General features: G+C 35.4%; 45 protein-coding genes and 1 riboswitch (1 of these 46 running past the window's edge). Of the genes, 27 read left to right on the forward strand and 18 right to left on the reverse strand.

Annotated elements, in window-relative coordinates:
* The first annotated feature begins 796 nt into the window (after positions 1-796).
* Both C7377_RS01105 and C7377_RS01110 read left to right on the forward strand, forming a co-directional pair.
* A complete protein-coding gene (locus tag C7377_RS01105; protein WP_116495500.1) occupies positions 797-2,149 on the forward strand; it encodes a sensor histidine kinase in 1,353 nt (450 codons plus the stop codon).
* Positions 2,146-2,814 carry a response regulator transcription factor gene (locus tag C7377_RS01110; protein WP_116495501.1) on the forward strand — a complete coding sequence of 223 codons (669 nt, stop codon included), beginning with the start codon at positions 2,146-2,148 and terminating at the stop codon, positions 2,812-2,814. Before C7377_RS01105 ends, C7377_RS01110 begins: the two co-directional genes overlap by 4 nt.
* A gap of 13 nt (positions 2,815-2,827) precedes the next feature.
* Here the strand turns inward: C7377_RS01110 and C7377_RS01115 are convergent, their stop codons facing one another.
* Positions 2,828-3,070, reverse strand: a complete 243-nt coding sequence (locus tag C7377_RS01115; RefSeq protein WP_116495502.1) for a hypothetical protein — start codon at positions 3,068-3,070, stop codon at positions 2,828-2,830.
* A gap of 261 nt (positions 3,071-3,331) precedes the next feature.
* On the opposite strand from C7377_RS01115, the gene C7377_RS01120 reads away from it, so the two are divergent.
* The 20 genes from C7377_RS01120 to C7377_RS01215 all read left to right on the forward strand — a co-directional run bounded on the left by C7377_RS01120 (position 3,332) and on the right by C7377_RS01215 (position 27,334).
* Positions 3,332-4,390: a DJ-1/PfpI family protein gene (locus tag C7377_RS01120; RefSeq protein WP_116495503.1), complete on the forward strand. Its 1,059-nt coding sequence runs from the start codon at positions 3,332-3,334 to the stop codon at positions 4,388-4,390.
* Between the two features lie 11 nt (positions 4,391-4,401).
* Positions 4,402-4,860, forward strand: a complete 459-nt coding sequence (locus tag C7377_RS01125; RefSeq protein WP_116495504.1) for a DUF305 domain-containing protein — start codon at positions 4,402-4,404, stop codon at positions 4,858-4,860.
* Between the two features lie 47 nt (positions 4,861-4,907).
* On the forward strand, positions 4,908-5,912 hold the full coding sequence (locus C7377_RS01130; protein ID WP_116495505.1) for an NADP-dependent oxidoreductase: 1,005 nt from the start codon (positions 4,908-4,910) through the stop codon (positions 5,910-5,912).
* Between the two features lie 57 nt (positions 5,913-5,969).
* Positions 5,970-6,398: an HYC_CC_PP family protein gene (locus C7377_RS01135; protein WP_116495506.1), complete on the forward strand. Its 429-nt coding sequence runs from the start codon at positions 5,970-5,972 to the stop codon at positions 6,396-6,398.
* 96 nt (positions 6,399-6,494) lie between these two features.
* The gene (locus C7377_RS01140) at positions 6,495-10,319 is read left to right on the forward strand and encodes an efflux RND transporter permease subunit (protein ID WP_116495507.1); all 3,825 of its coding nucleotides are present in this window, start codon (positions 6,495-6,497) and stop codon (positions 10,317-10,319) included.
* Positions 10,316-11,539: a TolC family protein gene (locus C7377_RS01145; protein WP_116495508.1), complete on the forward strand. Its 1,224-nt coding sequence runs from the start codon at positions 10,316-10,318 to the stop codon at positions 11,537-11,539. Before C7377_RS01140 ends, C7377_RS01145 begins: the two co-directional genes overlap by 4 nt.
* Position 11,540: 1 nt before the next feature.
* Positions 11,541-13,292, forward strand: a complete 1,752-nt coding sequence (locus tag C7377_RS01150; RefSeq protein WP_116495509.1) for an efflux RND transporter periplasmic adaptor subunit — start codon at positions 11,541-11,543, stop codon at positions 13,290-13,292.
* Positions 13,293-13,322: 30 nt separating this feature from the next.
* Positions 13,323-13,706 carry a heavy-metal-associated domain-containing protein gene (locus C7377_RS01155; RefSeq protein ID WP_116495510.1) on the forward strand — a complete coding sequence of 128 codons (384 nt, stop codon included), beginning with the start codon at positions 13,323-13,325 and terminating at the stop codon, positions 13,704-13,706.
* Between the two features lie 184 nt (positions 13,707-13,890).
* Positions 13,891-14,400, forward strand: coding sequence for a hypothetical protein (locus C7377_RS01160; RefSeq protein ID WP_116495511.1), 510 nt, complete (start codon positions 13,891-13,893; stop codon positions 14,398-14,400).
* Positions 14,401-14,538: 138 nt separating this feature from the next.
* A complete protein-coding gene (locus C7377_RS01165) occupies positions 14,539-15,753 on the forward strand; it encodes a BaiN/RdsA family NAD(P)/FAD-dependent oxidoreductase (protein ID WP_116495512.1) in 1,215 nt (404 codons plus the stop codon).
* Between the two features lie 176 nt (positions 15,754-15,929).
* The gene (locus tag C7377_RS01170; protein ID WP_116495513.1) at positions 15,930-18,509 is read left to right on the forward strand and encodes a calcium-translocating P-type ATPase, PMCA-type; all 2,580 of its coding nucleotides are present in this window, start codon (positions 15,930-15,932) and stop codon (positions 18,507-18,509) included.
* A gap of 94 nt (positions 18,510-18,603) precedes the next feature.
* On the forward strand, positions 18,604-19,878 hold the full coding sequence (locus tag C7377_RS01175; RefSeq protein WP_116496190.1) for a DEAD/DEAH box helicase: 1,275 nt from the start codon (positions 18,604-18,606) through the stop codon (positions 19,876-19,878).
* Positions 19,879-19,931: 53 nt separating this feature from the next.
* Entirely contained in the window at positions 19,932-20,189 is a 258-nt protein-coding gene (locus C7377_RS01180; protein ID WP_116495514.1) for a hypothetical protein, read from the forward strand.
* A complete protein-coding gene (locus C7377_RS01185) occupies positions 20,186-21,001 on the forward strand; it encodes a M23 family metallopeptidase (RefSeq protein WP_165806819.1) in 816 nt (271 codons plus the stop codon). The genes C7377_RS01180 and C7377_RS01185 overlap by 4 nt, the downstream gene beginning before the upstream one ends.
* Position 21,002: 1 nt before the next feature.
* On the forward strand, positions 21,003-21,683 hold the full coding sequence (locus C7377_RS01190) for a phosphoglycolate phosphatase (protein ID WP_116495516.1): 681 nt from the start codon (positions 21,003-21,005) through the stop codon (positions 21,681-21,683).
* A gap of 100 nt (positions 21,684-21,783) precedes the next feature.
* A complete protein-coding gene (locus C7377_RS01195) occupies positions 21,784-22,386 on the forward strand; it encodes a TetR/AcrR family transcriptional regulator (RefSeq protein ID WP_116495517.1) in 603 nt (200 codons plus the stop codon).
* Complete coding sequence (locus C7377_RS01200) at positions 22,386-23,876, forward strand: TolC family protein (protein ID WP_116495518.1); 1,491 nt, start codon at positions 22,386-22,388, stop codon at positions 23,874-23,876. The genes C7377_RS01195 and C7377_RS01200 overlap by 1 nt, the downstream gene beginning before the upstream one ends.
* A 14-nt stretch (positions 23,877-23,890) precedes the next feature.
* Complete coding sequence (locus tag C7377_RS01205; protein WP_116495519.1) at positions 23,891-24,883, forward strand: HlyD family secretion protein; 993 nt, start codon at positions 23,891-23,893, stop codon at positions 24,881-24,883.
* Entirely contained in the window at positions 24,883-26,064 is a 1,182-nt protein-coding gene (locus C7377_RS01210) for an ABC transporter permease (RefSeq protein ID WP_116495520.1), read from the forward strand. The genes C7377_RS01205 and C7377_RS01210 overlap by 1 nt, the downstream gene beginning before the upstream one ends.
* A gap of 10 nt (positions 26,065-26,074) precedes the next feature.
* Positions 26,075-27,334: an ABC transporter permease gene (locus C7377_RS01215; RefSeq protein ID WP_116495521.1), complete on the forward strand. Its 1,260-nt coding sequence runs from the start codon at positions 26,075-26,077 to the stop codon at positions 27,332-27,334.
* 218 nt (positions 27,335-27,552) lie between these two features.
* Here C7377_RS01215 and polA read toward each other — a convergent pair whose 3' ends face one another.
* A complete protein-coding gene (gene polA / locus C7377_RS01220) occupies positions 27,553-30,321 on the reverse strand; it encodes a DNA polymerase I (protein WP_116496191.1) in 2,769 nt (922 codons plus the stop codon).
* A 179-nt stretch (positions 30,322-30,500) separates the two neighbouring features.
* A complete protein-coding gene (locus C7377_RS01225) occupies positions 30,501-32,162 on the reverse strand; it encodes a putative transporter (protein WP_165806820.1) in 1,662 nt (553 codons plus the stop codon).
* A gap of 86 nt (positions 32,163-32,248) precedes the next feature.
* Positions 32,249-32,434: riboswitch (cobalamin riboswitch) on the reverse strand.
* Positions 32,435-32,577: 143 nt separating this feature from the next.
* On the opposite strand from C7377_RS01225, the gene C7377_RS01230 reads away from it, so the two are divergent.
* Positions 32,578-33,093: a hypothetical protein gene (locus C7377_RS01230; protein WP_116495523.1), complete on the forward strand. Its 516-nt coding sequence runs from the start codon at positions 32,578-32,580 to the stop codon at positions 33,091-33,093.
* Positions 33,094-33,144: 51 nt separating this feature from the next.
* Positions 33,145-33,375: a hypothetical protein gene (locus C7377_RS01235; protein WP_116495524.1), complete on the forward strand. Its 231-nt coding sequence runs from the start codon at positions 33,145-33,147 to the stop codon at positions 33,373-33,375.
* Positions 33,376-33,438: 63 nt separating this feature from the next.
* Here C7377_RS01235 and C7377_RS01240 read toward each other — a convergent pair whose 3' ends face one another.
* On the reverse strand, positions 33,439-34,284 hold the full coding sequence (locus tag C7377_RS01240) for a prohibitin family protein (protein ID WP_116495525.1): 846 nt from the start codon (positions 34,282-34,284) through the stop codon (positions 33,439-33,441).
* Between the two features lie 177 nt (positions 34,285-34,461).
* On the opposite strand from C7377_RS01240, the gene C7377_RS01245 reads away from it, so the two are divergent.
* Entirely contained in the window at positions 34,462-41,481 is a 7,020-nt protein-coding gene (locus tag C7377_RS01245; protein WP_116495526.1) for a lamin tail domain-containing protein, read from the forward strand.
* A gap of 15 nt (positions 41,482-41,496) precedes the next feature.
* Here C7377_RS01245 and C7377_RS01250 read toward each other — a convergent pair whose 3' ends face one another.
* Genes C7377_RS01250 through C7377_RS01260 form a run of 3 tightly spaced genes read right to left on the reverse strand, consistent with a single transcriptional unit; the run spans position 41,497 to position 43,775 of the window.
* On the reverse strand, positions 41,497-42,681 hold the full coding sequence (locus tag C7377_RS01250; protein ID WP_116495527.1) for a class I SAM-dependent rRNA methyltransferase: 1,185 nt from the start codon (positions 42,679-42,681) through the stop codon (positions 41,497-41,499).
* Positions 42,671-43,252: a 3'-5' exonuclease gene (locus C7377_RS01255; RefSeq protein WP_116495528.1), complete on the reverse strand. Its 582-nt coding sequence runs from the start codon at positions 43,250-43,252 to the stop codon at positions 42,671-42,673. The genes C7377_RS01250 and C7377_RS01255 overlap by 11 nt, the downstream gene beginning before the upstream one ends.
* Positions 43,242-43,775 carry a DUF5063 domain-containing protein gene (locus tag C7377_RS01260; RefSeq protein ID WP_116495529.1) on the reverse strand — a complete coding sequence of 178 codons (534 nt, stop codon included), beginning with the start codon at positions 43,773-43,775 and terminating at the stop codon, positions 43,242-43,244. Before C7377_RS01260 ends, C7377_RS01255 begins: the two co-directional genes overlap by 11 nt.
* Positions 43,776-43,895: 120 nt before the next feature.
* Between C7377_RS01260 and C7377_RS01265 the strand changes: the two genes are divergently transcribed.
* Positions 43,896-44,678 (forward strand): EI24 domain-containing protein, encoded by a 783-nt coding sequence (locus C7377_RS01265; RefSeq protein WP_165806821.1) that lies wholly within the window; start codon positions 43,896-43,898, stop codon positions 44,676-44,678.
* A 48-nt stretch (positions 44,679-44,726) separates the two neighbouring features.
* Complete coding sequence (locus C7377_RS01270; protein ID WP_116495531.1) at positions 44,727-46,133, forward strand: NfeD family protein; 1,407 nt, start codon at positions 44,727-44,729, stop codon at positions 46,131-46,133.
* Here C7377_RS01270 and kdsB read toward each other — a convergent pair.
* The 11 genes from kdsB to asnS form a co-directional block, all read right to left on the reverse strand.
* The gene (gene kdsB, locus C7377_RS01275) at positions 46,130-46,882 is read right to left on the reverse strand and encodes a 3-deoxy-manno-octulosonate cytidylyltransferase (RefSeq protein WP_116495532.1); all 753 of its coding nucleotides are present in this window, start codon (positions 46,880-46,882) and stop codon (positions 46,130-46,132) included. The genes C7377_RS01270 and kdsB overlap by 4 nt on opposite strands.
* Positions 46,883-46,884: 2 nt before the next feature.
* Positions 46,885-47,364, reverse strand: coding sequence for a methylglyoxal synthase (locus C7377_RS01280; protein WP_116495533.1), 480 nt, complete (start codon positions 47,362-47,364; stop codon positions 46,885-46,887).
* 14 nt (positions 47,365-47,378) lie between these two features.
* Positions 47,379-49,412, reverse strand: coding sequence for a protein-disulfide reductase DsbD family protein (locus C7377_RS01285; RefSeq protein WP_116495534.1), 2,034 nt, complete (start codon positions 49,410-49,412; stop codon positions 47,379-47,381).
* Between the two features lie 180 nt (positions 49,413-49,592).
* Positions 49,593-50,960, reverse strand: coding sequence for a TlpA family protein disulfide reductase (locus tag C7377_RS01290; protein ID WP_165806822.1), 1,368 nt, complete (start codon positions 50,958-50,960; stop codon positions 49,593-49,595).
* A gap of 48 nt (positions 50,961-51,008) precedes the next feature.
* Complete coding sequence (locus tag C7377_RS01295; protein WP_116495536.1) at positions 51,009-51,617, reverse strand: L-threonylcarbamoyladenylate synthase; 609 nt, start codon at positions 51,615-51,617, stop codon at positions 51,009-51,011.
* 12 nt (positions 51,618-51,629) lie between these two features.
* A complete protein-coding gene (fsa, locus tag C7377_RS01300) occupies positions 51,630-52,286 on the reverse strand; it encodes a fructose-6-phosphate aldolase (RefSeq protein WP_116495537.1) in 657 nt (218 codons plus the stop codon).
* A gap of 59 nt (positions 52,287-52,345) precedes the next feature.
* Positions 52,346-53,599, reverse strand: coding sequence for an exo-beta-N-acetylmuramidase NamZ family protein (locus tag C7377_RS01305; protein WP_116495538.1), 1,254 nt, complete (start codon positions 53,597-53,599; stop codon positions 52,346-52,348).
* Positions 53,586-54,488: an energy transducer TonB gene (locus C7377_RS01310; RefSeq protein ID WP_116495539.1), complete on the reverse strand. Its 903-nt coding sequence runs from the start codon at positions 54,486-54,488 to the stop codon at positions 53,586-53,588. The genes C7377_RS01305 and C7377_RS01310 overlap by 14 nt, the downstream gene beginning before the upstream one ends.
* A gap of 118 nt (positions 54,489-54,606) precedes the next feature.
* Positions 54,607-55,194: a hypothetical protein gene (locus C7377_RS01315; protein ID WP_116495540.1), complete on the reverse strand. Its 588-nt coding sequence runs from the start codon at positions 55,192-55,194 to the stop codon at positions 54,607-54,609.
* Positions 55,194-56,639, reverse strand: coding sequence for an RNA polymerase factor sigma-54 (rpoN, locus tag C7377_RS01320; RefSeq protein ID WP_116495541.1), 1,446 nt, complete (start codon positions 56,637-56,639; stop codon positions 55,194-55,196). Before rpoN ends, C7377_RS01315 begins: the two co-directional genes overlap by 1 nt.
* A gap of 25 nt (positions 56,640-56,664) precedes the next feature.
* Positions 56,665-57,671, reverse strand: the 3' portion of a protein-coding gene (asnS, locus tag C7377_RS01325; protein WP_116495542.1) for an asparagine--tRNA ligase. It continues 430 nt past the right edge of the window; only the last 1,007 of its 1,437 coding nucleotides appear in the window; its start codon lies off the right edge, out of view — the gene reads right to left on this strand; the stop codon is at positions 56,665-56,667.

A 57,671-nucleotide genomic window follows, 5' to 3' on the forward strand; every position in this document is an offset into this window, starting at 1 on the left:
CTGACACTGAAAAATTTGAATCTAATGCACACCCTAGAGAATCTCCATTTTCAATCTTAGCTTGAGAGCAGAATCCTTTACAGGCTGGCAATAATTTGCATTCTCTGCTTTTCGAGTTTCCTTCTTCTTTGTTTCCATTTTATTTATATTTTAGGTTTTACAATTAAGTCATCGTTTTAGGAGATTAACTTTTTATCGCTCCATTGTTTGCAAACATTTATTGAAAAACTTTTCTTTTGCATTGTACACCTACAAAATACTAAGTTGGTCAATCCTTTGATTTAACTCTTCCTTATTCTATATTTTTTCCCATTTATGTAAATGGTGATGTATTCTCCTTCTCCCTCATTTGAATATCCGCCTTTCACTGCATTCATTTCATTTACAGTTAACACTTCTACTAACCCATCACTCCATTGCTTTTTTTTTTGCTTTCATTGTTTCTTTTTTTTGATTAAACTTAGTTATTAAACTGGGTTGAAGTTAAAAAGTATCTCTGAAAAAACTCTAATAAGAAAATGAGGATTTGCTTTGCTTTTTTCAGATTGTCATTAGGAAAGTATGAGGATTTTGTTAGAAAACTTTTATGAATATCCTTTTATATAGCTGACGATGCTAAGTGTTTCTATGAGCCGGCTGAATTACCTTTAGTGGCATGGCAAATAAGCGTAATTTATTAGAAACAATGAGATTTTTTATTAGAAAGATTTTTTGCAAACAATTAAATTTAAACGCTCTCTAAATAAAATCAGAGAAAAAAGTTCGTTTTTGACTACTTTTGTGAAAAAATAATTGGATGCGTAAATTAATTCCCATAGCGTTTTTAGTTTTGGCAATACTTGTTTTTTCACAAGCTTTGTGGGTATCTCAATTTATTAGGCAAGAAAGAACTAATTTCCAATCTTCGATAATAAAAGAACTAAGGCAAATAATTAATTTTCACGCAACGGAGAAGTTTGGACTAGAAGATTCAGAAAACCCTAATAAGCAAACTCTTACTTTTGAAGATGCTTCTCTAGACACCACTATAAATGACCAAGATGCTATTGCTGTTTACCATTTGGATACTAAAAATTATGGTCATCTCAAAAGTAATTTTTCAGAGTTAGTTAGTAATGTTTTCGCCGACTTAGCACTATCACAACAGAAATTTCACTTGAAACAAGTAGATTCTCTTTTTCAGGAAAATTTTATCGATTTTGGTCAAATAGCAAGTTATAAAATGCTACTGTTAAAAAATGGAGAAGCATTTGATAGTATTTCTTATCAAAATTGGAACACAAATGATACCTTACTTATCAAAATTCCATTAGGCACAGAAGGTACGTATTCTTTTGAGGGGAGTTTCCAAATCAAAAATTCGGCTTTTGTTAGAAACTTGATAACATCTATTGGAATTGCAGCTTTTGCTATCATTTTAGTAGCGTTTTTTATCGGTTGGCAACTGATAGCACTGCAAAAAAGCAAACGGAAATTAGAATGGAAACAAAAGGTTGTTGCAGGAATCGTCCACGACCTCAAATCGCCATTGGCTCACGTTTATACGGTCTTGGACTTCTTTTCACAAACCGAACAAAATGAGCTGAAAAAAGAACAACTAACTGTGGCGGGAAGTCGAGTGAAATTACTCACAGAAAAAATTGCCCATACGCTTTCCGTTTTTAAAGCACAAGACGGTAATATCACATTAAATATTGCTACGTATGCACTGCGTGAGAAATGTGTTGAATTGATAGAAGAATTGCAAAAGACCTATGCAAATAAAGAAATTACAACAGCTTTATCCATACCCGACAATCTACAACTAAAAGTTGATGAATTGTATTTTGACTCCGTACTTAGAAACCTTATTGAAAATGCGATAAAATATTCATCTGAAAATGTACAGCTGAGTATTTCAGCGGAGATTGGCAATAAAAAAATATATCTTCACATTGCAGACAACGGACAGGGTATTGCCCGAGAGGAGCAAAAAAAGGTTTTTAAAGAGTATTATCGTTCTAAAAATACAACAAGCAAAGGACACGGCATTGGTCTATCTTTTACTAAAATGATAGTGCAAAAACACAAAGGAATGATAACTTTGCATAGCGAATTAGGAAAAGGAAGTACCTTTACGCTTTGTTTCCCTAAAACAATCATTGTATGATAGCACAACGAATTCTTTTGGTAGATGATGATACGGAATTAGGCAATTTTGTAAGTATGGCTCTTACTTCTTTAGGTTATCAAGTCCATTTTCAAAATTCTTTATTAGGCGTAGAAAGCATCATTAGGGATTTTTCGCCGTCCATCATCTTATTTGATGTGGAAATTGGTGCGGACAATGGTATTGAAAAAGCCGAAACAATTCTTAAACATTTTAAAAATATTCCTATTCTTTTTATTTCTTCCCACACCGATGCGCAAATAGTGGCTAAAGGCATTACAACTGGAGGGGTTGGCTATATCAGAAAACCTTTTAAAATCACAGAACTTGCCGCTTATATAAAAAGATTCGCATTAGACCCCAATATTTTCAATCTCAGCCAATATAAACTCAATGCTAAGGACAGTACTTTGTTTTACAATGATAGTTTGATCAAAAAACTAAGCACTTTAGAATTTAAATTATTGCATCTACTTATTTTGAAGAAGAACACGATCGTTTCTAAAGAGCAAATCGCAACTACTCTTTGGGGTGGTGAATTAGATGAGGGCTATGAGGCAAGTATCAATAACCTTAATTCAAAACTTCGGGAACTGCTAAATAAAGATTCAAAAATTACCATTGAAACAATCCGGGGAAAAGGCTTTCGATTGATTTTTGAATAATTAATGTACTATTTTACAAATCTTCTTCAGGGAGACTGTAATGCTGATTCTCTTCATCCTTTGTATCTTCGGGATTTCTATCATCTGGCAATGTTCGTCCGGGTATATCTAAGTTTTCACCTTCAAAATCCACGGGTCGTTCTCTTTCTTTTAAAATTTCATCATCTCCCCCATCATTACGTAAGTGAGAATCATCTAATCTTTCTTTCTCCTCTTTTGTAACGTCAGGATTGAAATCTTGCTCTTTCTTACTCATAATTTCAATTTTAAATGGTTTATATACTAAAAAACTACATAAACCTTACCACAATTTTTAAATATTAAATTTAAAAAAATAATTTAATTACATATCTCGACCTGCAAATATTTAGAGACAGAGAAACAAGAGTATTATCCAAATATTTCAAACCAAATTTATCTCGTTTCAGTAAGTTTTTGGATAGGTATTTGTTGAATAACTTTAGAGAATATTGCAAATTACAACAAAGAAATCATAAACATTTAAAATTGATAAAAAATGATTAGATCACTTTTAGGTATAGCACCAATTCCAACAGGCGAAGACGCCTATAGACCCTCTCATTTAGCAATAAAAAAAGCTACGTCATCAAAGACAGATTATCAAGAAATAGATTATGAGAAAATAACCGGAGTTAATCCGTACGAAGGACTTGGTAAAAAAGTTTTAATGCTCTGCACCGAAGAGAAACTTTTAGAGATGAAAAATGGAAAAAAATTCTCTACGGGTAATCATCCTGTGGAAATGTTTGTTCCGATGTTGCATCTAGAAAATGCAGGGTTTGATATCGATATAGCGACCCCAACAGGCAAATCTGTAAAAATAGAAATGTGGGCAATGCCTGATGAAGACAAGCATGTACGTACGATTTTTTCAAAATATGCAGAACAATTGGAAAATCCTATAAACTTAGCAGAATTTGTTCAAAAGGATATGGAAAACAGTACCGATTATGTCGGTGTTTTTATACCAGGAGGTCACGGAGCACTTTTAGGACTTCATGATGATAAAAATGTAGGCAAGTTGCTACGCTGGGTATATGAAAAAGATTTATATACTATGGTCATCTGCCATGGACCTGCGGCTTTATTATCACTTGCTGATAAGGAAGGCAAAGATTCATTCATCTATAACGGTTACGAAATTGTTGCATTTCCTGATGTAGCGGATGGTTTGCTCCCATATATTGGTTACTTGCCAGGTAAATTACCTTGGAAATTTGGTAAAAAATTAAACGACTTAGGTATCTCTATAGTAAATGTCGCAGATAATGAAAGATGCCATGTTGATAGGAAACTAATTTCCGGAGCTAGTCCATTAGCCGCCAATAAGTTTGGAGAAACTATTGTTAAAGAGTTGCTAAAGACGGTTCAAACATTCAAAGATAAAACGAAAGTTGTTCCTCAAGATGTCGTTAATACACCAAAAGATAAAGAGGGAATGCCAAAACCAAAAAACCCAATCGTACAACCGCAAAATGAGAATAAACCGAACTTCGACAAAGAGAATAAAGGGAAAGATAATAAATCGAATTACGGCTTTGATGAAGTACACTAAAACGCAATAAAATGAAAAATTCAAATTATACAAGATTTATATTGATGCTGGTCTGCTCAGCAATATCCATGTACATAACCATGTATTTCAATACCTATGAATTAAGCCATGTATTTTTTAGCTGGACAAGAATGTATATGACGCTGATAGGTATTGGTGGGATGGCAATTATTATGTTTTTATTTATGCGTAAAATGTATAAAAATAAATCTAAAAACATTGCTATCGTTGTGGGAAGCGTTTCACTAATGGTGCTTTCTACATTCTTAGTAAGACAACAAATTCCAATAGATGATATGAGGTGGATGCGTGCGATGATTCCACACCATTCTATTGCAATATTGACAAGTAACAAAGCGGACCTAAAAGACCCTGAAGTACGACAACTTGCTGATGAGATTATCGAAGCTCAAGAAAGAGAAATCAAAGAAATGAAGCAGATGATAAAACGTCTAGAAAATAAAAAATAATTGTTTAGCTTTACAATAATGTGCAATAAATCAAATCATAAATAGTTATGAAAGCGTTATTAATAACAGGATATGGAGATGTCAAGGATAACTTGAAATTTTCACAAATCGACAAACCGAAGATAAAAGAAAATCAAGTATTAGTTGAGGTGTATGCTGCGAGCACCAACCCGGTAGATTATAAAATTATAAAAGGAGAACTTAAACCTATTAAAAAATTGGATTTCCCAGCACGTATCGGCTATGATGTAGCAGGCGTTGTGGTAGAAAAAGGAGCAAATGTCAAAGACTTTAATGTTGGTGATGAAATTTTTTCTCGTGTATCAGGTATGTCTCCAGGTACTTTTGCAGAGTTTGTTGCTATAGATAGTGAATTAGTTTGTCCAAAACCTAAACAACTTAGTTTATCAGGAGCTGCAAGCTTACCTTTAGTGGGAGTAACGACCATACAAGTCTTCAATGAGGCACATCTAAAGAAGGGCGATAAAGTGTTGATACATGCAGGTTCAGGAGGTATCGGCACATTCGCCATTCAATACGCCAAGAGTAAAGGTGCTTACGTGTACACTACAACAAGTACAAAAAACGTAGATTGGGTTAAAGAACTCGGAGCTGACCGCGTCATTGATTATAAAAAAGAGAATTATCTTGATATTGCCAAAGAAGTAGATGTGGTATATGATACCTTAGGTGATGATTATACCTACGATGCCTTTAAAGCCATAAAGAAGGGAGGAAAAGTTATCACCCTTGTCGGAGTCATGGATAAAGAATCTGCAAAAGAATTGGGTCTTAATTGGTTTTATCGTTTCATTCTTAGTCTGAAAAGAATCAAAATCAATAAAGAAATCAAACGTAAATCGGCTCATTACAAATTCATTTTAATGGAACCTAATAAAGAGCAAATCTGTGAAATAAAGAAACTTGCAGATGATGGATTTATAAAACCCGTAATTGACAGAGAGTATCCATTTTCTGAAGCTATTGAAGCATTACAATATCAAAAAACAGGTAGAGCAAAAGGCAAAATTATCATCAAGGTAAAAGAATAAAATAAACTTAATAAAAGACTTTGAAATATTTTTCGTAATTTTGCCCATAATTTAAGTATGAAGAAAGTTTTATCCATACTCTTGTCTTTTATCATTGTGGCTAGCCACATGTATTTGACTATTGGTACCCACTTTTGTGGTGGTGAAGCAGTAGAAACAAAAATAATGTTTGGCAAATCACATTTAGGATGTGGTATGATGGAAATGACAAAACATTGTGATGCACCCGAAAATTATAATGAAAATCAGACAACTGTGGGTAAAGTTCCGTGTTGCAAGAATGAATACGAAACCATACAATCTGTAGATAATTTCTTGAAAAATGCCACTCAAACTGTTGAGAAGATTGACTTTGTAGTAGCTTTTATTTATGTTACACTGAATGTTGACTTATTTTCAAGAGAATCTCAACATTTCTTCGTTGATTATCACGCTCCCCCACTTGAAAAAGACGCCCAAGTGCTTTTTCAAACTTTCTTACTTTGATTTTTACATAAACTATCTATTCTTCATCAATTCAAATTGATGAGAATAGTTTTCATTGAGTTATTTCATTTAGTTTTATGTAAAATTTGAAGCAATATGCTTAATAAAATAATAAAGTATTTTTTAGAAAATAAGTTAGTAACCTTTCTTTTATTGATTGGTTTAGTTACTTGGGGTATTGTCACATCTCCATTTGGGTGGCAAATAGACGGTCTTCCTTCTGACCCCGTACCTGTTGATGCCATTCCGGATATTGGAGAAAATCAACAAATCGTATTTACATCATGGAATGGGCGTTCACCACAAGACATTGAGGATCAAATCTCCTATCCCTTAACTACCTATCTTTTAGGAATTCCCGGAGTAAAAACCATCCGTAGCTCTTCCATATTTGGTTTTTCAAGTATCTATATCATCTTTGATGAAGATATAGAATTTTATTGGTCACGTTCGAGAATACTTGAAAAATTAAGTTCTCTTCCCTCAGGATTATTACCTGATGGAGTGCAACCTACCTTAGGTCCTGATGCAACAGCTTTAGGACAAGTCTATTGGTATACGCTCGAAGGGCGTGATAAAGATGGAAACCCGACAGGTGGATGGGACTTGCATGAAATACGTACTGTCCAGGATTTTTATGTAAAATATGGTTTAAATGCGACTGAAGGAGTGTCAGAAGTGGCATCCATAGGTGGTTATGTTCAAGAGTATCAGATTGATGTAAATCCCGATGCTTTAAAATCATACAACATCCCGCTACATCAAGTTATGCAAGCGGTGCAAAAATCCAATCGCGATGTGGGTGCAAAAACCATCGAATTTAATCAAGCTGAATATCTGGTGCGTGGTTTGGGTTATGTAAAAAGTACTTCTGACATTGAAAAGGCAGTAGTTGCCGTACAAGACAATGTTCCTATTCGTGTGAAAGATGTTGGTGTGGTTAAGCTTGGTCCTGCAAATCGACGTGGTGCACTCGATAAAGACGGAGCAGAAGTAGTTGGTGGTGTTGTCGTAGCACGATATGGTGCTAATCCCTTGCAAGTTATTAATAATCTAAAGAAAAAGATTGATGAAATTTCCCCTGGATTACCTAAAAAGACTTTGGCAAATGGCGTTGAAAGTCAACTCACAATAGTTCCTTTTTATGACCGTTCGCAACTAATCCATGAAACACTTGGCACGCTTGAGGAAGCGCTCTCCCTTCAAATACTTATTACAATTCTGGTAATTATTGTGATGATTTATAACCTAAGAGCATCATTTCTCATTTCGAGCTTATTGCCTATTGCCGTTCTTATGGTATTTATTGCTATGCGTTACTTTGGAGTAGATGCTAATATCGTTGCTCTTTCTGGTATTGCTATTGCTATTGGTACTATGGTGGATTTGGGTATTATTCTTTCTGAAAATATTGTCAAGCACATTGATGAATCGCCACCTGACCAAAAGTTGATAACAACAATATATAATGGGTCTTCGGAAGTAAGCTCTGCAATTCTTACTGCTGTATCAACAACCATTGTGAGTTTTATTCCTGTTTTTACAATGCAAGCTGCCGAAGGTAAATTGTTCATTCCATTAGCTTTCACAAAAACTTTTGCATTAATAGCGGCTCTCATTGTTGCACTACTCATTTTACCAACATTGGCACATCTGTTTTTTGGGTTTAAGATAAAAAATTCCCGTTCCAAAAAACTGATAAATATTTTCTTGATACTTACAGGAATTGTAGCACTCTTTTATAGTGAAATCTGGGCAGGGATTTTGTTGATTTTATTTGGAAGCATTCCTTTTATAAAGCCTTTGCTTCAAAAGAAAACATTTTTCAAAAAAGATTTACCAAGAAAATTGCTTGAAAACATAGAGTTAATTTTGGTAGTTATCGGTGTTGTTTGGCTATTGGCTAAATATTGGTTGCCATTAGGAGCAGGCCAAAGCCTATTGCTAAATTTCATCTTTGTTGCACTGCTGGTTGGACTCATCTTAGGTGCATTTACCCTTTTACAGTATTCTTACAAAAGAGTTTTAATTTGGGTATTAGATAATAAAATTAAATTTCTGATTGTTCCGACTCTTCTCATTATCCTTGCTTTAAATATATGGCTGGGTTTTACTAATATCTTTGGTTTTGTAGCCAATGGTGCTGACAAGGTAGGCTGGAATATTCGAACGACATCAGTTTGGTCAGGGCTTGCTCATACATTTCCTGGAATTGGCAAAGAGTTTATGCCTTCGCTGGACGAAGGTAGTTTTTTACTTATGCCCACTTCCATGCCACATTCAGGAATGGAATACAATAGAAAAGTCGTGGCACAATTGGATATGCTGCTAAGTAATATTCCTGAGGTAGAGCTTAGTGTTGGTAAATTAGGCAGAGCAGAATCAGCACTCGACCCCGCTCCTATATCAATGTTCGAAAATGTTATCAATTACAAATCTGAATATGCGTTGAATGAGAGAGGACATCGTATGCGTTTTAAAATAAATAATGATGAACAATTCCTATTGAAGGATGGAGAAGCTTATAGTAATGAAGAGTTACTGAACAGAAAGTTCTCTATGGATGATTTGATACCGGATGAGGATGGTCGTTATTTTAGAAATTGGAGAAAACATATCAAATCATCTGATGATATTTGGAATGAAATAATTGCGGTAACGAATATTCCAGGAGTAACTTCAGCTCCTAAGCTACAACCCATTGAAACACGATTGGTAATGTTACAAACAGGAATGAGAGCACCGATGGGTATTAAGGTTTTTGGTCCTGATTTAAATACCATTGAAGAATTTGGCATGCAGATAGAAAGCATTTTGAAAGAAGTACCTTCGGTGAAAAAAGAAGCTGTATTTGCAGACCGAATCGTTGGGAAACCCTACATCCACTTAAATATTAATAGGAACGAAATATCTCGTTATGGATTAAATGTCGAAGATGTGCAACAGACTATAGAAACGGCAATAGGTGGTATGAAAATATCATCAACCGTTGAGGGTCGAGAGCGATTTCCTATTCGTGTCCGCTATCCACGCGAATTGCGTGACAGTCCAGATGTTTTAAGTACTATTTTAGTCCCAACGCCTACTGGAGCACAAATTCCTTTGGAACAAATTGTAGCTATCGAATATGTGAGAGGACCGCAAGCGGTGAAAAGTGAAAATACGTTTTTGGTTGGTTATGTACTCTTCGATAAAAAAGAAGGTTTTGCCGAAGTAGATGTGGTAAACAATGCACAAGCTATAATCAAGGAAAAAATTGCCAGTGGAGAATTAATAGTTCCGAAAGGTGTTAATTATAAGTTTTCAGGAAGTTATGAAAATCAAGTTAGAGCAGAAAAAAGGTTAAGCATTATCGTTCCTGTCGTTCTAATAATTATCTTTTTGATACTTTATTTTCAATTCCGTTCAGTTTCAACTTCATTAATGATTTTTACTGGAGTCGCAATGGCATTTAGTGGCGGTTTTATTATGCTTTGGCTATACGGACAAGGTTGGTTCGCTGATTTTACCTTCTTTGGAACAAACATTCGAGACCTTTTCCAGATGAGTACAGTCAACTTAAGCGTTGCTGTGTGGGTGGGATTTATCGCTTTGTTTGGATTAGCAACAGATGATGGAGTTTTGATGGGAACTTATCTTGACCAAAGTTTTAAACAAAACCGAACCAAAACTCGAAATGAAATTCGTGCTGCCGTGGTAGAAGCCGGTCAAAGAAGAATAAGACCTGCTGTGATGACAACGACAACAACAATAATCGCTTTGCTACCAGTACTTACATCAACAGGACGTGGCTCTGACATTATGGTTCCCATGGCTATACCGGCTTTTGGGGGAATGTTCATTGCAGCAATTACCTATTATATTGTGCCTACACTTTACTGTATGCGTGAAGAGTATAAACTTAAGAAATTAAAATCATGAAACGATATATCACAATAATCCTTATCTTATTTTGTATAAAGGGATTTTCCCAAACATTAGACGATTACTTTGTAATAGCTGCTGAAAACAATCCAGGCTTGCAAGCTAAATATAAAGAGTATGAAGCTTCCTTACAGAAAATTTCTCAAGTAAATACTTTGCAAGACCCAACATTTTCCTTCGGATATTTTATTTCTCCGGTAGAGACAAGAGTGGGAGCACAAAAAACCAAGTTCTCTCTTTCTCAAGCGTTTCCATGGTTTGGCACGTTGAAGGCTCAAGGCAATACAGCTTCAATTTTGGCAGAGGCGAAATTTCAAGAGTTTATTGAGGCACGGAATAAACTGTATTTCCAAGTCGCTTCCGCTTACTATCCGTTGTATGAACTGCAAGAGTGGCTACAGATTGAACAGGAAAATATTACTATTTTAAATTCTTACAAAAAAATAGCCAATCAAAAGTTTAAAAATGGTAAAGGTGCAATGGTAGATGTATTGCGTACTGATATCATGTTAAAAGATGCAGAAACATCTCTTGAAATACTTCGGTTAAAAGAAAAGCCTTTACGCATCACTTTCAATAAATTGCTGAATCGTCAAGAAGATGAGAAGATATTGATTAATGATTCCCTTCAATTAGACATCTTTTCTATTAATTATAAAAAGGATTCAATTTTTAATAATCCGAAATTGAAAGCTTTGGAATTAAAACAACAAGCGAACAAATCTGCCGAAATAGCAATACAAAAGCAGCGAATGCCAAAAATTGGTGTAGGCTTAGATTATGTTGTGATAAATGAACGACCTGATGTATCTATTGATGACAATGGTAAAGATGTGATTATGCCGATGGTGAGTGTAAGTATCCCTATTTTCAGTAAAAAATACAACGCTGCGACCAAGGAAGCACAATTATTACAAGAGAGCTATAAATTTCAGAAACAAGATGTTGTCAATTCACTAAATGCAGATTATGAAATGGCAGTATTTCAACTTCAGGAGCAAGAAAAACTGATAAACTTATATACGGACCAGCTACAAACTGTGCAACAGTCTTTACGTCTGCTACTTACATCTTATGGGAATTCAGGAAAAGAATTTGAAGAAGTCCTACGGATGCAACAAGAGTCATTGCAATATCAGAAAATGATTGCTACTGCTATGAAAGCGTATCATATTGCCATGGCAAAAGTCAATTACTTAATATCAAAATCTTACTAAAATGAAAGCAACAGATAAAAAAATTATAATAATCGCCTCTGCAACTCTAATCATTGGTTTGTTAATGGGTTGGTTACTCTTTGGAGGCAACAGCGTTTCTCATAATGATTCAAAACAAGTATCAAGTGAGACTACTACAGAAACAATATGGACTTGCTCTATGCATCCCCAAATACGACAAAATGAACCTGGCGACTGTCCCATTTGCGGAATGGATTTAATTCCTCTTGAGGAGGAAGAAAATGAAGGAATCGATCCTAATGCTATAAGGATGTCCCCTACCGCTATGCAATTGGCGAATGTAAGCACAGCAATTGTTGAAGAGATGGGTACAACAAAAAAAATTCAATTGACCGGAAAAGTGCAAACAGATGAACGTCTGGTCAATTCACAAGCTTCACACATACCCGGCAGAATTGAGAAGCTACTGGTAAATTTCACAGGCGAATTTGTAAAAAAAGGTCAGACTATTGCCTATATCTACTCACCTGATTTGGCTACAGCTCAGGAAGAACTACTTGAAGCACAAAAGATTGCTGATTATCAACCTGAGCTTTTTGACGCCGCAAAAGGAAAATTAAAGAACTGGAAACTTTCAGACAGACAAATCCAGCATATTCTCAGCACTGGGAGTACACAAACTAATTTCCCGATTATCGCTGATATTTCAGGATATATTACTTCAAAAAATGTAAACTTAGGCGACTATGTAAAAAGAGGTGAGCCGATTTATGAAATTGCTAATCTTTCAAAAGTCTGGATTTTGTTTGATGTATATGAGTCGGAAATGAGTTGGATAAAAAAAGGAGATGAAGTGGAATTTACAATTGCTTCTTTACCAGGCGAGGTTTTCAATGGCACTATTTCATTCATAGATCCAGTTATTGATTCAAAAACCAGAGTAGCAAAGGCGCGAGTAGAATTTAACAACAAAAATGGTCAGCTAAAACCTGAAATGTTTGCCTCAGGGATTGTAAAATCAACATTGCCGAAACAGTCAAATGCTATTGTTGTGCCAAAAACAGCTGTTATGTGGACGGGAAAACGTTCTGTTGTATATGTAAAATCTAGTTCTGATAAAGGAGTGAACTTTATCTTACGAGAAGTTACCTTAGGAGCTGCCTTAGGCGATAGTTACTTAGTAAAAGATGGACTGATGAAAGGAGAAGAGATTGCTACTAACGGAACATTTAGTATAGATGCTGCCGCACAATTAGCTGGGAAACCAAGCATGATGAGTCCTGAAGATGGTACCGATATCGCTGAAGATAATCATGAAAGCCATAGCGTTAGCTCCATATCCATATCTTCAAAAGCTAAGAAAGCATTACAGCCATTATACACTTCGTATTTCGAATGGAAAAGTGCTTTAGCCGATGATAATTTTGAAGAAGCCAAAGAAAATGCTATTGGCATGAAATCTGCATTAGCAAATATAGATATGGAACTTTTCAAAGATGATGCTCATCATACATGGATGACGTATCAAGAAAATATTGGTGAGAATTTAGAACATGTAGAACACACCAAAGATATAGAAGCACTACGTAAAATATTCCAACCGGTATCTAATGCAATGATTGAAATGACGACTACATTCCATCCTAATGATGACGTGATCTACGTACAACATTGTCCGATGGCGGACAATAATAATGGTGCTGACTGGTTGAGTAAGGAAGAAGAAATACTGAATCCGTATTTTGGCGATATGATGTTGAACTGCGGAGAGGTAACTCAAGAAATTAAATAACTAATTTTATAAACATAAAAAATTAATAAAATGAAAACAAAAGTAATAAGTTTAATAAGCATGTTCCTTTTAGGAGCAACGATGTTATTTGCACAAGCAAAAACTGAAAAATTTGAGGTGAAAGGAAAATGCGGTATGTGTGAAACACGTATCGAAAAAGCTGCAAAATCTGTAGAAGGAGTTAATGAAGCAGACTGGAATTTGAAAACCCATATGTTAGAAGTTTCATTTGACGAGTCGGAAACCTCTTTAGATGAGGTACAAAAGGCTATCGCTAAAGTGGGACATGATACACCGATGCACAAAGCTTCAAAAGAAGTTTATGATGCACTCCCAGGATGTTGTAAATATGACCGTATCGAGATGAAAGATGATAAAAAACATCATAATCATCATAAAGAACATAAACATTAAAACTATAACAATACTTTGTTCAGAGGCTATCTTCTAAAAAGGATAGCTTCTTTCTTTTATACTTATTTTTAATAAAAAGCCCATGAATATAATGTTAAAAATAATATCTCATACGCAACCTTTTTACTATTTCTACGTATATCTATTGATAGTAATTTTTTATTAACCTTAAAAAGCTAAAAATATGAGTATTAGAATTTTTACAACATTATTGCTTATAAGTAGTATTATCTTCTCTTGCTCAGACGATGATGATTTTAGATATCAAAATAATTTCGAACAAAGTAAAAAAGCCTGGTTAGATTTTAAAGAAGCTACAAATAATTCTTACACATACACCACATCATTTGATTCTTGGATTGGTTCTCATCAAGAAACTGAAATAACAGTATCAAATGGGGAAGTAATTAAACGAAGTTATAAATACACTTTCCCATACGATGATACAATAGAAGATGTTGAATGGACTGAAGAAGGTGACCAAATAGGCAGTCACGAAGAGGGAGACGAACCAATGACTTTAGATCAAATTTATGGGTTAGCAGAAACTGAATGGTTAACCAAAAAAGATAATACTATTACTTATTTTGAAACTAAAAATAATGGAATGATTTCTCTCTGTGGTTATGTAAATAAGGATTGTGCTGATGACTGCTTTAGAGGTATTACTATAGACAGTATTGATTCATTGTAAGGAAATACTAGCTTTAAAAATATTAAAGAAACCTAGGTGAAACATAAAATTAACTCTAGTGCTTCTTAATTCATATCTTTTTTAGTAAATTGTAAATTCAGTGTAAAATTGAAAGATTAAAAAAGATATAGATAATCAATGAACAAAGTACTTATAATTGGAGGTGGCGCGGCAGGTTTCTTTACGGCTATTAATGCTAAAGAAAATAACCCTTCGCTTGATATTACTATACTCGAAAAAGGAAAAGAAGTTTTGCAAAAGGTAAAACTTTCTGGTGGTGGTCGTTGCAATGTCACTCATGCGTGCTTTGAGCCCCAAGAATTAGTTAAGTTTTATCCAAGAGGAGAGAAAGAACTCTTGGGTCCTTTTCATCAATTCATGACTGGGGACACCTTCGAGTGGTTTGAAAAAAGAGGAGTTCCACTAAAAATAGAAAGTGATAATCGTGTATTTCCAAAAGCGAATACCTCACAAGCTATTCTTGATTGTTTACACAATGCAATTCATAGGCTAAACATTCAAGTTTTAAGAAATCAAGGAGTTACAAAAATTCATAAGCATGAGCATCGTTGGGTAGTTACTACTAAAGTACAACAATTTGTTGCCGATTATTTGGTGATAACCTCAGGCAGTTCAAGAAAAACTTGGGATTTGTGCAAGGTGCTAGGTCATTCAATAGTTGATCCTGTTCCTTCCTTATTTACTTTCAATATAAAGGATAAGAGGATTAAAGAACTTTTAGGAGTTTCAGTTCCAAATGCAAAGGTTAAATTAGCAGATACTTCCATTGAAAACTCCGGAGCTTTATTGATTACACATTGGGGCATGAGCGGGCCTGCTATTCTCAAACTTTCTGCATTTGGTGCCCGTTTTTTAGCTGAAAGAAACTACAAGCATGAGGTCGAAGTTAACTGGCTAGGTGAAGACTTTGAGACCATATTAGATAGATTCTATGAGCTTAAAACATCTCAAGCAAAAAAGCAACTTAGCCTAAAATCACCATTCAATAATATTCCTCGTCGCTTATGGGAACGCTTATCAGAATCTGCAAAAATCAAGTCTTCGCAAAACTGGGGAGATATAACTAAGCATCAAATTCAAAACCTAGCAACTGAATTAACTAGAGGAATATTTCATATCAACGGACGAACTATTTTCAAGGATGAATTCGTAACTGCTGGCGGTGTAGACCTTCAAGAAATCAATTTCAAACGTTTTGAAAGCAAAGTTCACAAGAACCTATTTTTTGCTGGTGAAGTTTTGAATATTGATGCTATCACTGGAGGGTTCAACTTCCAAAATGCCTGGACAGGTGGCTATATCGTTGCAAAGAGCATAGCTAGCGATGCATAAACAGGGATTTTATCCTTGAAAAATCACAGCAATATCAATAGTAACAAATTGTCTAATAAGGCTAAGCCATAAAATAATCCGAAATTTCTAAAATGTCTTTTTAGCACAATAATTGTTCTTTTTTATTTTTCAATTTTTTAAGCGATATTTAATATTCTATTAAAACCTATTTGAAAATGCAGTATTACACATCATCAATTGAAGAAGTAAAACAATCTTTAGGAACTGACGAGAAAGGTTTATCAAGCACTACTGCCCAAAAACGCTTAGAAGAAAATGGTAAAAATGAACTCATAGAGGGTAAAAAGAAATCGCTTTGGATGATTTTTCTAAGTCAATTCAAAGACGTGATGATATTGATACTAATAGTTGCAGCAGGTGTATCCATTGCCCTCGGTGAATCTCAAGATGCTATTGTTATACTCATCATTGTAGTGTTGAATGCGATAATCGGTTTCGTTCAGGAATATCGTGCTGAAAATGCCATGGCCGCTTTGAAGAAAATGTCTTCAACATTTACAAAAGTGCGCAGAGATGGAACTATAACAGAAATAGACTCGCTTAATCTAGTGGTTGGCGATGTCATTTTGTTAGAGGCCGGGAATATCGTTCCTGCTGATATGCGTCTTATTGAATCTCACTCGCTCAAAGTAGAAGAATCTTCATTAACAGGAGAGTCTGAATCAGTCACCAAAAGTACAGAAACTTTAAATGATAAAGACTTACCAATTGGCGATAGAGTGAACATGACATATAAAAGTACCATAGTATCATATGGTCGTGCAAAAGGTATCGTTGTAGCAACAGGCATGGATACTGAAATCGGACGTATAGCACAACTTCTACAAGGCGAGGAATCTGAAACACCACTGCAAAGAAGATTAGCCAATCTAGGTAAAAAGTTATCATTTGCAGTACTCGCTATCTGTGCGATTATGTTTGCGGTCGGCTATTTTATACGTGGTGAAGAGCCCATGAATCTTTTACTCACTGCGATATCACTTGCAGTGGCAGCAATCCCCGAAACATTACCTGCATTTATAACGATAGCTTTAGCTCTTGGAGCGAAAAGCATGGTGAAAAAAAATGCACTTATTCGTAAGCTTCCTTCTGTAGAAACTTTGGGTTCTGTAAACTATATCTGCTCTGATAAAACAGGTACTATTACTCAAAACAAAATGACGGTAACTGATACCTGGCAACCTGAAGAGATTATTCAAATTGATGGTTTTACAGACGAAGAATTGCTTTTAATGGCTATGGAACTCAACCATGATGTCTCTGTAGATGAAGGAGAATTAAAAGGAGACCAAACAGAAGTAGCGATTGTAGAATTTAGCAGAAATGAAAAACTTTATAAAGAATCCTGGCGTGATTTGAAGCGAATTAGCGAAATTCCTTTCGATTCTGAAAGAAAAAGAATGACTACAATTTATGCTATTGGAAATAAATACTTAACTATTACTAAAGGAGCCGTAGAAGCAGTTCTTGAATGCAGTACTGATGAGGATGATAAACAGATTCACGAAGCTGTTAATAAATTTGCAAAAGAGGGAAAACGTGTCTTATCATATGCTGTTTCTGTTATCGCCAATATCCCAGAAAATATAACTGTTGAGAATACTGAGAAAGATTTAGACTTCATCGGATTAGTAGCCATGATTGATCCACCAAGAGAGGAAGCTAAAAAAGCCATTGCTGACTGCCATACTGCTGGCATTACACCAGTGATGATTACTGGTGACCACCCAGTAACTGCTGAAGCTATCGCCAGAGAAACAGGAATTATCCATAAGAGTACTGATAAAGCCATCACGGGTAGGGAGTTGCAACAAGTCGATGATTCAGAGTTTGAGAATACAATCGAAAACATCAAAGTCTATGCAAGAGTATCGCCCGAGCAAAAATTAAAAATTGTTCAAACCTTGCAAAATAAAGACTACTTCGTAGCGATGACAGGCGATGGAGTCAACGATGCACCAGCTTTACGTACAGCCAACATTGGCGTTGCAATGGGAATTACAGGAACTGACGTAAGTAAAGAAGCGGCACAGATGATTTTGTTGGATGATAATTTTTCAACAATCATAAAAGCCGTTAAGGAAGGTCGTAGAATTTTTGACAACATTCGTAAATTCATTCGCTATACTCTCACTAGTAACGGCGGAGAGATTTGGACTATATTCTTAGCTCCCCTTCTGGGATTACCTATTCCCTTATTGCCGATTCATATTTTATGGATCAACCTAGTGACTGACGGGCTTCCTGGCTTAGCCTACGTTGCAGAACCGGCTGAAGATAATATTTTGAAAAAACCACCTCGTAAATCCGACGAGAGCATATTCTCTGGGGGTATGGGTTGGTATATTCTATGGGTTGGTTTACTTATGGGTGCTATTTGCATAGGCACTCAAGCTGGAGCTATTTACTTGGGAAATCCTAAATGGCAGACAATGATATTTACAGTTCTTTCGCTAAGTCAAATGGGACATGCTATGGCAGTAAGAAGTGAATACAAATCACTTTTCCAACAAGGTGTATTTAACAATATGTATCTCGTTGGAGCCGTACTGCTTACTGTGGTTCTTCAGCTAGCTGTTATTTATATTCCTTTTTTACAAAACATTTTTCATACTCAAGCCCTTACATTAGCCGAATTAGCAGCGTGTATGGGTATATCAAGTATTATATTTTGGGTAGTTGAACTAGTGAAGGTTATAAAAAGAAAGAAGTTAAAAGCTAAGAATTTAGTATAAAATTGTTTGCTAATGAGCATCAAATTAATTAGTTGTATCTTTGCAAACTCAAAGCAACAAAGCATCTCTAAATACTGTTGCAAAAATTACACATATGACATTTAAACAATTAGGATTATCGGAAGCTATACTAAAAGCTGTCGAAGAAAAAGGATATAAAACGCCATCACCAATTCAGGCAAAATCTATTCCCCCCATATTGCAAGGACGAGATGTACTGGCGTCTGCACAAACAGGGACTGGAAAGACCGCAGGATTTACGTTACCAATATTGCAACGCCTAGAAGAATCAAACATTACTAAAAGAAAAGCAATAAGGGCATTAATCTTAACTCCAACCCGAGAATTAGCTGCTCAAATCTATGACAACATCAGCGAGTATAGTAAATATTTAGACATAAATTCCACCGTTATTTTTGGCGGTGTGAAAGCTGGACCTCAAATACGTACCCTTAAGCAAGGAGTTGACATATTAGTTGCAACCCCTGGCAGACTGCTTGACTTGCACAGCCAAAAAGAGCTCTTTTTGGATAAAGTTGAAGTTTTCATTTTAGATGAAGCAGATAGAATGCTCGACATGGGTTTTGTAAGAGATATTAATAAAATAATGAGTCTATTACCTTCAAAAAGACAAAACTTAATGTTTTCGGCTACTTTCTCACCAGAAATAAAGAAGTTAGCTGGTGGTATTCTAAGAAACCCTGTTGCTGTAGAGGCCGCGCCTCAAAATAGTTCTGCCGACACTGTTTCCCATAAGGTATATTCAGTCAATAAAAGACAGAAAGCTGAAGTATTAATCAAACTTATCAATGAAAATAATTGGAGTCAAGTTTTGGTATTCACACGCACTAAACACGGTGCTAATAATTTGACAAAAAAACTCAACAAAGCTAATATAAGCGCAGTAGCCATACATGGGAATAAAAGCCAAGGTGCTAGAACAAAAGCTCTTGCAGATTTTAAAGCAAAAGAAATAAGAATACTAGTAGCAACTGATATAGCTGCACGGGGATTAGACATTCCATTATTGCCACATGTAATTAATTTTGAACTTCCGAACGTACCACAAGACTACATTCACCGTATTGGCAGAACAGGTAGAGCTGGAGCAGAAGGTGAAGCCATATCATTAGTATGCAGTGAAGAGACAGAATATTTAAAAGAGATAGAAAAATTATTAAAAGACACTATAGAACTAGAGATTATAGAAGATTATGAACCCACAGATACTGCACCTCCTCTAAAAACATCAACCCAAAGTAAAACAAAAGGGCGCAACACACGAAATTCATCACAAAGAAGAAATTATAAGAGTAGAAATAATTCTAACTCAAATAATAATAGCTTATCAAAGAGAAGCCGGAACTAAGATTGACTTGTGTGGATAATATTTGAGATAACTATAGATAAAATTTTTTAGCTATGAAGAAAAATAAAATAGCAATTGGGAGCATAGGGATTATTTTTGGTTATCTTATTTTCGCTCTTATCATTCACTTTGTTTCAAAGCCAGAAAATGAGGTAATAAAGCTACAACCTATAGAAAGTATTAAGATTTATTTCTTTGCATTGGTTTACTCGATGGGAAATTTGGGGTGGCTTATTGGAATTTTATTGTTATTAGGCTATATTGCACTATGCTATATCATAGCAATTTGGATTTTCAGACAATTAAGATGAAGTATGCTTTATTAATTATACTTATTTTTAATATTTCATTTTGTGAAGCACAGACTAAACTAAAGGTTTACTATAAAAAGACGAGTATAGGATACCGTATTTATGCTGACAATAATGAATTCTGTCCTGTGAGTACTAAGTTTGATTTTTCACTGACAAATCTATTCGTAAAAGATGGTAAAAAACAAGCTTTTGTTATAGAACCGCTTGCAAAAGAACAACTTCTGACTTCACTTAATATTATTGATAAGCATAAAGCCTATGGATTCACTTACAACTTTACATCATATTTAGGAGATTATCGTGTGGATGAAGTAGATGAAAAATATAACTACAGTTTGCCCTATAAAACCGGACAAGAGTTCCGTATAAATCAAGGCTACTTAGGAACCTCAACACATAAAAACGTGAATGCTTTAGATTTTTCATTGCCATTTGGAACCGAAGTCGTTGCAATAAGAGATGGAATTGTTGTGCGGGTTATCGAGAACCATCAAAGAGGTTGCCCAACAAAAGATTGTGCTTCTTACACTAATTATATTACCATATATCATTCAGATGGTACATTTGCAGAATATGCACATTTGAAACATGATGGGAGTTTGGTTAAAGAAGGCGATAAGGTGTTAAAAGATCAGTTGATTGGATTTAGTGGCAATACGGGATGGTGTTCTGGTCCTCATCTGCATATTGAAGTATATAAAAGAAACTTTAAAGTAAAAAAGAGTTTACAAACAAAATTTAGAATAGGTAACGGTGGGCAAACCGTGGGCTATCTAAAAGAAGGGGAAACCTACTTAAAAGATTATTAAAATGAAATGCAAGAGATTTACAGATAAGGAGTTAATTATCTTTGATTTGGATGGAACGCTTATCAACAGTATTCCAGACCTTACATTGGCAACCAATAAAATGCTAAAACATTATAAGCTACCCCCATTAACTATGGAAGAGGCAACGCCATATATAGGGAATGGTGCAAAAGCTTTGGTGGAAAGAGCACTTAATCATACAACTAAAGAACAATCGGTTTCTGAAAACCTTACAGCAGAAGCGCTTGAAATCTACTTTAAGGCTTACGAAGAGGCACCTTGCAATGATACCTTTCTTTACCCAGGAGTAAAAGATACATTAGTATATTTAAACAAGAAAGGCTATAGAATGGTGATATGCACAAACAAGCCCTTTCAATTTATCGAACCTATTTTAGAATGTTTAAGTATAAAACACTTTTTCGAATCATGGATAGGAGCAGACTCTTTAGCTAAGCAAAAGCCTGAGCCCGATCCCTTATTATACTTTACCAAAAAGACGAAGATTCCTGTAGAGAAAACGATTATGATTGGTGACTCAAAAAATGATATTTTAGCCGCTCGTAATGCGAATATGCATAGCATCGGTTTTACCTACGGTTACAACTATAATGAGAATATTGCCGACTATAAACCTACAGTTGTTGCGAACAGTTTTTCAGAATTGAAAAGGGTGTTTTAATTCTAAATTTTGGAGCTAAAAAAGTTTCATTATTTAGTAAATTTTATTTACTTTTGCAACTAATGAGTGAATGCTCATTTATTAAAAGACCACTATTCGTATGGCAAGGCAAGTTGATGAGAATAAGATTAATGCAATAAAAAAAGCCACTGTGGAGACTGTAGTTATTGACGGTATTTCAGGAGCTTCTATTTCAAAAATTGCATCTAAGGCTGGTGTATCCGTCGGCTATCTTTATCGTTTTTATAAAGGTAAACGTGAGCTTTTAGAGGCTTTATTTGAAGAACGCTTTCAAATGATAAATAATCTTCTTCTAGATCAAGTTTATACACAGAATTCAGTAGAAGATATAGTAACGTTTTTTGTAAAAACTATATACGAAATTGCGAACACAAGACCTCAATCAATTAGTTTTACACACAAACTCCTCTCTGATTTTTCATTTGAACTTCCAAAAGAATTCAAAAAAGATGTGACCAATATCTGCCAGAGACTCATTAAATTGGGACATAAAACTGGAGAAATAGATGCTGACATTACCGATGAAATAATCTATGTCCTTCTTGTAGGAGGCGTACTCAATTTTGTTAATATCCGACAAAGGAGAATATTTGAAGACAAAGAGTTTACCCAAGAAGATGTTGTTAAAACAACAGAACTTCTCTTAAAAGCTTTGTCTCCAAACTCAAAAAATAGTAACTAATGAAAAAGATATATCTATCAGTACTTTTTATCGGGTTTTTAGTGACTTCGATTCAGGCGCAGCGTAGTCTTACTTTAGATAGTTGCAGGGCATTGGCATTAAAAAACAATAAAGAACTGAGAATAAGCCAGGAAGAAGTGCAAATTGCTGCACTTAAAAGAAAAACGGCTTTAACGAATTACTACCCGAAAGTAACCGCAATGGGCGCCTATATGTTCCTGCCTGATGAGATTTCTCTTTTAGATGATACTCAAAAACAATCATTACCTCATTTAGGAACAAGCCTAGGAGCAGATTTTCAAAAAGCAGGCTCTCTTTTAGCACATAAACATCCGCAGTTTGCTCCTTTGTTACAAGATGTAGGAGCTATTGTTTCACAAAACTTAGTGCCAAAACTTGATCAAATAGGAAATAGCCTAGTTCAAAGTTTAGATATTGATACTAAAAACCTATATGTAGGTGCAGTGAATTTTACTCAACCTATTTTTGTAGGAGGAAAGATACGAGCTTATGATAATATCACAAATTACGCAACACAGATTGCAGAAAATAAAAATAGACTAACCACGCAAGAGGTGCTATTGCAAACAGATCAAGCCTATTGGAAAGTGGTTTCTCTAAGCAATAAAAAAAATCTTGCAGACAGCTATCTTGAGTTGCTTACAAAAATGGAAAGTGACATCGACAAAATGATAGAACAAGGAGTTGCCACAAAAGCGGATGGACTAAGCGTAAAAGTTAAGGTAAATGAGGCGGAAATGAAACAAACCAAAGTAAACAATGGTCTTAATTTAGCAAAGATGGCATTATGCCAGATCTGTGGAATTGAATTGAATACCTCCATTACCCTTGCTGATGAAAAAAAGGAAAGCTTAACATTAACCTATATTTCAACAGAAAATAATACTGCCCTTGCTTTTGAAAACAGACCTGAAATCCAATCACTTGAATTAGCGAATTTGGTATCAGAGCAAAAAGTAAAAGTTGAACGTTCTGAGTTTTTGCCCCAAGTAGCCTTCACAGGCAACTATATAATTACCAACCCTTCAATTGACGATGGTATAAATAATGAGTTTCAAGGGATGTGGAGTTTAGGAGTTCAAATAAGTATTCCCATTTGGCACTGGGGAGAAGGTAAATATAAAGTCAATATCGCAAAATCAGAAAGAAACATTATTGATTATAAACTAGAGGAAACGAAAGAAAAAATTACCCTACAGGTTAATCAAGCCAATTTCAAAGTCAATGAAGCCAAGAAGCAACTCGCTATGACTGAGAAAAACATTGAAAAAGCAGAAGAAAACTTACGCTATGCTAAGTTGGGTTTTAAAGAAGGAATGATACCGTCTAGTGAGGTTTTAGAAGCCCATACTACTTGGTTTGATGCTCAATCGGAGAAAATAGATGCACAAATTGAAGTAAAGTTAAGCCAAGTTGAATTACAAAAGGCTTTAGGTATTCTTACTGAAAATAGGATAAATGAATTTTAAGAAAAACCATTGATATGATATCTCAAAAATCACAACAAAATGATATGCTCTTAGCAGCACTTGCCTTTTTAGGTGTAGTTGCTGTGGTTGCTATTGTGGGCTTTTTCACATTGAAAAAAGGACCCGAGGTTATTCAAGGTCAAGTAGAAGTGAAAGAATATAGGGTTTCGGGCAAAGTCCCAGGACGAATTCGAGAATTCCGTGTGGATGAAGGACAAAAAATTCAAAAAGGAGATACCTTAGTCATACTTGAAGCTCCTGAAATAGAAGCAAAGCTTGACCAAGCTGAGGCTGCAGAACGGATGGCTAGAGCCCAAAATAAAAAGGCAAGAAAGGGTGCTAGAGAAGAGAAAAAACAGTCTGCCTATGAAATGTGGCAAAAAGCAAAAGCAAGTGTGGAAATCGCTCAAAAATCTTACGAGCGAATTAAAAATCTGTATGAAGAGGGCGTTGTGACTGCACAACGTTTTGATGAGATTACTGCTAAAAGAGATGCCGCATTAGCTACCGAACGAGCTGCAAAGTCACAATATGATATGGCTAAAAATGGAGCAGAACAGGAAGACAAACTGAGTGCTGCAGCACAAGTACAAAGAGCACAAGGTGCGGTAGCAGAAGTCAACTCATATCTAAATGAAATGTATCTAACTGCACCAATGGATGGCGAGGTTGCCGAAATCTTCCCACATATCGGGGAATTAGTAGGTACGGGCTCACCAATTATGAATGTATCTATGATGCAAGAAATTTGGGTAACATTTAATGTAAGAGAAGACCTGCTTCCCAATTTTAAAATCGGGCAAGAAATCATTGCAAAAATACCAGGTTTGGGAAATAAAGACATTAAATTGAAAGTCTATATGATGCAAGATTTAGGCTCTTACGCAACATGGAAAGCGACAAAAAGTACTGGAGATTACGATTTCAAGACATTTGAAGTTAAAGCGAGACCCGTACAAAAGATGGAAGGACTACGCCCTGGAATGTCTGCAATTGTTACTAAATAATGCAAAGGAAAACATCCCATATTAGTGCTTTTATCACTCTCGTCATTCGTGAATGTAAACGCATGGTTTCAAGACCATTATACTTTTTCGGGATGATTTTTGTGCCTCTATTTTGCTTTTTATTCTTCCCATCTTTGATGAAGCAGGGCTTACCAAAAAATATACCCATAGGCCTTGTAGATGAAGATAATTCTTCCCTATCCAGAAGAATTGGCAGAAATTTAGATGCAATGGAACTGACACAAATTGTGCATCAATATGAGAGCGTCTCCAAAGCTAGAGAGGCAATTCAAAAGAATGAAATCTATGGTTTTATGTATCTGCCTGTTAATTTATCAAAAGATGTAAAAGCACAACGACAACCAAAAATTTCATTTTATACCAACAATGCGTATATTGTTCCTGGCTCCCTCCTATTTAAGGATATGAAGAGAATGTCAGAGCTTACCGCCGCCGCAGTAAATAGGGAATTGATGTATGCTAGAGGAGCTAGCGAAAATAAAGTCCTTGCGACTTTACAGCCCATTGTTATAGAATCGTATGCGCTTGGAAATCCATGGCTAAATTACTCTATTTACTTAACAAATATATTACTCCCGGGGTTACTTGGTCTTATGATTTTCATGATGACCGTTTATGCTATTGGTGTTGAAATAAAAGACAATACAGCCAGAGAATGGCTAAGTATAGGCAATCATTCTGTTACCTTAGCACTTACAGGTAAACTATTTCCCCATACCATCGTTTTTTTTCTAATGGGTGCTATTTACAATATCTACCTTTATGGTATTTTAAATTATCCTATTAACAGTGGAATATTTCCCATGCTATTGGCTACTTTCTTTTTCATATTGGCATCACAAGCATTTGGTATTTTTATGATTACCGTTATGCCATCGTTGCGTATGGGGCTGAGTTTTGCTTCACTTTGGGGAATGATTTCTTTTTCTATCTCAGGTTTTTCATTTCCTGCTATAGCAATGTACGCCCCATTACAAGCAGTCGGCTATTTATTCCCATTGAGACATTACTATTTAATTTATGTAAGCCAAGCCCTCAACGGCTATCCACTAATTTATGCTTGGAAATATTATATCTTTTTACTGCTATTTATTTTATTTCCATTCTTAACTCAAGGGCGATTGAAGAAAGCTCTCATTTATTTTAAATATATACCTTAAACTATTCGAAATGTTACGAAGAAAAATACATAGCGGATTTTTAGGTGTCTTTCATATTTGGAAGTTGGAGATGAAAAAAATCTTTCGTGACGAAGGAATTATTTTGTTTTTCATCATTGTTCCTTTAGCATATCCTATTCTATATACGAGTCTTTACAATCCTGAAGTATTACGAGAACTACCTGTTGCTGTAGTCGACAACTCAAAGAGCGCTTTAAGTAGAGAGTATATACGAAAAGTGGATGCTACACCAGATGTATCAGTACAATCAGTTAGTGTAGATATGCCAGCAGCCAAACGCTTAATGATGGAGGAGAAAGTATATGGAATCATTCACATACCTTCAGATTTCAGCACCAATATTATGCAAGCTGAAAAGCAAGCAATTGTGAGTGTCTTTATTGATATGGGAAGTCTGTTGTACTATAAGGCGATAATGGTCGCCAATACAGATGTATCGCTACAAATGAATAGAGAGATAAAAATACAGCGTAAATCAAGCACGGAGAGAGAGGAGCAGGTGTATGCTTATCCTATTGAATATGAGCATATAAATATATTTAATTCAGCAAGTGGATTTGCCTCTTTTTTAATTCCTGCTGTTCTTATCTTAATATTACATCAAACATTATTACTTGGTGTGGGTTTGCTGGCGGGTACTGAAAGAGAACAAAGCAGATTCAATGACATGATTGCTCTGCATAAGCACCATAGAGGAACATTGCGCCTAATTTTAGGAAAAGGGCTCGCTTATTTTATGATTTATCTTTTTAATACTGCCTATGTACTTTTTTTAGTTCCAGCTTTTTTTAATTTACCACAATTAGGACATACATTTGATATTTTACTATTCTTAATTCCTTTCTTGCTTGCAACAGTGTTTTTTTCTATGACTCTTTCCACACTTGTTCAAAATAGAGAGACCTGTATCGTTTTATTTGTATTTTCTTCAGTCCCGTTGTTATTTATATCTGGAATATCTTGGCCATCTACAGGAATTCCTCCATTTTGGGAAAGTGTTTCTTATCTTTTCCCCTCCACCTTTGGAATCAATGGATATGTAAGGCTTAGCAGTATGGGAGCTCAACTGCATCAGGTAAAATTTGAATTTATTGGACTTTACTTGCAGTTAGTATTTTATTTTATCACAACATTTATAGTTTATCGTCGTGAAATCTTCATTAGTCAATTACATAAAAAACATCACTGGTCTAGACTTCGAAAAATAAGGGAGAAAGCAAATAGAACCTTTGCTAAAAAGCCTTTGTAATCAATTAGATTTTTGCTTATTAGCTACTGATCATCTAATTCATAAGTTTATACCAAAATTTACAAGTATTCTTACAGGCTTTTGGATTCAACTCTAGGGTACTAAGTGATTCACGATATTATTCGTATCTTTGCAACGAAGTTTTATGATTTCACAGTCATAATTCATCATTAAAAGGTAGTAGCTTCCACTTACTACCTTTTTTTGTTGGCTTAAAATTAATGTGCTTCTAGCCAATTATCGCCCACTCCAATTTCTGCAGTCAATGGTACGCTAAGTTTTACGGCTTCTTCCATTCCAATCTTAATAATACGTTTTAGCTCTTCTAGCTCTGTTCTCAAACAATTAAAATTCAATTCATCATGCACTTGAATAATCATTTCAGATTTTAAACCTTCTTCTTTCATCATCTTGTGGATTCGAATCATTGCTAACTTGATAATATCTGCTGCAGAACCTTGAATAGGAGCATTAATAGCATTACGCTCAGCAACGCCACGCACTATCGCATTATTGGAATTGATATCTTTCAAATAACGACGCCGTTGCATAATGGTTTCTACGTAGCCCCTTTTGCGTGCTTTATGCACAGCCTCATCCATAAATTCTTTGACTTTAGGATAAGTTTTGAAGTAACCATCAATTAACTGCTTTCCGTCGGTACGTGAAATATCTAAACGCTCTGCTAAGCCCCATGCAGAAATACCATAGATAATACCAAAATTGGCTGTTTTCGCTTGTCGTCTCATTTCAGGTGTCACTTCTTCTAATTTTACCTTAAAAACCTTTGCGGCAGTAGCGGTGTGGATATCCTCATTTCTATTAAATGCGGCTAACATTTCCTCGTCTTCACTAAGATGAGCCATGATCCTTAATTCTATTTGAGAATAATCAGCAGAAACAAAAATGTGTTCGTCATCTGATGGAATAAAAGCTTTACGAATATACCGTCCTTGTTCTGTACGAATAGGGATATTTTGTAGATTAGGGTTCGTGGAACTCAGGCGACCTGTCGATGTCTCGGCTTGGTTAAATGTGGTATGGATACGACCTGTTTTTTCTGAAATATAATGAGGCAATGCTTCCACATATGTCGAAATCAATTTCGACAAAGAGCGGTATGCCAATATTTTATTAATAATGGGATGCTTGTCACGTAATTTTACTAAAACCTTCTCTGATGTAGAATATTGTCCAGAAGCTGTCTTTTTGGCTTTACTGTTCAGTTGCATTTTACCAAACAGAACTTCTCCTAACTGTTTCGGTGATGCTACATTTAAGTCCGGTTCATCAGCCATTTCTTTAATTTCTGCTTCTATCTCGTTGAGTTCTTCCTCTAATTTTTTCTTATAGTCCGATAAAAGTTCAGTATCTATCGTAGCTCCATTGTACTCTAACTGTGCCAGTACCCATACCAAAGGAATCTCAATATTATGAAATAAATCTAAGACTTTCCTTTCTTCTAACGTAGGTTGTAATAGATGTTGCACTCGTAAGGTTAAACTAGCCTCTTCACAAGCAAATTGATGCAAAGTTTCCAAACTGAGATTTTTTGCAGATTTTTTATCTCTTCCTTTCCCCAATAAATCCTCAAAACGTTTTGGCATATAATTGAGTAATTGATGAACCACATAATCAAAATCATGCTTTAATTCCGGTTGCAACACATAATGGGCTAATAGCGTATCCCATAATTTGTTTTTTACCTCAACTCCATTCCAAAAAAGCGTCAAAAGTACTTGTTTGCAATCATGTGCAATCATTGTTAAATTTTCATCCCCGAATATGTGGTGAAATTCTTGCAGTTCTGCCTTATCGCTTAAAGGTACGTAAAAGGCTTCATCTTCTTTTAGACTGACTGCAAAGCCTAGACAATCATATGAATCTTTCTGAGTAATCATGCGTATCGAATAGCGTTCTACTAAACACATCTCGGCTCTTAAATCCTGTCTTCTTTCGGCAGTATCTATTAGGAAATAGCGCTGTATAGGTAAAGACTGTGATACTTTCTCTTCAGTGTATCCAAAGTTCCCATCATCAAAAAGTGAAGTTTGTTGAGAGCTATCTGCTTTTGTTTTATCAGTCGGTTTATTCTTTGAATCTATATTATTTGTGTTCTTATTGAAAATACGCTTAGATAAGGTAGCAAATTCCAACTCTCTGAAAATCTCTTGCAATGCTTCAAAATTTGGTTCTTCATGTTCTAGAGACTTAGCATCTAACTTAATTGGGACATCAAGCTTGATTGTAACCAACATTTTAGACATTCTTACTTGGTCTGCATATTCTATTAAATTTTGCTTCTGCTTCCCTTTAAGATCTTCAACATTATCTAATAGATTCTCTATACTCCCGTATTTTTCAATCAATTTTTGCGCTGTTTTTGGTCCAATACCAGGACATCCCGGAATATTATCCGAGGCATCTCCCATTAAGCCTAGTATATCAATTACCTGCAATGGATTTTCTATACCAAAACTTTCTCTAACTTCATCGACACCCCAAACTTCTTCTTCCTTTCTGCCTCCTCGTTTGGGCTTAAACATAAAGATATTTTTGGTGACTAACTGTGCATAATCTTTATCCGGAGTCATCATATAGACTTCAAAACCTTCATCAGCGGCTTGATGTGCTAAAGTTCCGATAACGTCATCTGCCTCATAATTATCTACAGAGAGACATGGAATATTAAATCCTTCTATTATTTTCTGAATATAGGGAATAGAATCTCGTATCTCCTCCGGCATTGGAGGGCGTTGTGCCTTGTATTCTTTAAATTCTTCATGTCTAAATGTTTTTCCTTTTGGATCAAAAACGACAGCTATATGGGAAGGATTTTGTTTCTCTAAAACTTCTAATAAACTATTTGTAAATCCAAGTATTGCCGAGGTGTTTAATCCATTTGAAGTAAATCGGGGATTTCTAATAAATGCGTAATAAGAACGATATATTAATGCATAAGCATCAAGTAAGAAAAGTTTTTTCATAAAAGAATATTCTTCATAATTTATAAATTGCAAGATACTGAATATTCTATAAAAACTACAGATGTTGCTCTTGCCATCTGGATTTTCTACATAGCATTTCAACTAAGATTATGCAAAAAATAAAGAGAACAATTAAATTTGAAACTGTTCTCTTTGTGCATTATAATAGTTTTAAGAATTTATGTCAAAAATAAAACCAAGAGTTGCGCCATCAAGATTCTTAAAAACATAGTAAGTGGATATACTGTTGCATACGCAGTTGCCTGTGCTTGAAGTGGTGCTATATTATTGGCAAATTCTAAAGCAGGCGGATCAGTCATAGAACCTGAAAGAAATCCGCAAATTGTCAGATAATTAATTTTCATCATCCGAGCTATCACTCCGACAACAAATAATGGAACGAAAGTAATAATAGAAGCATATAGCATCCACATATAGCCTCCGCTAACAATAGTTTCCCAAAAGTGTTTACCTGAACCTAAGCCTACACAGCCGAGGAAAAGCACTATACCCATCTCACGTATAAAATAATTAGCACTCGGAGTCATATAAAAATCAAACCTGCCAATGCGACCTTTGTGCCCTAGTAATAGCGCAATAATTAATGGTCCTCCTGCGAGTCCTAATTTGGCTGGAGCTGGTAAGCCAGGAATAAATATAGGAATACTACCTAATAGAATACCTAGAAAGATACCAATAAACAAAGGAGTTAGGTTGGGGTGTGATAGATCTCTGAGCGAATTTCCTAAGAAATTTGCTATCGCATCCATTTTTTCTCTACGCCCAACTACACGAATTGTATCTCCAAACTCCAGACGAGTTTCACCAGAAGGAATAATTTCTGATTCTCCACGAAATACTCTGGTAATATTAGCAGGGAATAATGACGATAGATTTATGTCCATCAAACTTTTTCCTGCCAGTTTTCTATTGGTCATTCTGATATGGCGCATACTCAACTCTCCAGTAATTTCAAATTTCTTTTGAATGGATACATCTCCTATGAGTAATTCTACATCGGACAATGCATCGCGCCCACATAACCCGATAAGAACATCACCTTTCTCCAAAAGCATCTTAGCCTCTGGAACAACAAACTCATTATTTCTCCATACTCGAGAGACTACAAAGTCTTTATGAATAGTAGAAGTCAATGAAGCTAAGGTTTGTCCAAAAAGGTTCGGATTGCTTACTTCCGCTCTTATTGTTTGAATATTACCTGAAGAAGATGATACGTCTGCTTTATATTTCTGCACCTCATCATCTACTTTTATTTTAAAAAATATACGAACCAATGCCATGACTAAAATAATTCCCAAAATTCCAAACGGATAAGCAACTGCGTATGCCATACCCGACAATTCTGAAAGTTCACTGCCATTAGCAAATTGATCTGTAATAAGTGACTGTACCGCACCCAAACTTGGGGTGTTCGTAACTGCCCCTGTGAAAAGTCCTGCCACTACTGCTGTATCTAAATCAAAAAGATATTTAACTGCAAAAGCACAAGCTACACCTAACAAAACAATTAATGCAGCAAGCATATTTAGCTTGATTCCATTATTTTGCAAGGATGAGATAAACCGTGGTCCTATTTCTATTCCTATAGAATAAACAAATAATATAAGCCCAAACTCTTTAACAAAGTGCAGTACATTATGATCGATATTTGCCCCTAAATGTCCCACAAGTAGGCCGACAAACAATACGCCTGCGATTCCTAATTTGAGGCTACCTAATCGTAACTTGCCTAAAAAGATTCCAAAGGCTCCAACTAATGCAAGAAAAAGCAAGGTTGATGCTGTTCCCGTTTCCGTAAATATTTCCAATAGCTTTGACATAAAAAACATCTAATAATTAATTTTTCAAAAACATAACACACAAAGAAGGATTAGTACCCTGCTTTGTATCGCGAAAGCAGTTCATTCAAAATTTACGATACAAGACAGGTCTCCTGGCTCCCCCCGCTCCTAACACCTTCCCACTCTTTTTTATACTGAGCAGTGGTTTTTGTTAGCAGTCTTCATAAGAGGTTTACAGTTGCGCGTCAGCCTATGATTCTCACATAGTTCCCTATTAAATCCGTTAAGATATCTTGAGTCTATTTCACTATTTGGATGAACGAAAGTGCAAAGTTAATCTTTTAAAAACAATGCCCTCTTTTTACGAGAATATTTTTTTAATATTATAGAACATCATTTAATTAAACTAATTAATCTTATAATAAAAATGTATCTTTGAAATAAAAACGAAGCGATGAAATATTTTATATCCTTAATTTTCAGTTTGCTTTTATTTACAGCGATACAAGCTCAAAAAATAGAAATTCCGAAAAAGTCTGTACCTAACCCTTGGAGGTTTGGTGGCGGTTTAGGACTATCCATCGGCAATAACTCTACAGGGATCCATATCGCTCCTTCGATTGGTTATATGGTAAGTCCGAAATTGGAAACGGGGGTAACCCTCGCCTATACTTACAATAAATATGATGATTATAAATACAACCTGTTTTCTGGCGGACTTTTTAGCAATTACCAGATTATTCCTGAACTGTTTACCAGAATACATTATGAATATTATACAGGGAATAGAAAATACAACGGTCTTTCAGATACCTTTAACGAAAATTCATTATGGATAGGTGCTGGTTATCAAAATTACGGCAGAGTACGTTTCCAAACGGGCATCATGTATAATGTCCTTCATGACAGTGATGACAGTGTTTTTGATAGTCCATGGCGTCCTTTTGCAGGAGTTAGTTTCTCTTTTTAGAGTACTGCATCATTTTTGCTCTTGTTAAAATCTAAAAACAGATAGAAAAGTATGGGAGGATTAATTAGAATAATAGTTATAGCTCTTCTTGTATGGTACGGATTCAGAATAATATTCCGATATATATTTCCTTTCATTTTAGGAAGCTATATTACCAGAGAAGAACAAAAAAATGTGAAGCAAGAAGGAGATGTAACGATACATCTCGATAAAAAGAGTCCTAGAGAAACTGAAGGTAAAGAACAGAAAGGCGAATATGTGGACTATGAAGAAATAGAGTAAGTTCTGTTTTTACAGAACGCTTACCCTACTATTCAAATAAATATCGCAGGAAGTGTTGTTTGCTTACTGATTGCCTAAAATAATAGGCATGCCATCGTCGCCACTCCCAATTACGATAATTTTACTGTTTGGCGAATTTGCTAATTTTAATGTAGCTTCAATCCCTTTGTCTTGTAAAATTTTATCAGTAAGAGATGCACTTAGAATCTTATTGGCATCAGCCTTACCCTTTGCCTCGATACGTTGTCTTTCAGCTTCTTTCTGTGCTTTTTCCAAACGGAATTCATACTCTAAAGACTCCTGCTCTTGTCTCAATTTACGTTCGATAGCATCTTTGATCGTTGGAGGCAACGTAACATCACGTACCAAGATCTCTTTCAAGTCAATGTATTGATTATCTAAAATCTTTTTTGTCTCTTCGTAAATTTCTTCTTGAATGGCATCACGCTTAGTAGAATATAGTTGCTCTGGAGTATAACGCCCTACTACACTGCGCGCTGCAGATCTCATAGCTGGCTGGATAACTCGCTCCAAATATCTTTCACCTTTTTCTTTATGTAATTTACCAAGTTGTGCATATTCTGGAGAATACCAAGCGGTAATCTCCAACTGTATATCTAAACCATTAGATGATAATACTTTCATTTTTTCATACACCTCTTGTTGTCTTACTTCATATACGTACACTTTATTCCAAGGTGCTACAATATGAAACCCTTCATCCAATGGCGGTTTATCAGTAACAACCCCATCGCTAAAGCGCTTCCAGAGTACACCCGCTTCTCCAGCATCTATGGTTACCATTGAATTGAATAGGAGAATGACAAGAAAGAATCCTAAAATTATAAAAGGAACTAATATTTTGGGGAAATTGGAACGAGGAGTTCTAAAAGTTTGTTGAGTATTCATTGTTTGATTTTTTTATTATTTCTATTCAAAGATAAGTTTATTTCTTCAAATACGTTTTATGAACTCAGATGAAAAATAATTAGTAACAAAATATGGTTTCTATGATTTGATGTCTGAAAAATAACGTATATTTAAGATTCTTAATCTCTATCAACCAGGTTCGTTAAACGATATACTATGAAATTCTCTTTTACACTTACATTCTTAATGCTACTATCACTACCCCTTTTTGCGCAAACAACTATATGGGAGGAAAACTTTAATTCACAAGTAGGCAAAGGCGTGTCAGGTGATGGCTCCGGTGGTATCTCTATAGATTTAGCTGGGGTAAATTGGACTTTGGATTACAGTAACTGTACATTTACAGCAGATGATGATTATGTGAAAGTAAAGTCCTACTATTCTGGTGGACGTTTCAAAGCAAAAGATTGTGACGGTGAAGCTATTTGGGAGTCAGAAGCCATAACCATTACCAATTATACCGATATAAATATCTCTATAAAAGCTGGAGAAACAGGAAATTCTGTAAATATTGCTAAAAAATATATCAAATTCTACAGTGTGGTTGATGGTGTCGAAACACTTTTTGCAACGAATGGCAGTTTAGGTGATACTAATTTCCCATCTGCCACTGCAAGTACGGTTGCCAGCACCGGTGATGAATTAAAAATTCGAATCAAGTTAAGGAGCGATTATGCCCAAGATGTCTTTTTTGATGATATTAAAGTAACTGGAATCCTTTCCTCTACATCGGTAAATGATACAAACTCTGAGATTTCAGAAGCTGACATCCCCATACTTGCACAAACTATCTCAGTAGCTGACGCAAGCAATACCGCTAACAATGTATTTAAATTTCAAATTATTGATAAAGGAACAGCTGATGGGAAACCTACAAATGTTACAAGAATTATCCTCAAAAAAGGTGCAACGAATACTTTAGATTGGTCAACAGAACTAGCAGAAGCTTCTATTGAATCAGGGGCTGATTCTTATGCAGGAACAATAACAGCAAACGAACTTATTTTTCAACTTCCTACAGCCATTACGATTGCAGATGGGGATTCTAAAGAACTTATTTTGAAAATAAAAACAGTTAATAATCTTGCTGAAAATACACAATTTCAAACTTTTATTGACACCTCTCATGGATTCACGGCAAGCAACACAGGATCTACCTTTACTTCCACGCTCACTGCTCGCATTGTTTCTGCCATTACTACGTTTGATGTAAAAGCAACAAAACTTCGTTTCAAAGTACAACCTACGGATACGCAAATCAATACCATAATAACTCCAGCCATTAAAGTAGAAGCCGTTGACGCCAATGGAAATGTGGATACTGACTACGTGGCTGATGTAATACTTACAGCCACCAACATCAGTGGTACAACCACCGTGACTACAGTAAGTGGTACTGCTACTTTTGGTGATATCATGTTTTCAAATCCAGGTAGCAACAAAACTATTACTGCCAGTGCAGGTTCTCTATCTTCTGCAATTAGCAATGCATTTATTGTAGCTGATGCTACTGATAATGATAGCGATATACTTTCACCATCTAGTCAAATAAGTGCAGTCACGATTGCCTCAACGGCAATTACACAAACTGATGCTGTTAAGGTATTTCGTTTTACGATAGAAGACCGTGGATCGCAAGATGGTAAAGCTACAATCCCGACACGTATCGTTCTCACTCCGGCAATCGGCAATACAGCAACTTGGACAGAAACTATTTCAGGTGTTACACTCAGCGAGGGAACAATAAACGCAGTTGATATAAATGATAAAAAGATAATCATTGATCTAACAGGAATTTACATTGCTGATGGCAACTCGAAAGATATTGATTTTGGTGTTTTTCTAAAAAGTAATGTAACCGATAAGAGTAAATTACAATTTGAAATTCCTTCTACTCCTCATGAAAATTTAGCCAATGCAACAGGCTCCACCTTTTCAACAACTATTACAGGAGCTACTTCTGAAATTGCCACTATTAATGTAACAGCTACCAAAATTAAATTTACAAAGCAACCGCCTACAAGCGTTGTGAAAAATACTGCATTTGAATTAGAACTACTAGCCACGGATCTTTATGGAAATATAGATATGGACTATAATGAATCCGTAATGTTGACAGCTGTAAACATTACAGGAACGACTTCCACAACTTTCAATATTGGCAAGGCAACTCTAGCCGCTGTAAAAATCTCTACGCCTGCACAAAATGTGAAGATATTAGCAACGAGCGGAAGCCTTGTGACAGAAACACAAGCATTTGAAGTAACTGACCAAATAGATGCAACTTCAATTATAAAATCTGCTACTTCACCTGCAACTACAGATATTTCTCCTAATGAAACGAAGGAACTTTTTTCCTTTGAAATAGAAGACAAAGGTGGAGATGGTTATCCTACTAAAGTAACAAAAATTGTTATTGTTCCTGCCAGTTCCAATCAGTTGGAATGGAGTGAGATTTTACAAAACGTTAGTCTAAAAAGCGGAGGAGCAATAGTGACTGCTTCAACCACAATATCCGACTCTAAAATAGAAATGTCTATTGCTGAAAATAATCTCTCTATTGATGAAGGTACAACGAAAGTTTTCACATTGACAGGTACCTTGACTACGTCACCTATTGAAGAAGGCAAAATTATTGCTTTTGAAATTCCTGCAAACGGTCATCATGCTGAAAATTCAGCGACACAATCATCAAAATTCGCTACTGTCTTTGGTTCGTCAATTAAATCTACTAATATCAAAACTAAGATTGAAGCCACCAAAATAATCGTAACAAAACAGCCCACTGAAACACCAGCAGGTGAACCTATTACGAAAAGTATTCTCGCTGAGTTAGTTGATGATTATGGGAATCTCGATAAAGACAACAACCTCGAAGTAGCAATGAGTGTAGCTAGTGGCACAGGGACTCTTTCTCCAACGAATGCACTCAGCCAAACTTTCAATCAAGGAATAGCTTTTTGGAAAAATCTTCTGTACAATCGCATTGAGAAAGCTGTCTTTAAAATTTCATCTAATTCGTTTTCAACAAATACAGCTCCCATTCTGTTTACTAAGGAACAATCTAGTATTATTACAAACAGTAACTCTCCAATTCAGAATGATACCATTTCATCATCACGGAATACAGTCTCACAAGCTAAAGATCTTTTCAAATTTGTTATTAAGGATAAAGGAGATGATGGGCTTCCCTCTATTATACAGAAAATACGATTGATAAAAGGGAAAGAATTTTCTCAGTCTAGATTGTATTATCTTATTGGGGGTATTATCCTAAAGCATAATGGCAGTGTTATTGGGCAAATTTCAAAATTGAGTAGTTCTAATGGCTATTCTGATGTTGAAATTGCTTTGAATACACCTTTGCTAGTTGCAGACGGCGATGAAGCTAAAATCACAGCAAGTATATTTTTGAGTACACATAAGAAATTGCAGGAAGGAGAAAAAATTCAATTAGCAATAGAGGACGAACATGGATGGACTATAGATAATGCGGGGAGTTTATTTATTTCTCCATTGCCTCAAGATATCATTTCTCCTATTTTTACGATAGATGCAATAGCTACGAATCTTGCTTTTGATGAAGTGCCTGAGGGTATTTCCATCAATTCTCCATTCTCTGTGACTATCATTGCTACAGACGAACAAGGCAATATTGATAAGGATTATAATGGGAAAGTAACTCTATCAAGGGAAGCTGGTACAGGAATTTTGACATCAACAGCCTCTATGACGGTAAACTTTACCAATGGAAAAGCAACGTGGACTGAACTAAAATATGATACTGGAGAATCTTTGACTTTATTAGCAAGCTCTCCAGAGTTTGATCCTTTCGAGAGTCCAGTTATTAGCACACTTGATACTGATTCTGAATTAGTAAATCCAGACCAGCCATTGAATGATAATACTATTTCCTCATTAATTACTGACGAAGACAATCCACATCCGATTTTCTCCTTTGCTGTAGTAGATAAAGGTACAGAGGATGATAAGCCAACGATATTGAAAATGCTTACGTTCAAAAATGCGTTCCCAAACAATGGAGCCAACTGGAAAACCAATATCAGAGGGGCTGTCTTATTACAAGACGGCATACCCATAGCGACTACTGATAAAATCACTGAGGACGAAATTATTTTTTCCTCTACAAACGATATCGTATCTATTTCTAATGCTTCAAAAGAGAACTTAACTCTATCTATTTATTTGAAATATAACAATATAGAAGACAATAAAGTCATTCAGTGTAAAATTTCAAGTAATGACACTGACTTTTCTACAAATGGTGCAGGTACAGGCTTAGCAGATTTAGCAAATGATATTCTCTCTTCCAAAACGACTATTGAGGTCATAGCAACGAGAGTTGATTTCCTAAGTGTTCCTTATGCTTTGGAATCTTCAAAAGAGCTATTTGACGTTAGCCTTGGAGCACGTGATAGTAATGGAAATATTGATACGGATTACTCTGAGTCTGTAAGCTTAAAGGACTCTCAAATTTTAACTTCAACTGATTTTTCTAAAGGAATAGTCACACTCTCTAAACTTAGACAAAGTGGTGATGACAACTTTGAACTCATTGCAGAAAGTGGAAGTCTCAATAGTGCTTCCCAAGTTGTACAAATAAGTACAATTTCCATAGATTTAGATGACGATTTTGAGGATGGATCGCTACAAAGCTGGAACTCTTCAACTGATTGGAAAGCATCTATTCTTTCGCCAATCAATGGGACTCATTCATTAAAACACAACTTAAAGGAAGTTACCGGAACAAGTTATATTGCTAAATCTATTGGAGATTTTAATGTAAAAGATGGCACTACAGTTTGGCGTTGGCAAATGAAAAATGGAGATTGGAATCCATCTTCTTCAAACAATTTCTATTATGTTCTTGCCTCTGAAAGCAATGATTTCTCTATAGGAACAAGCTACATCGTGGGAGTCAATCAATCGGATTCTGACAAATTATTAACTCTCTATAAGGTTCAGGATGGAAATACAACTACTCTGATTAGCTCCGAAATGTACTGGAATCAAGCTAATACTGCCGGTATTGAAGTAAAACTTAGCAGTGATGGCATTTGGAAACTATCTTATGACAATAATGGAGGATTTGATAATCTCTACACAACGGGCACTGCAATAGATGCAGTTGTAGCACCTCAAACGATTTATTCCGGATTTGTATTCAACTATGCATCATCTTCAAGAGCCGGACTGTTCTGGGCTGATGATGTATTAACGTATCATTTTAAGACTGCACCCAAAGTGGATAGTTTGAAAGTGGTATCTGCCACGCAATTGCAACTTTTCTTCAATCAAACCATGGATAAAACGACAGTTGAGGACATTCAAAATTATACTATTGATAAAAATATCAATGTAATTAAAAGCGAACAGAACAAGCCTAATGAAGTAATTTTACACACGTCTGAATTACAGACTGACGTATATGAATTAATTCTCGCCAACTTAAAAAATGATGCTGACATTGAAATGCCGGATACTACATTACGCTTTAATTATCTTTCTGATGCAAAAGCTGGCGATGTGATTATCAACGAAATCATGGCAGATGATAATCCTGCCGTGCAATTACCTGAGCGAGAATATATCGAGCTTTATAATACTACGGATAAACCATTCGTTACAACTGATTGGAAAATTACTATAGGAAATTATGAAAGAATATTCCCTACAGACACCATCCAACCCGGAGAATATGTTATTCTTTGTAGTACTTCGGCGAAGGATGAACTCTCTATATATGGCAAGACCATAGTCATTACATCTTTTCCGGCTTTAACAAATAAGGAAGGAACAATAATTTTGAAAAATACTAAGGGAAATGAGATTGACAATGTAACCTACAGCAGCGATTGGTATAATGATGAAACTAAGAATGATGGCGGTTGGTCTTTAGAACGAATTGATGCTTCGGCTCCAAGCAACAGTCGTTCCAACTGGTCGGCATCGGTAGATGAACGAGGAGGTACGCCAGGAGAGAAAAACTCAATAGACGGTATCGTACTTGACGATACTCCTCCAAGTGTAACCCATGTGAGTCCTTCTTCTAAAACCCAATTAGTATTGACCATCAATGAACCCATAGATGAAAATTATGCAAAAAAACTTGAATTATATGATGTAAATGGTATGGGTAATCCTGAATCAATTACTATTGCAGATGAAGGAAAGCAAATTACACTGAATTTTAAGGAAGAATTTCAATACGGTAAAAATTATACCTTAACAATTAAGGAAATTATTGACTTATTTGGAAATGCATTAGAGAATTACAGTGCTGCATTCGGTTTGCCAGAACTCGCATTGCCTAATGAAGTGATTATAAACGAAATATTATTCAATCCTGTTTCAAACAATGTGGATTATGTAGAATTGTATAATAATTCTTCAAAGATTTTAAATTTATCGACACTATTCATTGCCACTCGTGATAGTAATAATGAGCTAAAATCTGTATATCCAATAGGCAAAACACCCAGACTATTATCCTCTGGAGAATTCGTGGTACTTACCACAGATGCCAGCTTAGTTGCTGAACAGTATTTTGTGAAATATCCTGAAAAAATGTTAGAAATGAGCTTTTTGCCAAGTTTTCCTAATGATGAAGGCACAGTGGTCATACTTAATCAAGAATCTGTTGTAATTGATGAATTTCATTATACTGATGATATGCATCTCAAGCTATTAGTTTCCACTGACGGAGTCTCGCTAGAGCGTATTTATTATGATTTACCCACACAAGATGCTAACAATTGGCATTCTGCCGCTGAAATTGCAGGTTTTGGTACACCGACTTATAAAAACTCTGTTTTCAGTGATAGTAAAACAATAGGGAATGAAATCTTCATTGAACCTAAAGTCTTTTCTCCTAATGGAGACGGTATAGATGATATTATGCAAATTCACTACGAATTTGATGCTCCGGGACAAGTAGCTAATGTTATTGTATTCGACAGTAAAGGACGTCAGATTATTGACCTTGCTCGCAACTTAACTTTAGATACTAAAGGCGTTATTTCTTGGGACGGAGTCAATGCTACTAATGCACGGGCACGTACCGGACGCTATATTATATTTATTGAAATATTTGATTTGAATGGTAACGTGAAAAACTATAAAAGGAGTTGTGTGCTACATGGTCTTTTTAAATAAGCCTTTTAATAAACACTATCTCACTTGTAAAACCAAACCTTTCAGATATTCACTCTCCGGGTGATAAACACTTACAGGATGGTCTTGCGGTTGGGAAAGTTGCTCAAGTATAGTAACTTCTCTACCTGCTTCAGTTGCTGCTTGAAAAATAACCCTTCTAAAATCTTCACGTGATACCACTTGTGAACAGGAGAAAGTAAATATTATTCCATCTTTAGGAATACGTTCCATAGCTAATCGGTTTAGACGTCTGTAGCCTTTCAAAGCATTATCCAATACTTTCTTATGTTTTGCAAATGCCGGTGGATCCAGAATAATTACATCAAAATCTTGTGCTTTATCTTCAACATAATCAAAAGCATCAGCAACTTCAGATTGATGACGAGATTCATTATTAAAATTAAGGGCAACGTTTTTTTCAGTTAATTTTATAGCTCGCTCTGATGCATCTACAGAAACCACTTTTTTTGCCCCTCCTCTTAAAGCGTACACTGAAAAACCACCTGAATAGCAACAAATATTTAAAACTCTTTTGTCTTTGGAGTACTCCTCAAGTAGTGCTCTATTCTTCCTTTGGTCAACGAAAAATCCTGTTTTTTGACCTTTTTGAAAGTCAATATAAAACTTCAAGTCATTTTCAGAAGCTGTAATTTGTTCTGCATTTCCTAAAAGCCATTGGTTTTCAGTTTCCAAATCAGCATTTTTAGGTAAAGTTTCAGCAGATTTATCATAGATTCCCTTCAATTTTTCTCCTAAAACAGATTTTAATGCTCTTACAATTTCGTCCTGAATTAAATAGGCAAAAACCGTATGTGCTTGATAAACCACGTATCCATTGTAATAATCAAGAATCAACCCGGGTATATTATCACTTTCACCAAAAACTAAACGGAAGATTTGACTTTCTTTTTCTAAATTAGCTAAGCTACGACGTTCATAAGCATCAGCAATACGTTGCTTCCAAAATTCGAAATCAATAACCACATCTTCAAAAGCCAATAACCTTACAGATATAGAGCCTATCTGAGTATATCCTAAAGCTAAAAAAATCCCATTGCTATTTTCTACTCTTACAATATCGCCTTCCTGAGTAGGTTCAGACGCACCATTTATTGCTCCGGAAAAAATCCACGGATGTCTTAATGTTACCGAGCGTCCTTTGCCTTTCTTTAATTTTATGATTGGGTAGTTATTTGTCATTATTCATTAGTTTTTGATAAATAAGAAGTGGAACCCACGCATCAGTAGCAGCATATCGTATTTGGGCTTCTGTTAATGGTTCTGCCTCCCAATTGGAAACTTGCTGCCCTTTTGATATGCGGAAACCTAAAGTAATAGCTCCCATTTTTTTCAAGGAAATATCTTCTATGCCGTACTTCTTAACTAAAGTTTGCAATTCTACAAAACTATCTCTTTTTACAGGGAAAAAAAGATTTAGTTGTTTTACATCATCCCGAATAGCAGCACCAACTTTCAGTATTTTTTTATTATTCAACAACCATCTTAAAGAATTAAAATTTTCCAGTTTCTGTAATTGAAATAGAAAAACTTCTTCAGCATTCGCAAGTTGCAACAAGGCTGTCTGATAATGTACTCCTTTTTTGAAAGCGGGACGTGTTTCTGTATCAAAACCCAAAACTGAATACCTTGCTAAGCGTTCTACAGCTTCATCAACTTTACTGTCTTCATCAATCAAAGTTATTTTACCTTCATATCCAACAACTTCCAAACTCTCTAAATCCTCTTTACTGATATTTTTATCAAAGCTCATCCGAATCCTCCTGTTTTGTTATGATATGGTGAATAGCTCTCAATGCATTTACCGTGTATTGTCCCCAATGGTCAGTGAAGTCTGATTGCAGTTTCCATAGAGCTTCTTCCACTAATTCCTCTGTTCCTAAATGGAAATTTGTTAAGAAATCCCGTAAATCCTGATAAATATCTGCAAAATTCTCAGCCAGACTCACAACAATAGGCTCTGCATTGAATTCTATACGTTTATCAAAAACCTCCAGATATTCGTTATCTTCTCCTAACTTATCTTTTAAACCTAAAAATATTGCCATCCAATCGTCTTCTGTGACATAAGCCTGTATAAAGCCATCTTCACTCTCTCTAACTTCTGGTAAAAGACTCGCTTTTAGATACAATAAAGGCAATAACTTTTGCATCCGTTCTACAAAAATATCCTTCTCATGCTCAGCTTGTCGTTCTAACATTGCACAATATTCTGCAACAACCGTAACAAATTCTAAAACATTCGCATTTGTTGATAAGTGCTGTTCCGTATTCATATTCCTAATTTTGTACAAATATAAGGACAATAAAATAGCTTATAAGTAAAACGCCCATTAAAAAAATGGTTTTGATGGTTACATATAATGTCGTTACTTTTGAATAGTCATAAAAATCTTATGAAAGCATTTAGAGAATTTGGTCTTGCCATACAATGTTACAATAGAGGCTTTAAACTTTTATTCCATAAAAAGATTCGCCTTTTTCTGTTTATTCCCATCGTTATTAATATATTACTAATTGTAGGAGGATATTCTCTAATCACGAATTTCACCGATGGACTTTCAGAAAAGATTTTCCAACTCACAGGAGCAGAGAATTTGACGTTCTGGGGTTCAGCATACTTTGATGAACTTATTTATGGAATTTTTTACTTCACCTTCAATGTGTTGTTTATCTTAAGTTTAATTCTTTATGGGGGATTTCTTATCATTATCATCATGTCTCCTTTTTTTTCTATAATTTCAGAACGTATTGAGAGTCTAGAGACAGGAGTAGATTATCCATTCTCAATAAAGAAAGCATTACAAGATATATGGAGAGGAATTAAAATCACAGTCCGTAATGCAGTTGTTCAACTATTGCTTTCTGTAGTTATATTTATCATCGGATTTATTCCCATACTTGGTGCTTTTGCTCCCATTCTTCTCTTTGTAACATCTTCTTTCTTCTATGGAGCTTCCTTTATGGATTTTGGTATGGAACGTCACTACCCAACTATCAGAGAAAGTATTTCTTTCATTCGACAACATCGTGTCGCTACATTTGGAGTTGGGGCACTATTCGCGTTGAGCTTATTTCTACCTCTATGTAACTTGTTCTTAGCTGCTTTTGTAGCTATATGGTCAGTTATAGCTGGAACATTAGTCATATTAAAGATTCAGAATAAGCAATTTTATTAAATTAATAAAAAAATACTATTTTTAAGGTCTCTTTAGCAATCATAAACTATGATACGTTCTATCCTATATATCTTACTTTTATTTATTAGTTTGTCTAATGCGCTCTGGGCACAAGAGAGAGCAGATTCTAAAAAAAAGCAAAAAGTATATCAGTTTGAACTCAATGATGAGATAGGCCCGGGAAGTTGGAGAAAAATGCAACAAGCACTTGCCGAAGCAAAAACAGAAAATGCCGATATTTTCTTAATTCATATGAATACCTACGGGGGTGCTTTAGTAGCCGCAGATTCTATGCGTACTGCTATTTTGCAATATCCCATTCCTACTTATGTATTTATTGATAACAACGCGGCCTCAGCCGGTGCATTGATTTCTATAGCCTGTGATAGTATTTATATGAGACCCGGGGCAAATATTGGAGCAGCAACAGTGGTTAATGGTACTGATGGACAGGCTATGCCAGACAAATACCAATCGTATATGCGCTCTATGATGCGAGCAACTGCAGAGGCTCACGGAGGTGATACGATCAATAAAAATGGAAAACAGATTATAAAATGGCGTCGTAACCCTGCTATTGCAGAAGCTATGGTTGATGACCGACTCGCAGTTCCTAATGTTATTGACTCAGGAAAGACACTCACTTTTACTACTAACGAAGCCATTCTTCATGGATTTTGCGAGGCGAAAGCTGAATCTGTTGAAGAAATTTTACAAAGAGCTAATGTTATCAATTATGAAATTAAAAATTATGAACCTACGGCATTACAAAATATTATTAGTTTTTTAGTGAATCCAATACTCCAATCAGTATTGATAATGCTACTCATTGGGGGAATATGGTTTGAGTTACAATCGCCAGGTATCGGCTTTCCTTTAGCGGTAGCAGGTCTTGCTGCTCTGCTGTATTTTATGCCTCTCATTTTAGAAGGTCTTGCAGCCTACTGGGAAATTGCTTTATTTATACTTGGAGTTATCTTACTCTTGGTAGAATTTCTAATTATTCCAGGGTTTGGAGTACCCGGAATTATAGGAAGTATTCTTATTTTTATAGGATTGGTTCTAAGTATGGTTGATACTTTAGATTTTGACTTTAACCCTACGCAATCTTACAACGCTTTATTGCAAGCGGTCTTCCAAATTTCTATATCTTTTATTGTTTTTATGGCTATTGCCTTTACGTTTGGAAGTACATTTTTTAGAACAAAAGCTTTTCAAAGAATAGCCTTAAATACACAAATGAAAAATGACGCAGGCTATATCAGTACAAAAAATAGTCTGCGTAACTATATCGGAAAAGAAGGAATTGTTTTCTCCGATTTACGACCTTCAGGAAGCATTGAAGTAGATGGTGAATATCTCGATGCCGTCGCTATATCAGGTCTTATTCCAAAAGGAGAAAAAATTATCGTTAAAAAATATACCATGGGGCAACTTTACGTTGAAGAAGTCTAGGCGTTATTTTTTTGTTTGTTTACCCGTTTGAGATCGTCTGGAGTATCTATTCCAATAGACTCATGCGTCGTTTCTAAAACAATAACAGTAAACCCTTCCTCTAACCAACGAAGTTGCTCTAAGGACTCTAACTTCTCAATTTCTCCTTCAGGAAGTTCCACAATTTGATTAAGTACCTCCTTGCGGTAAGCATACATTCCAATATGTTTTAAGTATTTATGCTCCTCCACCCAGTCGTCTTTAAAAGCATCACGGCAATATGGAATAACTGAACGGCTAAAATATAAAGCTTGTCTTTTCTTCCCGCGTACCACTTTCACGATATTGGCACTAAAAAGGTCTTCCGTTTCCTTTATTCTTTTACCAAAAGTAGCGATATCAATATTTTCATCTGTTCCAAAAACTTCAAACAATGCTTTTATTTGGTCTGGATGAATGAAAGGCTCATCACCTTGTACATTTATGACAACATCAAATTGCATTCCGTGATCACTCTCAGCAATATGTGCTGCCTCTCTGCATCTTTCTGTACCATTGGAGTGCTCGCCAGTTAAGACAACTTTTCCACCAAACTCTTCAACCGCCTTAACGATACGTTCATCATCTGTAGCAACTAGTACAGGATAATCTGTTTTAATAGCTTGCTCATACGTATGCTGAATCATAGGCTTGTCATTTATCAATGCCAATGGTTTCCCGGGAAACCGAGTAGAATCGTAACGTGCTGGAATGATAACAAGTGGTTGCATATCTATTTATTTATATCTATTTTTCTTGAAAGATAATCTTGGTAATTTTTGCGTTCGGGGTTATAATCCTCATGAAATAATGGAGAAGAAATAATGAAGTCTGCTGTAGCCTTATTGGTCGCAGTTGGTATATTATATAAGGAAGCAATACGTAGAAGAGCTTTTACATCAACATCATGTGGCTGTGGTTCCATAGGATCCCAAAGAAAAATCATCACATCAACTTTCTCCTCTGCTATCAAAGCCCCCATTTGTTGATCCCCTCCTAATGGTCCTGATTTTAGTCTAATCACTTCAGGTGCCTTTTCGTCATATTTTTCACATTTTTTCTCTAACGCTTCTTCTACTACAAGCCCTGTAGTTCCTGTACACACCATAGTGTGGGGAATCAATTCATACCAATTAAACAATACCCAGTCTTTCAAATCTTGCTTTCGATTATCATGAGCAACAAGAGCTATCGTTTTTTTGCGCTTTTCCATCTTATCCGATTTACTTATTTTAAGGTACTCTTATTCTTAAATGATTCTAACCCACAATTTAGGAAAGTTTCAAAATCCTCATGATCAGATGTGTATCCAATTGGTTGCGTTAATAATGTTTTTCCATCATAATCCATCAACACATAAAATGGTTGTGAATTGGAATTAAAGTAGGCTGTCTGGAAATGTGCCCATTTATGACCATAATTTTCTAACAATCGCTTACCTCCATTAATCCGGTTGACATAGACCTGTTCTGTCTCAGGGAGATCTCGCTTATCATCAATATGTAATGAAATCAATACGTATTCATTCCTGATTATTTTATCAACGGAACTAACTGACCAAACATGTTCCTCCATTTTTCTACAATTTACACAAGCGAAGCCTGTAAAGTCTAAAAGTACTGGCTTATTTGCACTTTTCGCATAAGCTAATCCGTCTTTTAAATTATCAAAACATTGTAAGTTGTTTGGACAATGCTTTGGATGGAAAATACTATAACCAACTGGTGGTGCCAATCCACTCAATATCTTCAATGGAGGATAGCTCTGCTTCTCTTCACTATAGAAAAGTCCTGATACTAAATAAACTGTAAATGCAGCCGTAATAAGACCTAAAGTTATTCTTGTGGCAGATAGTTTTTTTAATTTGGAATCGTGTGGAAAACGAATAACACCAAATAAATACAATGCCATAGCTGCAAAAATTATTATCCAAAGCACCAAGAACGTTTCAATCTTCAAAATTCCCCAATTCTTAACTAAGTCTGCATTGGATAGGAACTTTAGGGCTAAAGCCAATTCTAAGAATCCAAGAACTACCTTTACGGTATTTAGCCAACCTCCGGATTTTGGCATTTTATTGAGCCAATTTGGGAACATGGCAAAAAGCGCAAATGGTAAACCTAACGCGACTCCGAAACCTGCCATTCCTGAGGTTAATTGCCAAGCACCGCCATCAGATGATAGAGATCCTGCCAAAAGTGAGCCTAAGATAGGTCCTGTACAAGAAAAAGACACTAATGCCAAAGTCAATGCCATAAAGAAGATCCCAATAATTCCCCCTGCTCCCTCAGCACTTGACGTTTTTGCCATCCAACTGTTTGGCAACGTCAATTCATAATAGCCAAAGAATGAAAATGCAAAGAATATGAAGATGACAAAAAATGCAATATTTAACCATATATTTGTTGAAATATCATTTAGAATGTCCGGATTAATAGTATCCAACAAATGGAATGGAATACTCAATAAAAGATATACTAAGAGAATAAAAAATCCATATAAAATAGCATTTCTTGTCCCATTTCCTTTTGCACTCTGTTTCGTAAAAAAACTTACTGTTAAAGGAATCATAGGAAAAACGCAGGGTGTGAGTAAAGCAATCAGTCCACCAAGAAATCCTAAAATAAAAATCGTCCAAATTCCCTGATCTTCTTCATCTAACTGCGAATCATCTGTAATACCACAATTCTTATCAGTTCTCATGATATCTCCTGGTACCATTCCATAAAGCTCCATGTTGACCTTTTCGGCATCAATGACGATATCATCTTCGGATTCATTTTCAGCAACAGTGGCTGCTTCTTCTGATAATGTGAAGAGAAACTCTTCTTCAGTTGGCGGAGTACATTGAGTATCATCACAAGACATAAAACGAACAAAACCTTTTATCGGTTTGTTAATGTCTAAAACCTTTATTTTTTGTGTAAAAACAGCCTGATCATGAAACTTAGTCAATTCCATGTCAAAGATATCATCATGCTTTGTTTCTCTGTTGTTTTCTGATTCAATGGTCTTACCTATCAGTTCGAAACTCTCAGAATCTTCGAAATTGAAAGTAGTAGGTATTGGACCTCCTTCATCTATATGTTGCGAATACATTGAAGAACCTTCGTCTATGTTAGCATAAAAGATTAACTCGTATTCATTGTCAGATATTTTTTTGCTATCAAACTCCCAAGAAACGGGATTATACATTTGTGCAAAGACAGTGAAGGCTGTTACAAATAATAAGCTTGCTAAAAATCCTATTTTTTTTATCATCTCTTAATTGTTTACATTTTTTTACACACACCAAGTATATGTCTAAACTACTACCATTCTCAATTTGCAAATATAATTATAAAGTTTAGAGAACACATAAAAAAATTCAAACACTGCGGATAATAAAAATAGGCAAAGCCGAAGCCTTGCCTATTTCATAAGTGCTATGAGATAGTGTGATTATTTTTTTAACCACTCATCTAATAATGTTCTGATTTCATCTGTTGATGGTCTTGGTGCATCAGCAGTGATGATATTTCCCTCTTTGTCTAACAATATAAAACGAGGGATACCATTAATCTTATAATCTTGAACTAATGAGGATTTCCAAGCTTCTTTTGCATGTAGCTGAATACCTTTCAAATCTTGATCTTTGACCATCTTTTCCCAATCATTTTTCTTCTCATCAATAGAAATACTCACAAAGTGTACTGCTTTATTATGATAGTCTTTTTCTAGTTGCTTTAGGAAAGGAATTTCTCTCTTACATGGTCCGCACCAAGTTGCCCATACATCGATATAAACGAGTTTTCCTTTAAGATCATCTAATGAAACATCTTTCCCATTAATATTTGGATAGGTGAATTTTGGAGAAGGCTTACCTTCTGAAAGCTCACTTGCTGATGATAAAAACTTATCAACGTCTTTAATTACATCTTCATCAGAAGTTAGTGACTTAATTCTATCAGCTTCTGCTTTAGCGTCTTTAGCCCCTAAACTCAATCCTTGTGATAAACTCCTAGCCATATCTGTCTTTAAAGACTCTATTCCTGCACCTTTAACTTCATTTAAAACCTCATCTCTATCATTAGCATCATCATAATATCTGTTGATAAAATGAGAAAGTACTAATTGCTTGTATATGCCTATTTCATTATAATCCTTTTCATTATCATATGTCAAGCTTTCTAAAGGTTTTGTGATTGATTCTGGTGCTTCATAATCTTCTTTTTTAGTCACATAAGCATGATATTCAGGATATAAAGAAAGGTTATATAGGTAGTCATACTCGATGGTTTTCTTTTCTAGTTCTATAAATTTTTCTGGTAAATTCTTTGTAGAATCTAGTCTTTTAGTTTCCTCTTCATTCATTGATTTCATTGTTTCCAAGAATTTATCTTCTTCCATACCGAAAATACCTTGAAAACCGCCTAATTTGGCAACTTTTTCTCTAGATGCTTTATTTTTATCTGCTAGATATTTGTTTACAGCTACGGCTTTACCATCAGAAAAAGAAAGAGGATTTTCTGAATTAGAAATATCAACAGTCACATTTAGATTGTCGCCTTGCTCTAAATACATCGGTAGGTTTGCTCTCCCGATTTGCAGTGTGTAGTAGCCCGTTTTTATAGGTTGTAAAGTATCAGCAAAGGTACCATCCTCTTTAACCTCAATCACTTGTGAGAAGTCATAAGCTCCTCTGACTCTGATTTCTTTTAGTCCAGATACATTTTCCAATTTACCTGAAAGCACCGTATAGTCGGGTGCTTCTTTAGTACAAGCTACAATAACTAAAGTTGCAATAGCTATCCACAATAATTTTTTCATAATTTTCATTTTTATAATAATATTCAATAATTTTTCAAAGTTACAGTTTTATTTTAATTCACCCATGCCTTGTCTTTCAATGTTAAAGGGTTGCTCTGTACAGTTCACTATTGTAGAGGCAACATTCTTCCCATATCCTCCGTTTATAACCATCTCCACTTGATTTCCATATTTTTCATAAATCAGTTCGGGATCAGTAGTATATTCTACGACCATATCTTCATCTTTTATGGAAGTAGTAACTAACGGGTTTCCTAACGTCTCAGCAATAGTGAGAATAATTTCGTTGTTTGGGATACGAATTCCTATCTCTGTCCTTTTCCCGCCAAGCTTTTTCTGCATTGCTCTATTCGTTGGTAGTATAAAAGTGAAAGCTCCTGGCAGATTTCTCTTTAAAAGTTTGAATACTTCATCATCTAAACGAACATAATCGGACAATTGGCTGATACTGCTCCCTATAATTGAAAAGAAAGCTTTGTCTGCTTTGATTCCTTTTAATTGAGCCATCTTTTTGATAGCTTTGGGTTGCATCATATCACAGCCGAGAGCGTAAATAGTATCCGTAGGATAGACAATAACGCCTCCGCCTTTCAGCACTTTGACAACTTGATCAATAACTTGCTGGTCCGGATTCTTTTCGTATAGCCTAATAAACATTTCTTATAAAATTTATCCGTTAAGTTTCTTATGGTCAGCAAGAAACTGTGCCAATCCACTGTCTGTCAATGGATGCTTTAATAAGCCTTTAATTGCTGAAAGCGGGCAAGTTGCTACGTCTGCACCAATCTTTGCACATTCTACAATGTGCATCGTATGACGTACTGAAGCCGCTAAAATCTCAGTATCATAGGTATAGTTATCAAAAACTTCACGAATCTCCTCAATTAAGAGCAATCCATCTGCAGAAATGTCATCTAAACGCCCAATAAATGGCGATACATAAGTTGCACCTGCTTTTGCAGCCAACAATGCTTGTCCTGCTGAGAATATTAAAGTACAGTTAGTACGGATTCCCTTAGAAGTTAAATATTTAATCGCTTTTATACCATCAAGAGTTACCGGAACTTTCACAACAATTTGTTCATGTAATTTTGCTAACGCTTCTCCTTCTTTAATCATTCCTTCATAATCAGTGGCAATGACCTCTGCACTCACATCACCATCTACAATATTACAAATATCTATGTAGTGTTTGTTGCAAGCTTCTTCACCTTTTATACCCTCCTTTGCCATAAGCGAAGGGTTGGTGGTAACGCCATCCAACACGCCTAATTGTTGTGCCTCTTTAATTTGCTCTAAGTTTGCTGTGTCTAAAAAAAACTTCATATTTCCTTTTATTATTTAATGTTTATTTCTTTTTATCTCTTGATTCTCAAAAGTATAACCTATTCTTTAAAATCTGGGTATAATAAGTATTTTTTTCTTTTATTTTTAAATATAACTAAATCTTCTCGCCAGCTTTCTCTAATTTGATCCTCTCTCCAGCCGTATCGGATCTGTTCTCTCAACATAGATGTGCCTGAAAGCAATTCAAAATTCGTTTTAAAGAAAAGATTCTTCAACCGACTTTTTTTATAAGCTCTCATCAACCATTGTAGTTCTAATTTATCCAATCTCCTGGGGAAATGCCTTAGATTTTCTCCATAGCACCTTATTCCCTTATGCTTAGGATGTTGCGCTCCTGCTGTTGGTTCAGGAATAAACATATAATTAAAATCTCTAGAATCTAAATATGGACTCCCATAGATTTCGAATGGTGTATTGGTACCTCTGCCAATGCTCACATTCGTTTGCTCAAATAAACATAACGATGGATATAGATTTACAGACTGGGCTGTGGGAAGATTTGGTGAAGGTTTAATCGGCAGTTTATAGTTGGTCTTATGTGTCCATCCCTTTAGTTCTACAATAGTCAATTCGCAAGAAAGAGTGTCAGGAAGCCAATGTTCTCCTTCTATCATTAATGCATATTCCCCTATAGTCATTCCATATATGATAGGTACAGGATGCATTCCGATAAAAGATTGGAATTCTTTCTCCATAACAGGACCATCTACATAATGACCATTGGGATTTGGTCGATCTAGAACTATCAAAGGGATAGAGTTCTCTGCACATGCTTCCATTACATAATGTAAAGTAGAAATATAAGTGTAGAATCGAACTCCCACATCTTGGATATCAAAGACAACTACGTCAATGTTTTCTAATTGTTTCGCTTGTGGCTTCTTGTATTTGCCATGCAGAGAATAAATCGGCAAGCCCGTTTTAGTATCTATCCTATTTTTAATATTCGCTCCAGCATCATGTTCTCCCCTAAAACCATGTTCAGGTGCAAATATTGACTTAACTTCTATTTCCTCACTCAGCAAATAATCTACTATATGTAGTTCACCTACAACACTATCTTGTTCATTAAATAATCGTAAAACTCCCGTATGATTAGTAACTACAGCTACATTCTTATCTTGTAATAAAGGTAAATAGGCTTCGGTATTTTCAGCACCAACTTTTACTATTTTTTTAGTAGTTACTCTCTTTTCTTTGTCATCCTTACTTATTTTCTTACCATTACAGTTTCCCAGTAGAATCAGTAAACTTATAATAAGTGTCGAAATTTTCAGCTTATTCATCATCATATTTCAATTTAAATTCAATAGGAACCTGATACCAAACGCTTACCTTCTTTCCATTCAGTTCTCCCGGTTTGAATCTTGGCAATTTTTTTACTGCTCGAACTGAAGCTTTTTCCAAGCTATTGCAGACGCCTCTTAAAGTTACAACTTCTCCTATACTTCCATCCTTTTCTACAACGAATTTTAATTTTACGGTTCCTTCTATCCCTTTATCTTTTACTGTTGAAGGATATGTTATTTTTTGTGCTATTTTTCTTAAAATTCCCTTATCTCCTCCTTTAAAATGAGGCATCTCCCTTTTTTTAGGATTTTTGTCTATCAATACATTGATTAGGCTGTCATTTCTATATAATGCTTTGTATTCAAGATTTTTCAGACTATCATACCTTTCTTTATAACCGTCCTTCTTTCCTGCCTTATAATTTGTAATAACTCTTTCATTCTTTGTTTGAAAAGTCCAAGCACCTTCTTTTTTATCATTGATAAATGTACCTGCTTTTCTAGGTTTTCCATTATTTTTATGAGAATAATATCTCCAAACTCCTTGTTTCTTTCCTAAATGATACTCACCTTTCACCCAAATATTTCCATTATCATACCATTCCGTGTAGGAACCGTGTTCCGTTGATAGGTAGGTATTGTGATATTCAATCTCGTGGGTTTTGACCAATTTATCGGGATTTATAATCTTCTTGACCAATACACTGTCCGCTCGTTTTTCTATGATATAGATATAATCTATGTATATAAGTTGGGCATCCTTAGTAAAAAAGGGCTTATACTTTTGTATCAGTTTCTTTTGTTTAGGACTAAATGATGTTTCCTGCGCACAGACATCTTGAACTAATGTAATCGTAACTGCTAAAATTAGGGCATGGAGTAGTAATCGCATCTTATAAATTTTAAGTTCAATCACTTCAAAGATACTAAAATCATAACTACATTATTTCCTAAACACTAAATTATTCTATAAGAAAAATAAACAATTCGTATCGTTCCTAAAAACTCTCCTACAGAAAATAACCAATAAAGAAACTGACTCCTAAGCAAAATCCTGCATAGACTTGCATAGAATTATGTGCTTGTAGCCAAAGTCTAGAAGTACCTAAAAGTCCTGCCAAGAAGATAACGAATAAGGGTAGCCAAGAATAAAAGGAAAAAACAAACACAATGGCTAACATGCCACCAACAGCTGCCATATGCAAACTTATTTTCCAAAATCTAGTAATAATTATCAGTATCAATAAAAAAACTGTGAGCGCGAAAAACATTTTGGAAAATAAATGAGGGAGGCTTGCCACTTTAGCCATCAACTGGTAACAGATATAATACATAAACGCACCAAACAATAACGGTAGTGTTCTTTCCTTTCGATTTCTTATCTTCATTGAACTAACGACACCTTTAATTCGAAGAAATGCTACAAAAAGAAACGGCATGAAGCAGGTGAGAACAAAAACAGTTCCTAAAATAATAAATGATGCTTTCCCTGGCAATAAACCACCCAAGGGTGTAGCTAAAAGCATTACCAAGACCGCATAGAAAGGCATGAGCAAGGGATGCAACAGCACGGAAACAATGCTTGCAATACGAGTCATTACAATTCTTTCCTTAAGCGGGCAATAGGAATTCCTAAATTTTCTCTATACTTTGCAACAGTACGGCGTGCAATCAAATAAGACTTTTCCTGTAAAATTTCTGCCAATTTTTCATCGGTAAGTGGCTTTCTTTTATCTTCACCATCTACACAATCTTGTAATATTCTCTTGATTTCACGTGTTGATACTTCTTCACCAGACTCTGTCATCATTGATTCAGAAAAGAAATATTTTAGTGGAAATACACCAAAGTGTGTTTGTACATACTTTGAATTTGATACTCGCGATATGGTTGAAATATCTAAATCTGTATCTTCAGCAATATCTTTCAAAATCATTGGCTTTAGCATTTTCTCATCACCATCAATGAAAAATTTCTCTTGGCGAATCATAATAGCATTCATGACCGAAATGAGTGTCTGCTGACGTTGGCGTACAGCATCTACAAACCATTTAGCTGCGTTAATCTTTTGTTTAACAAAAACAGCAGCATCTTTCTTTGCTTTCCCGTCTTTTTTGGAGCCTCTCAACACATCTTTATATTGCTCACTAACTCTCAATTCTGGAACATTTCGTGCATTGAGTGACATTTTAAGCTCTCCATCATGCATTTCTATAATGAAATCAGGAGTTATGTAGGCTGCACCCTGAGTAGAACTTTGAGAATATGCGCTTCCAGGCTTGGGATTTAATCGAGTTATTTCCTCAACAATATCGCGCAATTCATCACGTGACACTTCCAGTTTTTTAATTAATTTTTGGTAGTTCTTTTTTGTAAATAGATCAAAATAATTCGTAATAATCTGGAGTGCTTTATCTTGCTCATCCGTCCTATCCTTTATTTTCTTAAGTTGTAAAGCCAAACACTCTTGCAAGTTTCGAGCACCAACTCCTGGTGGGTCAAAGTCCTGAACAACAAGCAATAAACGCTCTAAGGTTTTGATATCTACATCTACATTTGCTGCAAAGACTAGATCGTCAACAATAGCGTCTAATTCTCTGCGTAGGTAACCATCTTCATCAATATTGCCTACAATGAATTCTGCAATCTTACGCTCCTCTTCGCTCAACTGGATACGTAAACCGAGCTGGCGCTCTAAATGTTCATGAAAACTCTCTCCCCTCGAGAAAGGAATGTCTTCATATTTGTCATCAGATGAGTAATTATTGGCTCGCAAGCGATAAGAAGGCATCTCATCCTCATCTTCAATATAATCATCTATACTAAATTCCTCGTTCTCCGCAGGATTCTCATCCTGTTCTTCATTTTGTTGCTCATCTTTATTAGTATATTCATCTTGTTCCTCCAATAAAGGATTTTCCTCTAACTCCTTTTTTACCCTTTGTTCAAATTGTAAAGTAGGAAGTTCCAACAATTTCACTATTTGAATTTGTTGGGGGGAAAGCTTTTGTTGCAGCTTCAGCTGCTGTACCTGTTTGAGCATCTAGTTTATCTCCTCTATCTATATATTAAAATCTTGCATTTTTAGGTGTTCTTGGGAATGGTATTACATCTCGAATATTGCCCATGCCTGTTACAAACAACACCATGCGCTCGAATCCTAAGCCAAACCCACTATGAACCACTGTACCAAAACGGCGAGTATCTAAATACCAGCTCATTTCTTCTTTAGGAATATTCATCTCATCCATACGTTGTTCCAGTTTGTCTAATCGCTCCTCTCGCTGTGAACCTCCTATGACTTCTCCAATCTGTGGGAAAAGTACATCCATAGCCGCTACCGTTTTTCCATCATCGTTTTGTCGCATATAAAATGCTTTGATATCCTTTGGATAATCATAAATAATTACTGGTTTTTGAAACTTCTTCTCCACTAGATAGCGTTCATGCTCTGATTGTAAATCTACTCCCCATTCATCAATAGGATATTGGAAACGTTTCTTTTTATTTGGTTTTGAGTTCCTCAATATATTAAAAGCCTCTGTATAGCTTATTTTCTCAAAATCATTTTCAACGACAAATCGAAGCTTTTCAATCAATTCCATGGATTGATCTTCTTGCTTCATTACTTTCTCTTCTTCCTGAAGTCTTTTACTTAAAAACTCCAAGTCTTCCATACAATTATCAAGGACATAATTAATAATGGATTTTGTAAAATCCTCAGCTAACTCCATGTCATCTTGCAAATCATAGAAAGCCATCTCAGGCTCTATCATCCAAAACTCTGCTAAATGCCGTGTCGTATTGGAATTCTCAGCTCTAAAAGTGGGACCAAATGTATATATTTTACCTAAAGCAGTAGCTGCCAACTCTCCCTCTAACTGTCCTGAAACCGTAAGGTTTGTTTCTTTTCCAAAGAAGTCTTCACTATAATCTATCTTTCCATCTTCCGTACGAGGCGGATTTTCTGCATCAAGTGTAGTAACACGAAACATTTCTCCAGCACCCTCAGCATCAGATGCAGTTATAATTGGACTATGAAAATAATAAAATCCATTTTTATTAAAATAATTGT

This window comes from Balneicella halophila, from assembly GCF_003096835.1.
GTDB classification, from domain to species: Bacteria; Bacteroidota; Bacteroidia; order Bacteroidales; family Balneicellaceae; genus Balneicella; species Balneicella halophila.

Bases quoted from the DNA above. Each gene is read 5' to 3' on its own strand.
- C7377_RS01245 (WP_116495526.1), top strand. From the start codon at position 34,462: ATGAAATTCTCTTTTACACTTACATTCTTAATGCTACTATCACTACCC.
- rpoN (WP_116495541.1), bottom strand. From the start codon at position 56,639: ATGCTCAAACAGGTACAGCAGCTGAAGCTGCAACAAAAGCTTTCCCCC.
- C7377_RS01110 (WP_116495501.1), top strand. From the start codon at position 2,146: ATGATAGCACAACGAATTCTTTTGGTAGATGATGATACGGAATTAGGC.
- C7377_RS01165 (WP_116495512.1), top strand. From the start codon at position 14,539: ATGAACAAAGTACTTATAATTGGAGGTGGCGCGGCAGGTTTCTTTACG.
- C7377_RS01270 (WP_116495531.1), top strand. From the start codon at position 44,727: ATGATACGTTCTATCCTATATATCTTACTTTTATTTATTAGTTTGTCT.
- C7377_RS01140 (WP_116495507.1), top strand. From the start codon at position 6,495: ATGCTTAATAAAATAATAAAGTATTTTTTAGAAAATAAGTTAGTAACC.
- C7377_RS01310 (WP_116495539.1), bottom strand. From the start codon at position 54,488: ATGCGATTACTACTCCATGCCCTAATTTTAGCAGTTACGATTACATTA.
- C7377_RS01130 (WP_116495505.1), top strand. From the start codon at position 4,908: ATGAAAGCGTTATTAATAACAGGATATGGAGATGTCAAGGATAACTTG.
- C7377_RS01315 (WP_116495540.1), bottom strand. From the start codon at position 55,194: ATGACTCGTATTGCAAGCATTGTTTCCGTGCTGTTGCATCCCTTGCTC.
- C7377_RS01205 (WP_116495519.1), top strand. From the start codon at position 23,891: ATGATATCTCAAAAATCACAACAAAATGATATGCTCTTAGCAGCACTT.
- C7377_RS01235 (WP_116495524.1), top strand. From the start codon at position 33,145: ATGGGAGGATTAATTAGAATAATAGTTATAGCTCTTCTTGTATGGTAC.
- C7377_RS01295 (WP_116495536.1), bottom strand. From the start codon at position 51,617: ATGTTTATTAGGCTATACGAAAAGAATCCGGACCAGCAAGTTATTGAT.
- C7377_RS01160 (WP_116495511.1), top strand. From the start codon at position 13,891: ATGAGTATTAGAATTTTTACAACATTATTGCTTATAAGTAGTATTATC.
- kdsB (WP_116495532.1), bottom strand. From the start codon at position 46,882: ATGCAACCACTTGTTATCATTCCAGCACGTTACGATTCTACTCGGTTT.
- C7377_RS01285 (WP_116495534.1), bottom strand. From the start codon at position 49,412: ATGATAAAAAAAATAGGATTTTTAGCAAGCTTATTATTTGTAACAGCC.
- C7377_RS01185 (WP_165806819.1), top strand. From the start codon at position 20,186: ATGAAGTATGCTTTATTAATTATACTTATTTTTAATATTTCATTTTGT.
- C7377_RS01305 (WP_116495538.1), bottom strand. From the start codon at position 53,599: ATGATGATGAATAAGCTGAAAATTTCGACACTTATTATAAGTTTACTG.
- C7377_RS01255 (WP_116495528.1), bottom strand. From the start codon at position 43,252: ATGAGCTTTGATAAAAATATCAGTAAAGAGGATTTAGAGAGTTTGGAA.
- C7377_RS01150 (WP_116495509.1), top strand. From the start codon at position 11,541: ATGAAAGCAACAGATAAAAAAATTATAATAATCGCCTCTGCAACTCTA.
- C7377_RS01145 (WP_116495508.1), top strand. From the start codon at position 10,316: ATGAAACGATATATCACAATAATCCTTATCTTATTTTGTATAAAGGGA.
- C7377_RS01180 (WP_116495514.1), top strand. From the start codon at position 19,932: ATGAAGAAAAATAAAATAGCAATTGGGAGCATAGGGATTATTTTTGGT.
- C7377_RS01250 (WP_116495527.1), bottom strand. From the start codon at position 42,681: ATGACAAATAACTACCCAATCATAAAATTAAAGAAAGGCAAAGGACGC.
- fsa (WP_116495537.1), bottom strand. From the start codon at position 52,286: ATGAAGTTTTTTTTAGACACAGCAAACTTAGAGCAAATTAAAGAGGCA.
- C7377_RS01135 (WP_116495506.1), top strand. From the start codon at position 5,970: ATGAAGAAAGTTTTATCCATACTCTTGTCTTTTATCATTGTGGCTAGC.
- C7377_RS01260 (WP_116495529.1), bottom strand. From the start codon at position 43,775: ATGAATACGGAACAGCACTTATCAACAAATGCGAATGTTTTAGAATTT.
- C7377_RS01105 (WP_116495500.1), top strand. From the start codon at position 797: ATGCGTAAATTAATTCCCATAGCGTTTTTAGTTTTGGCAATACTTGTT.
- C7377_RS01120 (WP_116495503.1), top strand. From the start codon at position 3,332: ATGATTAGATCACTTTTAGGTATAGCACCAATTCCAACAGGCGAAGAC.
- C7377_RS01265 (WP_165806821.1), top strand. From the start codon at position 43,896: ATGAAAGCATTTAGAGAATTTGGTCTTGCCATACAATGTTACAATAGA.
- C7377_RS01280 (WP_116495533.1), bottom strand. From the start codon at position 47,364: ATGGAAAAGCGCAAAAAAACGATAGCTCTTGTTGCTCATGATAATCGA.
- polA (WP_116496191.1), bottom strand. From the start codon at position 30,321: ATGAAAAAACTTTTCTTACTTGATGCTTATGCATTAATATATCGTTCT.
- C7377_RS01225 (WP_165806820.1), bottom strand. From the start codon at position 32,162: ATGTCAAAGCTATTGGAAATATTTACGGAAACGGGAACAGCATCAACC.
- C7377_RS01170 (WP_116495513.1), top strand. From the start codon at position 15,930: ATGCAGTATTACACATCATCAATTGAAGAAGTAAAACAATCTTTAGGA.
- C7377_RS01215 (WP_116495521.1), top strand. From the start codon at position 26,075: ATGTTACGAAGAAAAATACATAGCGGATTTTTAGGTGTCTTTCATATT.
- C7377_RS01200 (WP_116495518.1), top strand. From the start codon at position 22,386: ATGAAAAAGATATATCTATCAGTACTTTTTATCGGGTTTTTAGTGACT.
- C7377_RS01230 (WP_116495523.1), top strand. From the start codon at position 32,578: ATGAAATATTTTATATCCTTAATTTTCAGTTTGCTTTTATTTACAGCG.
- C7377_RS01115 (WP_116495502.1), bottom strand. From the start codon at position 3,070: ATGAGTAAGAAAGAGCAAGATTTCAATCCTGACGTTACAAAAGAGGAG.
- C7377_RS01210 (WP_116495520.1), top strand. From the start codon at position 24,883: ATGCAAAGGAAAACATCCCATATTAGTGCTTTTATCACTCTCGTCATT.
- C7377_RS01240 (WP_116495525.1), bottom strand. From the start codon at position 34,284: ATGAATACTCAACAAACTTTTAGAACTCCTCGTTCCAATTTCCCCAAA.
- C7377_RS01290 (WP_165806822.1), bottom strand. From the start codon at position 50,960: ATGAAAAAATTATTGTGGATAGCTATTGCAACTTTAGTTATTGTAGCT.
- C7377_RS01125 (WP_116495504.1), top strand. From the start codon at position 4,402: ATGAAAAATTCAAATTATACAAGATTTATATTGATGCTGGTCTGCTCA.
- C7377_RS01195 (WP_116495517.1), top strand. From the start codon at position 21,784: ATGGCAAGGCAAGTTGATGAGAATAAGATTAATGCAATAAAAAAAGCC.
- C7377_RS01175 (WP_116496190.1), top strand. From the start codon at position 18,604: ATGACATTTAAACAATTAGGATTATCGGAAGCTATACTAAAAGCTGTC.
- C7377_RS01190 (WP_116495516.1), top strand. From the start codon at position 21,003: ATGAAATGCAAGAGATTTACAGATAAGGAGTTAATTATCTTTGATTTG.
- C7377_RS01155 (WP_116495510.1), top strand. From the start codon at position 13,323: ATGAAAACAAAAGTAATAAGTTTAATAAGCATGTTCCTTTTAGGAGCA.